This is a genomic window from Paenibacillus sp. J31R109, assembly GCF_059692055.1.
In genome coordinates, this window is sequence record NZ_JCAUAR010000009.1 from 57,672 (window position 1) to 115,342 (window position 57,671).

The following is a 57,671-nucleotide window of genomic DNA, read 5'->3' on the forward strand; positions in this document are numbered from 1 at the left end:
AAATAACTAAAAAATTGCTTGCGAGACAAGATTGCACGCGCGCTGCTACTCGACAGGGTATAGGCGGAATTAGTGAATCGCTGTTGCAGCCTTTGGAGTAACTTCCATCGAGAAACGTGAGCGAATACTCGACCTAACCAAGCTGTGATACTTGAATAATACAAATAGGTTGCGCCCGCAATAGCACCAATGAACATGCAAACAGGAATTGACACAACGTCTAGGCTAAAAGCAAGTAACAGTGCATACGAAAGCGCCGCGGATACCAAGAGAACGTTTTCGTATAGGATGGCTGCAAACTGTGCACCCAATGATACACCCGCCCTAGTGGCGAGTACGATGCGGCCCGCATAGTTCCAAAAGCCGCCTGGTATGTACTTAGCAAATTGCGAGTTAATAAAAATAAGCAGACCTGATAATAAATCTAGTCTTGTTGGACTGTCCGTTCTTGCTCCAACGGCATTGACAATAAGCACCCAAATGCTCGCTTGCAGGATTAAAAACACGGTGAAAAGGACCATAGACACATAAAAACGATAATCTGCATCCATCAGAAACGTTAGTAAGTCCGCGGGCTCTAGCGCTAAGCTTCTCTTGGCAAAATACAAAATGACGGCCACGAGTAAGCCCTTTAGAAGCACTGGCCACCATCTCCGCAGCATCTTGGCTCCACCGTCCCTTCCTATACGTATGGCGGGTCCAATTATTGTACAACAGCATTGTAAAACGTCATGCAGGCAATCATTTTTATTTTGTTAATGTGCTGATCACGCTCTAAATCAAACTAAATATTCCCAATTACAACAAATACCGATATAGTTAACTTAATCTCAATTTCTACATTCCAGAAGGAGTCCAAATGACTACTAAAGAGCAATCCTCAGGCGGCAGCACCATATATCGCCATCAAGCAACAGATCGACCTTTCACATTCGCCCAGGGGAATGAAGCTTCAATCGAACTCATTTCTCAGCATGTGGAGACGTACATCGGACCGATCCAATCCGTATTCCATGAAATCATCTCCGACTTGGTTCATATCGACATCCTTTACGTAGCTCCGACCAAGGAGCGCAATTACATCACATTGGTAACCTCCGGCATGAGCAACTTACCCATGACGGTCCCACAAGGAGCGGAAGCCTTCCGCTATGCCGAACTTATGATCTGTCTTCCTGCAGATTGGCAGCTATCAAACGAAAGCATGCAAAAAGAAGAAAATTATTGGCCGATCCGCAGCTTAAAAACGCTAGCAAGACTTCCACACGAATACAATACGTGGCTGTATACTGCTCACACCATTCCCAATAACAATCCTGCTGAGCCTTATGCAAGCAATACGAAGCTGATGGGCATGATGCTAACGATTCCTTCCATCGTGCAGCAAATTAATGATTTCTTCACATTAACCATCTCGCCAGACAAAGAAGTTCATTTCTTCAGCTTAACTCCACTTTATAGTGAAGAAATGGACTATAAACTTAATCATGGTGCCGAAGCATTATACAAAAAGCTAGACAAAGCAGGCGTTACTGAACTTCTTGATCCCCGACGTAAAAATACGTGCAAAAAACGATTCGGATTGTTCTAAGTAGGGCCTTGTCCAAAAGAATATGACCTCAGCCTAGCCAAGGTTCTCGACTTTATGCGAAGTGAAAAACCCACCGAAGGCTTGCACAATCGTGCGGCCAAAAGTGGGTTTTGATAGATGTGGATCAGAAAAATTTGCTAAATATGCCATTCAGCCGAAGGGGTTGTTCCTATGGGGATTTTAGAAAACTTGGGTAAACGCATTTCACATAAGGCTACCGTCATTCAAAAGCAACAAATTGCTGAGCATACGTTTAGAATTTCACTTCAGCTACAGCAGGCCAAAGGCCTTTCCTACACGCCAGGAGAGTTTCTGCGCGTATTGGTAGGTGCTGACCAATCCGTCAAACTAACCGACATGATCCGAACCTATTCCGTCTGGCGTTACGATGCGGCATCACAAGTCATTGAAATAGCGGCTTGCACATTTTCCTCAGGTTCGGGGGCAAGTTGGGCCAAGCGTCTACAGAAGGGTGACACTGTTCATTTCACAGGACCTAAAGGAAATTTCGTGTATGATGAATCCCCTGATTACTATATCCTTATCGGAGACATCTCCTCATTAGCCCATTTGTATGAAATCCATCGCCAAATCCCTCCACACAAAAAGGTATTTAGCCTCATTTATGCCGATCATAAACAAGATTTTTTTACCGATCTAGATGGAACATCGCCCCTCACCTTCTATGACTTGCCTGCAAACCCCGTACAGTCGTTGACTGAACAACTAGAACCAATCCTGAAACAAGCACAAGGTAAGGGCATGCTATATGTGGGAGGCGATGGCCGGGTTTGTATCGAGATGCGTAACTATGTGAAAGTGCATCACCAATGGGAGAATCGTCAAATTAAAGTGAAGCCCTTTTGGATGCCCGGTAAGAAGGGACTTGAATAAAGGCCGTTTAAAGCCTTAGTTCGATTTTCATAGCCTTAACCGATCAATGGAGCAGTTTCGCCAAGCGTTCCCTCTACTTCGTTCCCTTCCTTCCTCCAGTACTCAATGCCTCCGAGCATCTCTTTCACCCTAAACCCGAGACCGGATAGTCGAGCTGCTCCTTTGGTTCCACCGTTGCAAGCAGGTCCCCAGCAATAAACGACGATTGTTTGTTCTTTTGCGAATGAAGCAGTCGTCTCTTCGTTGATCTGGTTGGAAGGAAGGTTAATCGCACCGGGTACGTGACATTCTCCGTATGCTTTGGTGCTGCGAACATCGATGAGCAAAAAATCATTGAAGCCATGTTGCATATCATAACGCACATCTGCAACATCCGTTTCCACGGAAAGCTTATTCATATAATGACGATGAGTAAGCTCCGGTGATGCGGCAGGTATCTCGAGAACGAGTGATTTATTCGTTGGAATGGTCATTTGGGTTGCCTCCAGTGGGTTTGTCGATTTCTTGATGTTAATGTAACACAGGAACCGACACTGGAGTTATCGATAGAAATCGATACTAGACTTCACTCATTTCGATAGTTAGTTAGCACCACCGAGTATCTCTAGAAAACCAAGATAGGCTTTCGATCTCCATTTTTTCTTGGCGATAATCAATTGTGTATAGAACTTACACTCGGGATGAATGAATGGCATTGCGACGATCTGGCCTTTGCGAAGTTCCTCGGCGACAGCAATTCGCGGCAACAATGCGATGCCAAGCCCGTAGGTTACACACTGCTTGATTGCTTCAAGATTGCCGAATTCGTAGGATAAATTGTAGCTCACTTGATTTCCTTTCAACACTTTCAGGAGCATCGCTCGGTACGTACAGCCATCTTCGGTCAGGATGAGGGATTCGTTCGCTAGATCTTCCACATGGACTTCGGTTTGCCCAGCTAATTTATGATCAGGACTTGCAATAATGACTAATGGTTCTTCTCTCAAAATGGCGCTGTCTAGCTCTGGATCTGTAAATGGCGGGTCCAATATAATCCCAATATCCACAGCACCTTCTTTAACCGATTCGATAATGAAAGGCTCGTTCCCCGGATGAATAACAATGTTGACGTCCGGATATTGGCGTCGATACGCCTGAAGATGGGGTGGGAGATAGAAAGCTGCCAACGTCTCAATCGTTCCAATGGAAAGTGTCCCCTTGGATTGCTTAGATACGACTTCCTTGGATTCTTCGTGTAAGCGATAAATTTCGTTAGCGTATTGCAGGAGCGCTTCTCCGGCCATCGTCAACTTCATCGTCCGTCCGAATCGTTCTAAGAGCACAGCGCCGTAAGATTCCTCCAGTTTCTGGATCTGCGCCGTTATACTGGATTGCGCATAGCCCAGCGTTTCCGCGGCTCGCGTAAAACTTCCATACTTCGCCACTTCGCGAAATGTCCTTAAATACGTCATTTCCACAGTGCTCAGCTCCCCCCTTTTTCCATTCTAACTACCCGATAAAGACCGCAGCCTCCGAAGCGACGGAAACAGATACATCCACAGGCCTGCAACAGCAAGTGTCCCTATGCCACCGACGAGCGCAGCCGGAGCTGCGCCGATGAAACCAGCCACGATGCCCGATTCGAACTCTCCCAGCTGATTTGATGTCCCAATGAATAGTGAATTCACGGCGTTAACCCTGCCTCGCATCTCGTCTGGCGTTTGCAGCTGCACAAGGGATGACCTGATCACGACGCTGACTACGTCCGAAGCGCCCACGAGGAATAGAGCGAATAACGATACGATCAGGTTCGTCGAAATAGCGAATAGCATCGTTGCAAGTCCAAAAACAGCGAGTGCCCCAAAGAGCTTAAGTCCGACTGACTTTTGCAGTGGAAAATAGGCCAACACGACCGACATCAATAAGGCACCAATTGCCGGTGAGGTTCGCATAAGCCCCAGTCCCACAGGTCCCGTATGCAAAATATCCTGCGCAAAGATTGGCAATAGAGCTGTCGCTCCGCCTAATAAAACAGCAAATAGATCAAGAGAAATCGTCCCGAGAATGATCGGTTTGCGATAAATAAACGTTAACCCCATGAACACAGAACGCATGGTGACAGGCTCGAATTTACGTTCGATAGGCGTCATACGAATCAAGAACGTTAGGATGCCAGCACCGAGCAAGGCAATTGTCGCTGTGCTGTATACGAAAGTGGGCCCTATCGCGAAAAGCAAGCCGCCGAGCGATGGTCCTATAATTTGCGACGTTTGTCCGACGGACGTGCTCCAGGCAATCGCCTGCTGCATGATGGATTTGGGGACCAACTGCGGCAGCAGCGCAGAGGAAGTAGGACCTTCAAAGGCGCGACAAGCACCGAGAATGGCAGCTGCCACAAGAATTTCCTCTCGTCCGAGCCAGTCATTCAGGTTGCCCAATAGCAGCAGAACGGCAATCAAGGCCTCGATGAACTGACAGATGAAGACAATCCTCCGACGGTCAAAGCGGTCCGCCACCTGCCCTACAACGAAGGTAAGCAGCACCATCGGCACAAACTGAGCTAGCCCGACGAAGCCGAGACTGAACGCATCGTGGGTCAAGTCATACATTTGCCACCCAATCGCGACAGAAAGCATCTGAAAAGAAGAAGAGGAAAACATGCGCGAAATCCAAAAATAATTGAACGATGGATGACTCAACACAGAATCTTTGGAGGTAAAACGCAATGAACTCACGCCCTTATCGTAGAGTAGTTGAGGTTGGGCTGTCCCATCTCCTAATTGTAAACAGGTTAATTATACGACTAATACGAGCCTTATTGAAACGTTTCATGCAAAAAAGTAAATTCAGAAAAAGCGCCCTCTCACCATCCGGTGGGAGAACGCTCTTATCAATACTCGTATGTTAATTTCCGTCGACGATGAAGGGAGGTTCTGATGCATTTATACATATAGAACGCAAGCAGCGTCATCTCAAGTCCCCAAATGATGTAAGTCGAGGTTTCGCTTACTTCAATTTGCAAATAGTTAAAGTCAGCAAATTGCTTTCTCACAAATTGGTCTGCCACCATCTTGGCCACATGGTCCACGATCGGCACAAAATCTTTGCCAAACCCCTGCGCCATCATGTAGTCCTGAACTTCAAGCTTGAGCATATCTACTTCACTCCAGGAGAAAGCATGTACCCACCTCATCGAACCATCCGTTGACGGGCTGAAGCTAACGACAAAATCGTTCTTATTGCCGTTCTTCCATTTATCCTGAAGAGCATAACCGTATTCTTGCGGCAGATCCGTCCCCAAATTCACAAAAATTAAATTGACTTGTTTCCACGACTTGGTCTCCCCCGGATTCTCAGGGTCAGGCACCGCTTTGTTCAACTCGGTATTCCACGCCGCCAATGCTTGCAAGGCTTGCAGGCCATTCGGCACAGCGCCTACAATCCTATCGACATGAAGCAGCTCCGATACATGGCTCGGATACCCTGGCAGATCAGGGTAATCTTTTAGATCAATGTCTTCATGTTTAAAAAGACTGTAAGAACTTCGCACCTTATTCACATACAAATGAACGGAAGCTGAAGGCGTCCCCAGTGGAAAATATTTGGCTAATTCGGCTGTCGTATTGGGGGAGCGATCATTAAACCTAGTTCTCCCGTTCATGGACTCGTCCACTTCAAACCATCCGTTGTCCGAGGTTTTAATCTTGTTTTTCGCCTTGTGGTGCTCGTAGTGCCCCGGATTTTGGGTACAGCTCTTGCGGCCGTTAGCATCCGTGGAACATTCTTTCTTGCCCGGAATCCACTCGTCCCACTCTTCTGTGTGCTCCCAGTTCGTCACGCTCCCCGACCAGACCTCTGTATCGACTGTCCTCACATAAAAGTCACCAGCTACTACACCAGCAAATAGGGTGGCAGCCAATAGCGATATCCCCACATATCTCCACCATTTGCGTCCCGTTACGAGCTCAGTGGCAAATCCAACAATCAAAACGAGAAAAAACGCCGACCAATACGCCATGTGCTTACCTCAGCTTCACTTCGTTATCTTTGCCTGTTTGATACGCATCGCTCGTACGATCCGAAGTAATAATAAACTTCTCTGCATCCATGGTTTCAAAATGGAAAATAGCGTTCATCAGCACATGTTTCCGAATATGCGTGTTATACTCACGAACTTGATCAGCAATTTTCTTTTGATTCCGGTCAAACTCGGTTCGCGCCGAAGAAACTTCATTTTGCAGCTTCGTATACAAAGTGCTGCTCATTTGCGGGTTCTGCTCTTGTATCACTTGGAAAAGAGCTTGTGTATTCGTGTAACGACCTGAAATGAGGTCGGTATATACTTTTTTGATATCATCAGCTTGCATGTCAGTGACTTGCGCCATTTCTTTGAACCGTTTCCACATGTTATCGTAGTTGGACTTATTCGCCACATGTTGTGACTTAATTTGCTCATCCAACGCAATGGCTGTCCCCCGTTGTCCCCACACCACGGCTGCCGTGATAATTGCAATTACCACCAATATGCCAATAAAACCAAGACAACCCACGACCAAAATCCCACTCTTGTTCTTCATACAATACCCCTCTGCCTATTATTCCCAATCCTTTCTATTATTCTAGCATATCGAGACGACAAGATATCTCAAGATTTTACAAAATCTTTGATATCAGGAAATAAAAAATACAGAGCAGCGGTGTTAGTTGGTCCACGCACCACGCTCTGTATGCTTTTCCACTCTTGTGATAACTTTTGTTCAACATTAGTCCGTAGTGACAAACCAATCCGCTTTCTGCGTCGCTAGCAGCTTTCTTTGACCTTGGAATTCGTCATAGATGCTGAGCGTATACTTTTGTAGAAATTTAGTATTATAAATGAGTCCTGGATCTGGACTTGTTATTTTGAAATTGTCTCTCTTACCAAGACGAATCTTAACATCTTCATCCGCCGTTGAATCTCCATTAATGACATCAAAATCTTTAAAATCAAATTTCTTTTCAAATCGCTTAATCCCGCCGCCATCTTCAAACACAAGCAGTAGGTTATGACCTTCGGTATTAATTTCTGTCATTTTCTCTTTGGTTAACTCGTAGTTAAATTTCAACGTAAATGCACCGTCCGAAATGGACGTTCCTATTTTATCAATCGAGATCGTATAAGGGAACAATTCCACATTTTTAAGTGTTGTAGCTACATCGCTCTTCTCATCTGGCAGCAAGTAAGCTACTGGGTTCACATAGCCATCCGCGACAGCTTTCTCACCTTCCGACAACTTACCTTCTGTCACGGCTTCTCCTAGAAGTAAATTCATATTTGTCGTGGCGAATCCCTTGGGAACCGATGCCCATACATTTAACAGCGCTTTGCCCGTAGGGCTAATTTTGTTTTTCACTTCCGCGACGTTTGCTGGGAAAATCGTACCGTCCGATGAACGGAAATTAGCAACCAATTTAGACACATTCGTGAATCGCTTCTCCAAATTAGTCGCTTCCACCATCGCCGAATACATCATATTCGTTTTATCTGCATAGGTCGATACGCTTAGAACTCCGTACTTAGCTTTACGTCCGATATCATTAGATGTATAGAATTGCCCCATCCCAATCAATGGAATAGCCTGGAGCTCAGCCTGTGTCGAGAATTCCAGCACATCAGTCGCTGTCGCACTGCCTGTGTTTGTGCCTGTTCCGGTTCCCGTCGTTTCCCCCTCATTCTCTTGGAGAACTAATTTGATTTGTGAGAACTCATACGTATAAGGTACCTTGCCTGCAACTTGCAGGTTGACACTTGCACCCGCTCCTAACCCAATCACTTTAGCTGTTTGAATAAGCTTTGCATCAATTTTCACTGCGTCATCCAATAAAAAGTAGCCGGATAATTTTGGAATAGGCAGCGAATCATCCCCGTTATTGCTTAGCGTTAAATCAGCTGTAAGTAAGTCTTGATCCTCCCACGGCAATCTGTGCAAACCGTTCAGCTGCGCCGTATACACACCTGATTTATTGGTGAAGGTATATGCTTTACCAACAGATCCACCTTCAGGCTGAGAAACCGTTGGCAGCTGGAAATTCGCGACCGCAACATTTAATTTCAAGTCTGCAATCGTCTCCGCAATCGCTAATTGCCAAGCATCTGCAGCAACAGCAACTGGAATTGAACCAGAGAGCTGAATTTCCTTGGTTTCCTTCGGATTAATTTGCAAATCCTTCAATCCTTTGGCTTCCATCGGATACAAGAGACCTTCTGAAGTGCGGATTGAGAAGAGGTACGCAGGAATGGTTACGGTATGACTTCCAACATTCTCTAAGCTTACATACACCGTAGGCACATGATATTTCTCATTCTTGTTGCTGACAAACTTTGTAATCGACGCCTTCACGTTAGTTCCACCAACCGAAATCACAGAGGCAAGATCAGCAGGTGTTACATCTGTATAATCATCGGGAATCGCTACCTCACCTATAATTCGTTCAAAATCCGTTTGGTTGAAATCCCACTTAATAAATTGCACAACAAGATCTTGTAAGTTGGTACTCGCATCCACCGTTGCATAAAACGTCACATCTGTCGTTGAACCGGGAGCTACCCGGTTCTTATCCTTATCTGCCGGAAGTAATCGTACGGAGAATTGCTTGCCGGATTTACTTTTTAGACGTGTCCAATAATCAATAAATTGCAGTTCATTGCTGCCCTCGTTATGGATCGTAATCGTAAATGTCGCTAACTTCCCGCTAGCATTTTGTTGAAGATGAATCTGTTGTAACTCAAAATAACTGCTTCCCGTTATGTTTACCTTCCCCACATCTAATACAGGCGCGGAGGGGCTGCTATCAGCCCAGACGGGGGTAGTCGCTCCTAGCACAAGCATCGCTGACAAGGCTATAGTTACTAGGCGCTTGTGGTGAATTGGGATGTTCATGATGGATTCTCGCCTCCTTCTATATCCTTCTTATCCTGCTGGAACTGCAATTGCTTGATTCATTATGGGTTGCCCGGGTGCTGTTGGGTTTTCTTTCATTTGCTTGATCATGGCATCGCCATCTGTCTGCCATTTTTTAAGTGCTTCTCGTGCCGCCATTTTCCCCTGTAAGACATCACTAAACAGCTTACGACCAATTTCCTGCACCTGATAAATATTAGGATTATTACGGTAAATTTTCGAATTATCTTCCATCGGAGCTGGTGTCACATTATAAAAAGCTTCCATGTGAAAATCCAGTCCTTCTGTAGGTTTTAAGTATTTCGAGCGTGACACCAACATATTTTGACTACGCGATTTAAGTTTAGCCCACTCATCACCATTAATGAACTTGATGAACTTCCAGGCATCATCGGGATTTTGCGATTTGGCGTTAATGCCCATAATGCCATTCATATAAATAGAGCCGCCAACGCCTTTGGCTTCCGGGTGAGAAGGAATCGTTACAACATCCCAATCAATCGGTGTGTAACCTTTATAATTAGCTGCATTTTTATTGGCGTTCGTGAGTTGTGGAAGTTGACCATAATTGAGAATCGACATGGCCAAGCGACCCGACATAAAAGCATCGTATGCAAAAGGATTATTTTGATCAAACCTCTGATTCATTTGTTTCTGCGGATCAGCTACCGGTGGGAACACATTATCTTTTTGCAACTGTGCCATTTTGGCCCATACTTTCTCCCATTGGTCTGTGTCTACCGTCATTTTCTCGCCAGCATCATCAAACATGCTTAATTGCAGAGGGGCTGTATACATTTGCATGCCGTAGAACAAATCCGCACCTTGGGCTTGGGTTGTAAAAGAGAACCCATTGATTCGCTGATCCCCTTCCCCTTTTGCCAATCGTTTGGAAAGATCAAATGTCTCATCCCATGTCATGCCGTCTTTCGGATAATCGACTCCCGCATCTTGAAACATTTTCTTATTATAAATAAGTGCAGAGGAACTGAATGTCGGAGCAAGTGCGTAAATCTTACCACCGCCTGCATTTTTCATACCTTCCATTACGGCTGGGACAATGCCGGCTGTATCGAATTTATCCTTTGTTATGCGTGAATCCAGCTGTAAAAGCAGATTGCTATCGATAATTTCTGGCAACTGTTCATAACCAAGCATGACCACATCCGGCGGATTATCGCCCTGCATTACTTCTTTTAACTTCTCCATCGGGTCTGGCATCTTCTCACCAGGCTGAAGGCCACCGTTCATAAGCTTTTCATCCATCGTTGAAACGATTTCCAGCTTAATGTTCGGGTTGGCAAATTCAAATATTTCAGTGAATTGCTGTGTGAAATATTCATAATTACCACCATACCCCATATTCGTCGCGATCCTCAGCACACGCTCTTGGTTATCGTCTGCTTTCTCCCCTTTGGTACAAGCAACAGCAAGTGGAGCCATTAAAGCTAAAGTTAAGGTTGTCACTATCATTTTACGTTTCATTTTGATTTTCCTCCGACCCTTTGTGGATGAATTGACGTTTGCTCCTCTTCTGCCGAAAGTGCTCTCGGTGCTTTAATTGTGATGGTCTCGCCATCAAACTCCATTGTAGCTTTCCCTTCAATGTTCAGAGCGGTTAAATACGCTTTGGGAACCTGTAGACGGCCTGCACGATCCAACACGACATATTCTTCATGAGCCTCACCTGAGAGCCCCGTCGAAGTCCCCTCTTCGGCTGAATTCGAAGGATTGCGAGCGATAAACTCTGAACTTGTCATTCCATCTCGAATAGCAACGACGCGCCCTACTTTGCCAGCCATGGACATATCGTGAGTAACTATGACAATCGTGACACCCAGTTCCTTATTCAATCGTTGAAAAATAGAAAGAATCATATCCGCTGTCTTCGTATCAACTGACCCCGTTGGTTCATCCGCAAGCAGCAAACGCGGACGATTGGCTAATGAAATCGCAATAGCCACGCGCTGTTGCTCTCCACCGGAAAGCTCCTGTAGTTTATTATTCAAGCGGTGACCCAGACCGACCCATTCCAGCAATTGCTTTGCGTAAGCAGGGTCGTAGTTCCCGCTCAGCATCATGGGCATTTCCACATTTTCGAGTGCAGTCAAGTAAGAAACGAGATTACGTGCATTATTTTGCCAGATGAAGCCGACTGTATGTCGTTTATAATCAACGAGCTGCTTATCTGTAATCTTTAGCAAATCCCAATCTCCGACTTTCACAGCACCTGCGGAGGGGCGATCAAGACCTCCTAAAATGTTCAGCAACGTAGATTTACCGCTTCCACTGTTGCCGATAATCGCCATTAATTCACCGTCATTAATCTGAATATTAAGTCCTTGCAGCGCGACAACTTCGATCTCGTCGGTTTTGTAAATTTTCACTAAGCCTTCGCAAGTTATCATGCTATTTCTCCTCTCCCAGCTTCACTGCTTGGTGAACACGCAGCCTTCTAATATGTAAGAACAGCAACATGGCCCCAGTTAGCATCATGAAAGCAACTACGATATATAACTGGTAGGTGTCCTTGGAATCGAACACGACTCGGAACGGTGGCACCTGTGTCTTCACATTCTGGGACGTTTGCAGAAAGGGGAGGAAGAAATAACTCGTTAGCTTGCCAATTGCAATACCTAACACGATGGATAGTCCAGCTGTGAACCCTTGCTCCAGCAACAACATACCCGTTAATTGCTTACGGGAGAGCCCCATAGCACGCAGAACACCGAATTGTACAACCCTGCTAGATAAGTTAAAGAACCAATACAGCATGTAACCGATCAAAGACACCACGACAGAAACAAGGAAACCCAAGCTAAGAATACCGAATACACCACCTCTTGCTGGGAGCTTCTTCTGGACGATGAGCTCATTGCGAACATCCTTGATGGCAGCAATTTCAATCCCTTTGTCTTGCAATGCCGTAACAATCGGCGTCACCTTAGCGTCTGGTTTCATTTTGAGCCATACGTCATAAGGTATAATTGGTGCTTGATCATAGATATAGTCTAGATTTGCTATGAAAAATGGCGTTTGATCTGGATATTGAGCCGGCCAATACGGTAATATCCCAACAATTACAAATTCCATAGGCTGTTGGCCGATCGAAATGGATAGCAAATCTCCCGCTTTAAGTGCATATTTGCTAGCGTAGCTGGAAGGAATGATAACCGCTTGCTCATAGCTGCCTAGTAAATTCAAATATTCATTTGGATGAGCTGGGAATAAATCAGGACGGAACCATGCAACTTTAGCGAAATCCGTGTTATCGATCCCCATGACAAGTCCCTGCCCGGTAGATTTACCGGATACAACCACATTCCCTTTGGTTTGCATGACTCTAGCAGCAGCCTGAACGCCTTCTAAATCGCGGAACACTTGAAATGGCGGCTCTACATATCGGATTTTGGAAGGCGTTTCCTCGCCAGGCTTCTGACCACCTTGACCTTGACCTTGACCCTGGCCTTGGTTTTGGCCGCCACCAGTACCAGACCCTCCATTTCCGCCTTGAGCTTCGCCACCATTCCCTCCGGGGTTCGGATTCTGTGGCACATCATCCGAGAAACCTTCCCACACGGTTTGAATCACGACGTCAGTCCCATACTGGTACAAGATTCGCTCCGAAGAGTTCAAATCAATCGTACGTGCAGCGGAAGAATTGTACACGCCAAGACCGAGCGTAAGAATGAGCAGCAGCATTAGCGGGTAATAGGCTTTAGCTGAACGTGACAGCTGTACAAGCGTTAAATAGAGCGGCACAGGCAGGAACTTCCGGCCAAACCAACCGAACAATCGCAGCAACCATGGAAAGATGCGTAGAAAGAAAAGTCCCAACGCGAAGATCGAAAGTGCCGGTACGAAAAACAGCAGCGGATGAACTTGCAGTTGATCAGTTGTCATGCCTGTTTGCACAGATAACACTTGACGTTGGTCAAATAAGTAGAAACCATAACCTACAAGCCCCAACAGAACGATGTCGAGAAACCAACGCTGCCATAGTGGTGAACGGTCTGACCTTGCAAGCTGCTGCTTGTAGTTTACGATTGAAGATCTTGCAAAAAGCACAGCTGGAATGACGCTGGCGAGAATGGCAATAAGAACAGCGAGCCCACCGTAGAGCAGCGCTTCTGGTGTAAGGCTGATCGGCATCGACTTGCGATCCACGAAGGTTAGAAACCCACTGGTGGAACCAATGCTTTTCGCCATGAACCAGCCTATGCAGGGTCCAATCAACAGCGCAATTACGCCTAGCAACAATCCTTCTAGGAAGTAGATGCCCACGATTTGCTTCGTGCTGCCCCCACGGCTTCGCAAGATGGCAATCACACCGCGCTGTCGATCCAGCGATTGTCTGGCATTCATCATAATGTAATAGAAAACCATCGCAATCATCGGCGCCGCTAATGTGAATAAGAGAATCTGCATCTGTAGGCTTTGTGTTTTGAATTCGCTTAGAATCGGCTTAAAGGAGACATCTACCTTCGTATTCTTAAGCTTCTGGAACAAGTTGATATCTAGTCGTTCCAAACGGTTATCAAGCGGCGACAATTGACTTGTTTGAATGTCTCGCAGATCGAAAGCATAATACCAATTCGCAAGTTGCAGTGGAATTTTCTTATCCGTCAACAACGTCTTGATGAATGCATCATCGCTAATAATAAGTGCATTGATTAAACCCTCTAACCCTTGAAACCAATATGCGCTCGTTTCGTCCTTCGGCTTGAAGGAACCCACGATCTTGACCTTAAGCAATTGACTGCCGCTTGCACTTGCAACGGAATAATTGAACACGTCACCTACGTGCAAATCGTTGCGGAACAAGGCTTCTTCCATGACGACAGCTTCGATTTGACCATTTTTCATGTCTCCAGAAGCCATTTGGCCATTGGACCATTCGACTTCGTCCTTTAACCCACTTAGTGACGTTAAAGTCATTTGACGACGTTTACTCGGATCAGCTTTGGTCCCTTCAGCAGGAGTTAGCTGTGCTCCTTTAATTGCATAACTACTTGCATATGTATGTATTGGAAAACCTATATCTGTGGGAACATCCTGTTGAATATACGTCTTGACGCTCTCTAGATCATTCAAATCTGCACGTTCTGTTCCTACTGCTTGATACCGCATGAGCAACGAACCTGCCGGAAGTCCCTCGCTCTTAGCTTCTAAGGATTTGGCTACGACACGCTTCAGAGACCCATTGGCATACATAGGAATGCTGGTGGTGAAAGCAACTGCCAAGACAAGACCAAGCAGGGTGCTGAGCGTTAGCCAGCGGGTATTCCACATTTTCCGAAATAAAAACCGCAGCATCGGCATGGACATTAGCGACCTACTACTTTCTGTCCAGCTGTAAGACCTTTGATAATTTCCACATCCGTTGACGTCTGCTGCCCAATCTCCACGTCCACTTCTTTCTTGTTGCCTTGGGCATCAACCACTTGCACATAATTTCGGCCTGAATAGGAGCGAAGTGCCGCAAGAGGAATTGTCGTAGCATTTTCTTTTCTCTGCGTCACAATCGTCACACTTAGCGGTGTACCGCGGTTCAGCCCTTTGGGAAACTCATTCAACTGCACAACCAAATAATTATCAATCGTATCTTGTTCCCCTTGCTGTCCCTGACCGGGGAATCCACCATTATTAGCGTTGTTTCCAGCTTGAGGGTTCGGTAGCTGCTTTACTTTCCCTTTGTGCGAACCAGCTGAATTAATATCCACCTGAGCTTCCATGCCAATCGCTACTTTCTTCGCATCATCTGCACTAATGCTTGCGGCGACAGTTAGTTCATTGAGATTGGCAATAATGGCTACGGATTCACCTGACTTCACGGTATCCCCTTTCTTAGCCGATACGGTGACAATGGTTCCACTGAACGGTGCGAGCAGCTTCGCCTTACCCACTTGTGATTCAAGCTTCGTCAGTTCCTCACGTTTCAGTTCAAAATCAATCTTCGCCTGCTCGATCTGTTCTGGCGACATCTCGTCAGCCTTGCGAAGTGTTTCGATCATCGTCAGCTCATCCTTGCGTGTTTGAAGCTTTTTACGCTTCAAATCGCTTTCGATATCCGATACGTCGAGTTCGGCAATTGGCTGTCCCTGTTCGACGGAATCGCCATTTTTTACAAGTATGGCACTTATCCGTTTAGCAGACATATCCTCCGAGAAAAATAATTTCTCTTCTTGCAAGGCCATTAATCGCCCGCTCCCTCTCACTTTTGTCTCAAGGGTTTCCGTTTTCACCGTATACTCAGGCTTCTTAGACAGCTTCGGTGGATTAATTGACGGAAGTGCTTCTTCATCTTGTTCCTTAGGCAACAGTGCACATCCTGAAGATAGAAGGAGTGTAGAACTTAATACTAATGCTGCGAGTGGTTTCATCGTCCACTTACGTGACGAATCTTCCGTCCACCATTTCATAAACATGATCGGCATCCTCCAAAATTGTTGGGTCGTGTGTCGTCATACAAATCGTAACTTGCTCTGTCGCGATGATGTTGCGAAAAACCGACATAATTTGCGCGCCCATCTGTGAATCCAGCTCAGCAGTTGGTTCATCGGCCAATATGAGCGATGGCCGATGCGCAATCGCTTTGGCGATCGCGACACGCTGCTGTTCACCACCGGAAAGCTCGTAGGGACGATGATGCATCCTTTTCCCTAGACCGACAAGGTCAAGACAATGATGCACACGCTCTTTCCACTGAGAGCGAGGCGTGCCTGCCATCCGCAGCGCCAACTCAACATTTTCCCAAGCAGATAGCAAGGGCATTAAGGCATAGGATTGAAAGATAAAACCAATCTCCTTACGACGGATCAACGTCCTATCATCATCACTGCTATGGTGAAAGTCATGCTCTTGAAACACAATCTCCCCCTTCGTTGGCAGATCCAGCCCTCCGATTAAATTGAGCAGCGTTGTTTTCCCTGAACCTGATCGCCCTTTGAGCATGACAAGTTGCAGCGGCCTCAGCTCCATCTCAATCCCTTTCAGAACATCGATTTGCCCACCTCCAACTTGAAAAGAGCGATGTACATCGCTTACCCTCAACAAAGGTGTATGGGGCGTAATGTTGCGAGTGAAACTGCTACTAGCTAATGGCTCCTCTTCTAAAGCAATAGCCTCCAAAGTGCCTTTTTTACGAAACCAGCTTGTCATGCGTTTTTTCCTTTCATTTCCATATTGTTCGTATGATAAAGTAGACGATGAATGTTGGAAAAAAGTTTCAATATACTGGGAATTAAAATGGTTGACAATTCCAATTTAGTTAACCAATTGGAATATACCCTTAATTGGAAAATACATCCATACAACTAATTACCTATTTTGTTTCATGCGCACGAAAAAAATGGTTCACCGCCAATTTCTTAGCAGTGAACCATTTTTGTTGTGTGCTATTCCTCTTCACCCTTGGCAATCGGGTTATCTTCCCACGAAATCCAGTCGCTCCAGCTTCCGCTGTAGAGCTTCACATTATCAAAGCCCGCTTCGCTGAGTCCCAGCACGTTCGGGCACGCCGTCACGCCCGAGCCGCAATAGACGATGATTTCATCAGCGTCACGCAGTGCGGCAAAATGCTGTTCCTGCTCCGCAGCTGACAACCAAGCGCCGTTCTCGCCGAGAACGCCTTTCCAGAAGAAGTTGCGCGCGCCTGGGATGTGGCCAGCCACCGCATCGATCGGCTCTTCCAAGCCGAGGTAGCGGCGCTCCTCGCGCGAATCGACGAGTACGGTGCCTGGACGGCCGAGCTTGTCCTTCACTTCGTCCATGCTCGCTAGCATGGACCGGTGCACCTTCGGTGAGAAGGTGCGCGGGAATACCGCAGGCGCTTCAGCAGAAACTGGATACCCAGCAGTTTTCCATGCACTGTACCCTTGATCCAATACATAGACCTCGGAGTGGCCGAGGAATTTCAGCATCCACCACAAGCGCGATGCCATGGCTCCGCCTTGATCGTCATAAGCAACGACGGTCTTCGTGCCGTCAATGCCGAGACTGCCAACGAGGATCGAGAACGCACCTAGATCCGGAAGTGGATGTCGTCCGCCATGCGCCATCAATGCACCGGATAAGTCCTTTTCTAAATCAACGTACACCGCTCCTTCAATATGATCCTGATCATACTGTTCACGGCCTGATTCAGGCTTGCCCAATGCAAAACGACAATCCGCTATTACGATATTTGCATCCCCTAGCTGCCCTAGCAGCCAACTCTGACTAACGATATTCTCCACGGTTCTGCCACCTTCCCCAACCTATAAATTAGTCGCCAAGCCCACTTGTGGGATTAACGGAGTAGGAATACCAATGATTGCGGTCTCCACCCATTTTATCGTAAAATGCTTGCGCGCGTAAGTTATCTTGTGCGGTTACCCACGATAAATTGGCATATCCGTGTCTAGCCGAGTATCCTTTGCAAGCAGCAAAAAGCTTGGCCGCCGCACCATGTCCACGCTCTGCTTCTACAACAAACAAATCGTTCATCACCGCAACTTTGGAGGCACGCAGCGTGCTGAAGGTAAAATATAAGGTCGCAAAGCCAACCAACGCCCCTTCCTCGGTCTCAGCAACAAATTGAATGCCCACTTTCTGTTCGAGAAGTTCATGAATCAAAACGTTCAGCTTCTCGTCATCAGGTTGTCGGTACTCATAAAAATCCACAATATAAGCGAGCATTAAAGTTTTGAGCTGGGGGATATCAGACATTACGGCTTCACGAATGGTCACTTGTGTCATCACGGGTGCCCTCCTTATTCTTTATTAGGTATGGTATAACTAAAATGGGAATCTGATCTTGCGTTATCAAACAATGGATACTTCATCGTTACACATACCTGCCTATAGAAAGGTTGCCCCTACTATGCCTCAACCTATTACCTTAACTTTACCATGGTACGTGGTTCCATTAACGGAAACTGCTTGTCAGGAGCTATGTACATGGCGATATCCGGTTCCTTATGCCATTTACAACTGGCCATCCTGGGAAACCATGCTCGATAACCAATCGGAATTCGCTGATCCACAAATTAGGGACTCACAATATCGGGGAGTCGTGGATATAAACGGCACACTAATGGGATTCGTTCAATTCTTCCCGATCGTTGGCGTCACGCGGCTAGGCCTTGGGCTTCGACCGGATCTTTGCGGTCAAGGCGGGTCTAACAAGCGTGGACTCGGTACGCAATTTGTTCAGCTGCTCGTAGCCGAAGCCCAACGCCGCTCCCCTGAGCAAGAAATCGACCTCGAGGTACTCGTTTGGAACGAGCGAGCGATACGCGCTTACCAGCGCGCTGGCTTCACCATGACAGACAACTACGAGAAATGGACACCAACTGGCCCCGCAGACTTCCACTGCATGGTCTATACCGGTCCAACCATCCTCTTAGCGCGTTAGCTCGGCATACGCCTGATCAAACTTCGCAGCGGTCCGAAAATCGAGCTCGGTCAAACCGCCAGCACGCCACGAGGTCAGGCGCAGCGTAACCATTTTATAATCAATCGCGATCATCGGATGGTGGTTCATGGCTTCAGACAGTTGAGCGACTTCATTCACGAAAGCGATCGCTTGCAGAAAAGTAGTAAACCGATACTTCCGCACGATCCACTTGCTCTCCTCCGCTTCAAGGACCCACGTTCCCAAAGCGGCCAATTGCGCATCAATAGTCACTCGCTCTAACTTCACCCTCACCATCCGCTTCGCTCCCTCACTCGAACTCATACGCAACCGCGCCCATATCGCTCTCTCCCGCATACGTGCGAAGAAGCTCCAAGAACGGCTTCCCGTAGTTCCGGTATTTGACCTCACCGACCCCTTTGATGCGCAACATCGCGGCTTCCGTAGTCGGACAGCTCTCACTCATCTCACGCAGCGTACTATCGGCGAAAATAATATACGGCGGCACCTTCTCACGCGCAGCCATTTCACGACGCAGCAATCGCAGCTGCTCGAACAACGTATTGTCCATCGCAGCAACAGCGCGAACGGGTTGTTTGCGTACCTTTTGATTTACAGACAACTTCCCCTGCAGCACTTCTGCAGCAGGCTGCATCAACCGAACAACCGGATATTGCCCATCGGACAACTGCAAGAAGCCTTCGGAAATCAGCACATTGATCAACTCGGCGATCTCTTTCTCCGGCAGGTTGCTCATAATGCCATGCGTCGGCAAGCGATCAAAGCGATATTCCATGATCTTCTTCGCCTTGGAGCCCTTCAAAACAGAAGCGACCATCGAAATCCCGAAGCGCTCGTTCATGCGCCGGATACAGGAGAAAATCTTTTGTGCTTCGACGGTAATATCGACCGTTTCCCGATCGTCCTTGCAGGAGGAGCAGTTCCCGCAGGTGTCTTGAATATTTTGCTCATCAAAATAATGTAAAATAGCATTCCGCAAACAACGCGGCGAATAGCAGTAGTCGATCATGGTTTGGAGCTTCTTATATTCATTCGCTTTGCGTTCGGGCGAAAGCTGATTCTGCTCAATCAAAAATTTCTGCGTCATAATATCCTGCGCACTGAACAACAAAATACACTCGCTCGGCTCACCGTCACGCCCTGCACGTCCGGCTTCCTGGTAATAGGCTTCCATATTTTTTGGCATATTGTAGTGAATCACGTACCGTACATTGGATTTATCAATACCCATTCCAAAAGCGTTCGTCGCGATCATCACGCGAATATCATCATAGAGAAACGCCTCCTGCATGTAGGAGCGCTCATCATCCGAAAGCCCAGCATGATACTTGCCAGCGGCGAAGCCTTTTTTACGTAACGTTTCGTACAAATCCTCAACATCCTTGCGCGTAGCTGCGTAAATAATGCCAGGTTGATGCGTGTGTTCCTTCACGTAATTCTGTATGTAATCCCGCTTATTCTCACCGCGAAGAATGGTTAATTCCAAATTATCACGCGAGAAACCGTTGATGAAAATCCCTGCCCCATCCAAGTCCAACAGCCTAGCAATGTCCGCTGTCACCTCAGCGGTAGCCGTTGCCGTGAACGCAGCCACAATCGGCCGATTCGGCAGCTGCCGAATGAACGGCGCAATCGAGACGTAGCTCGGTCGGAAATCATGTCCCCACTGCGAGACACAGTGCGCCTCATCAATCGCGACCAGAGGCAGGTTCAACGCCGCCATCCGCGCACGAAACCGTTCTGATTCCAAGCGCTCAGGCGCTATGTAAAGCAACTTATACTTACCCTGCATAGCTCCCTGCATGCGTTGTTCCACTTCTCTAGCTTCCAACGTACTATTAATGAATGTGGCCGAAACTCCGAGCGCACCAAGCGCATCCACCTGATCCTTCATTAAGGAGATGAGAGGGGAAATGACCAACGTCACGCCCTCCATCAACATGGCTGGCACTTGGTAACAGATCGATTTCCCACCGCCTGTTGGCATAATGCCTAAGGTGTCCTTCCCTTCGAGAAGGTTCGAAATAATATTTTTCTGGCCCTCTCGAAACTCGGGATACCCGTATACCTGTTGCAGAACCTTTCTTGCTCCATCCAACATAGCTTCTTTACACCTTTCTATATCACAGTTCTGCCTGTTTTAGACCAGATAGATGACCGAAACTAACTTTTCGCCATCATGTACCTTAAGCACGTGATTCCCTGCATCATGTTTAACTGAACCCGCTCCAACCTGCATGACCGGTGAACTGCCTAGTCCATAGAATATATCGTCAGCCAGCGTACGCAGGCATTCTTCCTGTTCACTCGCATCAAGCTCCTGCCAGTCTTCTGCATTCATCTCCAGCAGCTCGTAGAATCCATTCACCATTTCGATCCCTCGTACAAAATCAGTCACAATGTCCTTATATTCACGCCCAAATTTAATACCCACTCGCGCAGTCTCCCTTCAAGAAGCATTTCTTATAGCTTCACTTTATCATATTCTAGGTGAGAATGCAGGGTTAACCCCTTTCGGCACGGATTAAAAATATCACCTTTGGCATAAACTGTGGAAATGGGCAATTTCGGAAAAAATCTGTTACTATGGAAGAAGGAATGCGCCGCTCGGAGGGTAGGAACGATCACATGTTGAAACTTCAAATTCCCAAAAATCGAATGAACTACCTCATTAAGCAAATCCCCCTTCACTTCGACGCCACCCGTCTGGAGCAAGGCTGGGAGTATTATCATAAAGGCCGCGTGACCGAGGTTGATCTCCAAGGGCTTAGTGTCCTGGCCACTGTCGCAGGCAAACAGATCCACACAGCAGAAGTTCATTTAGAAAATTTCGCAGCGAGTACCTGCACTTGCTCCTTTGAGGGCTTCTGTCAGCATATTGGTGCTGCATTTTTCAGCTTATACGCTACTTATGGCCGACCAGAGCTAGTGCTGCAACAGTTGAAACAACAAATCCATACACGGAAGAAACCAGCTCGCAGCGCTGCAGCCTCAGTTATACAAGAACGCAAGGCGGCTGCACAGGCGAACGTGCCTTTGGAAGAGAGTATGCCTAGTGAATGGCATCGTTTTTTTGAAGGGAAATTCCACGGTTTCTCCATTTCTCATCAGCATTCCATTGAAACCTTTTATGAGTCCGCCCTGGAATCGCTTCCGCCTTTTGCAGCGAACTGGCGCGATACGACGCGTGAGCTCTACATGTTCCACATTGTGCTATTCATGATGCGGAAGATTGAACAATTTTATCAAGAAACGAAAAGCTCCTATCTATCTTACTATCATGAAAATGGGTGCAAAATCGCCGCCAAAAACTGCGAAGATAAACTTGTCGTGTTCGTACAGCAAATTGATGTGAATCGCTCTTTCCTTGCGGAACCGAAAATCTGGCTTTCAACGATGAAGATGGTCGGAGAATCCGCCCTGCAAGGCAAGGATAGCCCTGTAGATTGGCTGTTTGTGTACCGTTTCATCTGGTGGAAGTTAACCGATCAGCTTAGCGCACAAAAAGAGGAAGTAACCCGTCTTGATAACCTTTTGACCAAGAAGGAACTGCTCCCGAAGAAGAAAGATACACTGATTGCGGCTAGGGCTCATTTTGATATTATGCAGGGCCATACGGAGCAAGCTTTCGAACGCCTTGCACAGCTGGCTCATCCGCAGGCCAAGGATTTCTTTCTCTATTTAAATAAATTTGCGAATGATGGACAGTGGGATCAGATGCTGATCTGGCTGCGCCATCTATTCCCTTCGATTGCGAACGCGAATCACGATGACTTCCGGACCTTCTGCCAATATTGGCTGGATACGACCAAGCACTTGGCGAACGACAGCGAATGGGTTCAGGTCATGGAGTCCCTACTGCCTCGTTCTTACTACTATTACACAGCTTATTTATTGCAAACGAAGCGCTACCGGCAGTGGGTGGATTTGCAGCTTGCGAATCGCATTTCGCCCCTAAATCTATATGGGATGGAGCTGAAAGCGATCGAGGAGCATGATTCCGCGCTGCTGCTTCCGCTCTATCATCAAGCAGCCGAACGGGCTGTTCTGGAGAAAAATAGGGCTTCTTACAAGACGGCAGTCCGCCTCCTTAAGAAGCTGCATAGCATTTATAAACACATCGGCCAGGATGACCGCTGGGAGCACTATATCTACCGCTTAGCGGATAAGTTCTCGCGTTTGCGTGCTTTCCAAGAAGAGCTCAAGAAAGGAAAATGGATTCGATGATCGAAACCAGCGCGCTGACCGTTCACGTTAGTTCCTTACCTAACGGGTCATTATTTCTATGGGGTTCCCGTGAAAACGGCGGTATTTGGGATGCTCTTGATTTAAAACATATGCTTTTCGCCTGGCATCGCGCCTCTTTCTTCGGCACCTTCATGGAACCGAGTGAATGGCAAAATCGGGAGGGCATCGAGCTGCAGCCACTGGAGGCTCTCGACTATTTCAGTGAACCGCAGCCGGTTCAGCACTTACAACTAAAGTGGCATGCTTCTAGTGCAGATGTGATTGCACTAGCTCCTGCTATTCGTGAGTCGTTGGCGACAGGCCGCTTCATGCCGGACTACGAGAAATGGAAGTCCGGCGAGATCGGCTGGAAATTGCAGCTGCCGGAAGAGCTGCAATTATTAGAGACGCCAGCGATATCCCGCTGGATTCATGCACTGATCCCGGAGTGGGTCGATGCCGACGGGATCATGAAGGACAATTTACGCAAGCTGGAAGCAGCGTATCCGCTCATGCGCCGCGGCGATGTCAGCGGCGAGGTGTGGCTGGACGAGGAAGACTGGCTCGTCAGCATTGGTTGGCGTCAGGATCGGACGCCGATGCGGACGTGCCTGCAGCTCGTGGAGCCCGACCTGGCGCATGGCGCAGGCTGGCAGCTGCGCGTGCTGCTGCAGGACCGGCTGGCGCCGGAGGTGCTGCGCACCGTGACGACCGTCGGCGAGCCGGTCGCTGGTGAACAGCCACTGCCGGAGGCGTGGCTGCCTGAGCTGGGCCGTGTCGAGCGTGACACGGCGAAGTGGGTGCGCATCCTGCCGTGGCTGGATGCGGGTGAAGGCGTCCTCCGTCAGTCGGTGACGGAGGAGGAGGCTTGGCGCTTCCTCGCAGAGGGAAGCGTCCGACTGGTTGAGGCAGGAACGAGCGTGTTCCTGCCGGCGTGGTGGGATCGCATCCGCAAGATGCGGCCGAAGCTGCGCGCGAAGATCAAGTCTTCCGTCGGTTCTGGACGGGAGACGATGTTCGGGCTAACCCAGCTGATGCAATTCGACTGGAAGCTGGCTGTTGGGGACTTAGAACTGACGGAGGAAGAATTCCGTCAGTTGCTTGAGGAGAAGCGCAAGCTGATCCAGATTCGAGGCAACTGGATTCAACTCGACCCTCGTTTCATGGCGCAGGTCGAGCAGATTATGAAGCAAGTGCACAAGAAGCAGGGACTTTCGTTCCGCGATGTGCTAGAGCTGCATTTTGCTGGTGATGCAGGCGGATTATTACCTGCTGAGGATGATCCGGATGCCGCGCGCTACCTCGACATGGAAGTCGAGTTGAACGAACAGCTGCGCCACATGATCGATCAACTGACGCAAACCTCCGCGATTCCGACGATTGAGCCCCCACCTAGCTTTCATGGCTCATTGCGCCATTATCAAGTGGATGGCATTTCATGGCTGTTGTTCTTACGTAGATTTGGCCTTGGCGGCTGCTTAGCCGATGACATGGGTCTCGGGAAAACGATCCAATGGATCACCTACTTACTCACGGTTATGGAGAATGAGAAGCCAGATACACCGTCTTTGCTCGTTTGTCCAACATCTGTGCTGGGGAACTGGCAGATGGAGCTGAAACGATTTGCGCCTTCGCTGCGCGTCCATCTTCACTACGGACCACAACGGTTAAAAGGGCCCGCTTTCAGCGAGAAAATCGTCGGCAACTATGATTTGGTACTGACCTCCTACACGCTTTCCCATCTGGATGAGAGTGAACTTGGCGCTATTGCTTGGAACTCGATCTGCTTGGATGAAGCTCAAAATATCAAGAATGCTTACACAAAACAAGCTACGGCGATTCGCCGATTAAATGGCTTCCATCGCATTGCCTTAACGGGAACTCCGATCGAGAATCGGTTGACGGAGCTGTGGTCTATCTTCGACTTCGCCAATCCAGGCTATCTCGGTACGGTGCGAGAGTTCACTCATCGCTATGTGAACGCCATTGAGAAAACGCGCGATGAGGCGACGATTGGCAAGGTTCAAAAGTTGATTCGACCGTTCTTACTGCGGCGTGAAAAGAAGGATCCCGCTATTCAGCTGGATCTGCCGGAGAAAAACGAGTCCAAAACGTTCATCTCACTCACAGCGGAGCAAGGCTCGTTGTACGAAAACTACATCCAGGACATGTTCGATCGCCTGGATAAGCTTTCCGCGATGGAGCGGCGTGGGTTGATCCTTGCTGCTTTGACGAAGCTGAAGCAGGTGTGCAACCACCCTGCTTTATTGCTCAAAGAAGGGCTCGGCGCCCCATGGAGCGGACGCTCCAACAAGCTAGAGCGCTTGCTCGAAATGGTGCAGGAGCTGCGCCAGGAGGGCGACAAATGCTTGATCTTCACGCAATTTGTCGAGACCGGCAACCTGCTGCAGCATGTGCTTCAGCAGGAGCTTGGCGAAAAAGTGCTGTTCCTGCACGGCGGAACATCCAAGAATGGGCGCGATGAAATGATCGCGCACTTCCAAAACGCTGATGACCAGTCGGTCGACGAGCAGCGAAATGTGTTTATTCTTTCGCTGAAAGCCGGTGGCATCGGGCTCAACCTGACGGCGGCGAATCATGTGTTCCACTACGATCGCTGGTGGAATCCCGCCGTCGAGAACCAAGCGACGGATCGCGCCTTCCGGATCGGCCAGACGCGTCACGTGCAGGTGCACAAGTTCGTGACGCTCGGCACGTTAGAGGAGCGCATCGACGAGATGATCGAGCGCAAGCTCGGCCTCAGCCAGCAGATCGTCGGCTCTGGCGAGAACTGGATCACGGAGCTGTCGACCGACGAGCTGCGCGATCTGTTCTCGCTCCGCCGCGAGTGGGTCGAGGCGTAGGGTCTCGGCTTCAAACACAAAAGAGGTTATCCCAAGCTTCACCTGGGGTAACCTCTTTTGTGCTCCATGCACCCTATTTGTTGTGTTTATTTTCACACAACTACATTACTCACCTTTTCGCGTCTAACGTGTCTAACACTACATCCATCCCCTGCCCCTCAAATCACCAAATCCAAAAACAAATAATACCCCTCACCCATCGCACAAGAGTAAGTCTGAATTTGGCGTGAGGTATCTAGATCGGTGTAGGCTTGGGAGAGAATCCCTTGCCTCTGCATGTTCATCATGAGGATATTAGAGATAAAATAGGGCCGCCAGGTCCAGTTTGCTTGACGATAGCTCTCATCTTTGCTCCACCCCTCATCTGTACGGGCATAGTTGGATGAAGTCTGGTAGCCATCGCCCTGGCATATGTACATGCGGATACAATTGTCTGTCACGTTGCCAATGATTTGTTCGATCACAGTGTCGGCCTCTTCGGCGTTTGAGATGTGAACAGAAGAATGGATAAGTGCTTCCAATCTTTGATGGACACTCAAAAGATGTTGATACCGTCCAAACTCATCCTGACCGAACGATTTGATCTCTTCTTCCAGCATGGCCTTATAGGCATCCGGATGCTGCAGATCCGGTTCAGCTTTGGAGAACAAAAAGCCCTGCACATATCGTGCCCCCACCTGTAAGGCGCTGCGCAGTTCTTGCTTTGTTTCGACGCCCTCAACGAGTAATGAGGCACCTATTTGAGCTGAAACGATGGAGAAGGACTGCATGACTGCTTTGTAGCCATCGTGAACGATACTCTTTTTCAAAATATTCAGATCAACTTTCAAAATCTTCGGCTGCAAACTTGCAATGCGATCAAAATTACTAAAACCACTCCCCACATCATCAATGGCGATGGTACATCCGAATTTACGATAGAGCTCAACAATCCATGTCAGCTCCTGGAGCTTGCCTGTAAATTCCTCCTCCGTAATTTCAATCACAATTCGTGAGGGGTTTATCTGGTATTTTTTCAATAGTTCAATTGTGGGTAAGACACCTGTTCGCTTGTAGGTTCTATAAATCCAAGAAGGCTTTAAGTTAATAAAAAGCTCGCTTTCATCAGAAGAAGCTGCAATTCGTTCTATCGCCTGCTCTCGCAAATATCGATCAATCATCAGGTGCATATCCTCGGAAATATCAGGATCTTGGAAAAAGGGACCTAAGCTCTCCACACCGCTTTCACGAACCCGTCTCCCCAGTGTTTCATATCCAATGATTCGTTGGCTTTGTAAGGAAATGATCGGTTGAAAATAGGGACGTACCTCATGACGCGGCGGAATCTTGATGTTTTTCACCAGCACAGTGCGCCTCCTTCTTAGAAACTTCTCATGTTATACGACTTAACATCCGTTGACTTGTTGACTCATATTTTAAACGACATTATCACTTTCTGCAATCTCTTATGGAAGAAAACATGACATAAGCGTTTTTTAAAGGAATTTGTTGAGGTTTGTCGAAATTCTATGGGATATTTCATTCTAATTAGAAGCTAGGTGAGCGATGGATATGAAAACCTTCACGAGATCACGTATCTCCATGTTATATGTCATTTTAATAGTTGTTTTGCTTGCTTTCGTCAGTGTGTACAACTACTTGGCTTCTCGAAATATGGAGAAAGAAAACAATGCAATTGTGAATCAGGCTATCCCAATTCTTACGACAGCCAATAGTTTATTGACCAGCTTAATTAATCAGGAAACAGGGCTTCGTGGTTACCAACTAGGTGGAAGTGAACAGTTCCTTGAACCATACACCGCAGGAAGAGACCAGGTTGCTGCTGATTTAAATACCCTTTCAACCTACGGCAAGAAGTATCCCACACTGCAAATCATTATTGACACACAGGCGGTACCTGCCATTACCAATTTGCAAAGGTATTATGATACGACCTTAGAATTATTCCGTGCGGGTAAAATTGAAGAGGCAAAAGCCCGTGTCACTGGCGGCAAAACGCTGATGGATCGCTATCGAGTCATTCATACCAGCATTGCAAATAATATTGAGCAAATCACCTCAACGGCTTATGAGGCCTCTCAGCAAGCTGGACAAACCTCCCGTTTGATCACCCTAATTGGCTTCATCATCGCACTTCTAGCAGGGGGTATGTCCATCATTATCTCCTTGCGTTCTTTCCAAGCGGAGAAAGAGCTGCGCAAGAGCGAAGAAACGTACCGCTATATGGCGGAGAGCCTCGAGTCGCAGAACGAGGAAATTATTGCCCAGCAAGAAGAGCAGCAGATCACATTGGCTAAGCTATCTGAACGCGAACGGGATTTAGAACTCATTTCCTCTTATCAAGAGAAACTTACCGGCTATGTGAAGTTGACCGATTTCTTGAAACATACGTTGCCTGCTCTCTTAAATTCGTTAGCTCATGATGCAGCGTTGGTCGTTCTCGAGAATCGCCTGGATGATGGACCTGTCTCTTACGAGGTTATTCATTCCATTGGGTATCCCAAAGGACAGATTCAAGCTTCCCGCAGTGAACTATTTGGGCCATCCAGACGTGTATTCGATGAAGGTGTGGCCATTACACATACCCGTGATGTAACAGGCAATGAGCAAGGTATACACAGCGGAGTGCTACGAGCTATTGATCATTACATTCCACTGACAGATGACAAACAAGAAGTCATTGGCTTTCTTTTACTAACCAGTTACCAATGCTCACACTATCAAGATGATAATCAGCGTCTGACCAAAGGATTAGTACGGCAATTCGGATTAGCCTTCTACGCACAGCTTGTCAATGATCAGAAGTTGCAGCAAGCGGAAAGCTTAGCCATGCTGAATGATCAACTCACCGCAGAGAAGTTGCTATTAGAAGGACAACACGATTTGATTCAAAATATTTTGGAATCTGCCCATGAAGGCATGATGATGTGTGATTCTCAAGGCAAGATTCTCTTCTCCAATCACCGGATGAATCAATATTTCGGACTAGATGAACGTGTCGGCCAGAACTTCGTTGACTGCAGCTTTGACATCGGAGCCCACAACCCTAGCTTTCATGGGGTAGCAGCTTCGATAGAGGCTTTGATTGATCGCTCGTTATCTCATTTGACACAACGTTTTAGCTTCCAGAGTGGCGAGCAGCTGCAACATGCCGAGCTCTACGCTACGGTTGTTAGCGAAGGTACGGAGCAACAAGGCTACCTATTCGTGTTCCGTGACCGTACGGAAGAAGAGCGTGTTGATGAGATGAAAAATGAATTTATCTCCATTGTTTCACACGAGCTGCGAACTCCGCTGGCCAGTGTGCTTGGATTTATCGAAATTTTATTGCATCGTGATCTTCCGAAAGAGAAGCAAAAGCGTTACATGGAAACCATTTATAACGAAGCGCAACGCTTGTCGAATTTAATTAATGATTTCTTAGATCTACAGCGGATGGAATCCGGTCGTCAATCGTACAACTTCGCACCGATTCATTTGCAGTCTATCGTCAGTGAAATTGCAGAGCAATGGCAGGATAAGCAGCTTCATCACATTGTTCTTCATCAGCAGCAAGAGCCAGAGCTGTGGGTACGAGCAGATGTTGATCGTATTCGCCAAGTGTTCGATAATCTCATTAGCAATGCGATTAAGTACTCGCCAGCAGCTGATCATATCGACATTTATCTGACAGCTCACGATGGTAAAATTACGATAGCTATTCAAGATTATGGATTAGGCATACCTCAGGAAGCCAATGAGCATATGTTCTCCAAATTTTTCCGGGTCGATAACTCGGATCGCCGCCAGATTGGCGGCACTGGCCTTGGACTGGCCATTGTTAAGGAAATAATAGAGGGCCACAACGGACATATCTCCTATACGTCTGAAATGGGCCATGGCACCACGTTCCGTATTGAGCTTGATCAATATGAAATTTCTGGCCTAGACGGGAAAATCGTTATTTTCGAAGACGATGATAATTTGGCCAAATTAATTCAAGTCGCCTTGCATAAATTGAACCTGCCTTCCGTCCAGCTGCGTTCTGCCGAAGAAGGAATGATTGCGCTGCGGCGCTGTGAGGGCGAAGGCCCGATATTGTTCATCGTAGATATTCATCTGGAGGGCGAGAAAACGGGCTGGGATTTCATCGCAGATTTGTACAAACATCCGTTGCACGCGCAAACGCCTGTTATTGTTTCAACAGCGCTCGATCCGCCTCATGACTATCATGAAAAAGAGATTGAGAAATACCTGAAAAAGCCGTTCACGATGGAACGACTCGTCCAGGTAGCCAAACGCTTGCTCGACAATAAGAGCAGCTTAGCTTATGTTTTTCCTGTTCAAGACAAAGAAACGCTCACCACGACCTTAATACGCAACGGAATTAATGTACTTAAGATGGAAGAGAATCAAGACATGATTGAAGTTGATCTCATTCGACCATCGGACAAGTAACCGTTCATTGATCTCTCCTACCTTGCTTAGGTGGGGGAGATTTTATTATTCATGTAAAGATAGAGGGATTTCTATATAGCATCGCTAATATAGTAAAGAAATAGAGGTAAGTGCAGAGAAAGGGTGTGCCCAAATGGCAAAGCTTGAATCCGCTTCCAATCCAGTACGAGGACGTAGTGTGTGGGCGTTGTTTTTCTCCCTGCCTGTTTTCGCATGGGCGATGTATGATTTTGCAAATACCATTTTTTCTTCTAATATCGTAACTGTGTTTTATCCTTTTTACTTAAAAGAAACTCTAGGCAGCAGCGAGGAAATGAACCAGATTGCCAGTACCTTCATCACCTATTCCAATGCGTTATCCAGCTTATTCTTAGTGCTCCTATCTCCCTTATTCGGTGTCTGGATAGATCGTACCGGCAAAAAGAAAGCCTACCTCGTCCCCTTCACACTCATCGCAATTATCGCAACACTGCTCATGGGAGCATCGGCCCTATGGGAAACAGATCAAGAATGGCTTGGTCTCAATACGTCAATTCTTGGTGTTATTTTATGCTTCATGGTTGCAAAATTTTTCTATAACTCCAGCCTAGTCTTCTATGATTCCATGATCTCCGATCTAGGTAATGAACGTGAAATCCCCTTAATCTCTGGGTTTGGTGTAGCGGTTGGTTATGTAGGTACGCTCGTCGGCCTTATTGCTTTCTTGTTCGTTCATGATAACCACTTTGAGAGTACATTCATCCCAAGTGCCGTCATGTTCCTCATTTTCTCACTCCCGATTATGTTGCTGTACAAGGAGAAACCTCAAAAGCCTGTGGCTAGTAACAAATCATTGCTTAGCGGCTATCGCGAGATTTGGGCAACATTCAAGGAAGCGCGAAAATACCAGGCAGCCTTCACTTTCATGATCGCCTACTTCTTCTTTAACGATGCCATCGCCACAGCGATTGCGGTTATGGCCATTTATGCCAATACGGTCATGGGCTTCTCCACGGGGCAGTTCATTCTACTCTATCTCGTGTCCACGGTGAGCAGTGTGATTGGCTCCTTCCTCTTCGGGTATGTCACGCGCAGTATTGGGCCTAAGAAGGCGGTAACCATCGTCGCTCTTATCCTGATTGTCGCCATCTCCCTCGCCGCCCTTGCGACGAGCCAAAGCATTTTCTGGGTAGCAGGCAGCCTGTATGGCGTCTCCATGGGTGCTATGTGGGTGACGTCCCGCACATTGATTGTGCAGCTAACACCAGAAGAAAAGCGCGGCCAATTCTTCGGCCTATTCGCCTTCTCAGGGAAAGTGTCCTCCATTGTAGGGCCTGCCTTATACGGATCAATTACTTGGGCTTTGGCATCCACAGGTAACTTAGCAAGCCGTGTGGCTTTGGGCTCCTTGCTTGTTCTCGTTATCATTGGTCTTATCGTTCATATGCGAGTTCCACAGAAATTGCAAAACCCCGTTTAGTTCATGTACAATTACTTCTAACCAGAGGAAATCAGACACAGAAAACACTAGAGCATTCAAGGGCTTTAGTGTTTTTTTTGCAAACATCCAAGGTGCCCGCACTACACAACCTAGTCAGACACAACTTGTCGTACAGGTGTTCTCATCAGAGAGAGGGGATATGGACATGGCTTTGCGATACAAACGAGTCCTCATTAAACTTAGTGGCGGGGCTGTAGCAGGCAACAACTCATTTGGTTTCGATCCTACACAGCTGGATCATATCGCCAATGAAATTATGACCGTCGTGAATTTGGGTGTTGAAGTGTGCCTTGTGATTGGCGGGGGCAATATTTTCCGCGGCAATATGGGTGAAAGCTGGGGCATCGAGAAGGCCGAAGCAGATAACATCGGCACACTGGCGACCGTCATCAACAGCTTGATGCTACGCGGTGTATTAAAAGCGAAGACTGACGCCGAAGTTCGCGTCATGACCGCGATTCCGATCGCTTCCGTAGCGGAGCCCTTCATTCGTTTACGAGCCATTCACCACTTGGAAAAAGGGTACATCGTCATTTTCGCTGGCGGGAATGGGCAGCCTTTCGTTACGACGGATTACCCGTCCGTGCAGCGTGCCATTGAAGTGAATTGCGATGCCATTCTTGTGGCTAAGCAAGGCGTCGACGGTGTCTTTGACAAAGATCCGAAGCACCATCAGGAGGCACTCCAGTACAAATCCCTCCATTACAATGATGTCATACAACATAATTTGCAAGTGATGGATCAATCCGCTTTTATTCTAGCGCGGGACTACCATGTTCCGATTCATGTGTTTAATTTCGACAAGCCTGGCTCGATGAAGGATATTTGCGTGGGGCTGAATACGGGCACCATTATTAGCGGTTCTTCCGAGCTCGTTTACCATTAATACAGCGGCATAACCTCCAAGAACAAAAAAAGGATAGCTAGCAGAAGTCCTGCTGCGCTATCCTTTTCTTTTAGCTTAGAAGAAGCACGTAGTAGTCTTGTGCATTTCTCGTTGCGAACCCGCAAGATTCATAGAGCCCGAGTGCCTTCTCATTCTCAACCGATACTTCCAGTTTGATACTCTCCACCCTATCTCGTTGCTTTAGTTCAGTAATCGTCTGGCTCAAAATTTGGCGGCCATACCCTTTGCCTCTTACTCCAGGCAACACACAAAAACCATAGATAAACCCACTTACTCCCGGCTCCACCATCGCTCCAAGTTTTCCAATCGGATCTTTGTTCTCACCAAGTTCCGCTATCCAGGTACGTTCCTTCTCACCCGTTATCGTCTGGCTTACATATTCACGTGTGTCCCCCTCCGTCATATCGAAGCCTGACATGTTCAGCTTCACCAATAACTCCGTGTCTGCAGGATCCGCTAAGCGAATGCTGACTTGCGTTTGGTCAGAGACTGGGGGGATGATTTGCTCTTTCAAATCCATCACATATTCAGAGAAAGAGTAGTACGCGCTCAGCTTCGTTAGAAAAGCCTTGCCGCTCTTGGATCTGTGCTCGTTGATGAAAATAAGCTTCGGAACCTCCCGTTTTCTACACTCTTCAATCGCTGACTGAACGAGATTTCCGAATATACCTCTTCGTCGAGCCTCAGGATGCACCATACCGCTGATTTCCACTTCAGTGGAGAGAAAGCTATAGATGGCCAGAAAACCGATAATCCGGTCATTTTCGTAATAAACGAAATCATTGGTCACACCAACAGGACGGCTAGATAAGGTGCTCCAGTTTAATTTAATTTCAATACCTTCGTGCGTGTTACATATCTCCCATAAAGCTCTAACTTCCTCCAACTCTTCAGGGGTTAAGCCAGCTCTTGCATAGATGCCTTGTTTCATATGTTGTCCTCCATTAATCATCTCATTCATATGGACTTGCCTGCTGTCATTATACATGTCTGAGCACTACGGTGGTAAGCTAATAAATCATTCAAAAAATATTTTCTTGGGGCTGTGAACGATCTTCACGAGCTGTTCGTACTATCTATGAAACCAGGCAGAGAGGATGTTCAAACACTTGGAAGAGCACGAACTCATTCGTCGAGCCATGGTAGGCGACACCGCGGCTCTGTCTCAGCTACTCCAGCAGCATTATGCGTTTGTGTATAAATATCTGGTCAAAATCACACTGAATCCTGCCCAAGCCGAGGATCTCACGCAAGAAACAATGGCCCGATGTATTGAAAAAATAAAACTCTACAACGGGACTTCGAAGTTCTCGTCCTGGTTAATCACCATCGCAACTCGGTTGATGATCGATCAAGGGAGACGCCGCCTCTGGGAGCGCAAGTGGCAAGAGAAAGAGCAGCAGCAGACCTTGCGCCAGCTGCAATGGCAGACAGCCCATCACACGGATGATGCTTGGCCTGAGGTGTTAGATGCTTTAGCTAAAATGCCGCGTGAGAGTCGCATTCCGCTCATTCTCAAGCATTACTACGGATACACCTATGAAGAAATTGGCGACATGCTCTCCCTTGCAGAGGGCACTGTGAAATCGAGAGTGCACCATGCACTGAAACAACTACGGAAGGAGTTGAACTAGATGGACGAAGAGTCGCAAAAGAGGCGGAAGCGTGAGATTGAGGCGTCGGGCGAAGGAGCAAGCAAGGTGCAAGATGGAAGCGCGCAGCCTCGTGCTGGCCAGGGTCTAGATGACGAGGACATCACTCGTCAATTGCGCGACGGGCTGGAATTGCTCGATGACGCCATCCCGATTCCAACCCCCAATGCAGCTTGGTTTGATCAGCATATTGCAACGACGCAAAACAAGCAGAAATCCAAGCTAATCCGTGATCTAGTCATCCTATGGATCGGCGCAATGTTCTTGTTTTATGTCTTATATCTGACGGTAACAGCTCAGCCTGTTGCCTTCCTCTCCATCCAAGCTGCGGCGATATTCCTTCCGTTAGCTTGGCTCATCTTAAGAAAGCAGGTGGATTCTCATGACAACAACTGACTCCAAATTCGATCAACTTCCCCTCTGGGCATGGATTAGTCTTGCACTCATTATGCTCATCCAAAGCACATGGCTCTATATGGACTCCCGCAAGCGCGGTGCCCGTCACCCATGGTTTTGGGGCATTTGGGGCATTATTCAGGCCCCGGTTCCCACCATTGTTTACCTCTTTGCGGTTCGTAAGATTCACCGTAAGTAATCTGTATGTCTAGAAGCGGCTGCCTCCATGGCAGTCGTTTTTTCATGTCTAGATAGACACAAGTATTGGAAAAAATCAAAATCGTATTGACTTCCTTCGGTCGAGTGGGCTATGATTTGGTTGTTGTTTTACTAATTTAGTAAATTAGTAATTTAGTAAATATTATTTTGAAAGGAGTAAGACCTGTGTTTAAAAATCGTTATGTGCAAACCATCCTCCTATCCCGTGTGCTCCTACAGCTCGGCATTTGGATCCGAAATTTCGCCATTCTCCTCTACATCTCGGATATTACCCACAATAATCCGCAGTATCTTTCCTTAATTTCCATTGTGGAGACGGCACCTATTTTCATCTTCGCCTTTATTGGCGGCACGTTTGCCGATCGGTGGCAGCCAAAACGGACCATGGTTTGGAGTGATCTTTTATCCGCTGCAACCGTATTTCTTGTCTTGTTGACTCTGTTATCTGGCTCTTGGTATGCCTTGCTCATCGGGACGTTCATTTCGGCGAGTTTATCGCAATTCTCACAGCCTTCTGCCATGAAGCTATACAAAAAGAATGTACCCGCGGAGCATCTCCAAGGTGTTATGGCGATGTCTCAATCTCTCGTTGCGATTTTCATGGTCCTAGGCCCTGTGATCGGTACGTTCATTTATTTAAACTACGGCGTGGAAGCTTCTCTTATCCTCACCGGTGTGATGTTCTTCGGATCATCCATAGTCCTGATGTTCCTCCCAAAAGACGAGATGGAAGAAGCCGCTTCAGGAACCACAAACTTCTTGAAAGAGCTGAAAACCGGACTACACTATGTGTACACCAACCGTGCGCTCAGAACACTTAGCCTTACTTTCGGAGTTACGGGATTAGCGGCAGGCTTGATTCAACCACTTGCCTTGTTCATCGCTGTGGAGAAATTAGGATTAAGCAAACAGTCTCTACAATGGTTTTTGATGGCCAACGGGGCGGCTATGCTCATCGGAGGTACGGTCATTATGGGGATTGCAAAAAAGGTGAAACCCCAGTTTTTACTTGCCACTGGCTTATTAGTAAGTGCAGTTTGCACCATCGGCGTCGGAGCTTCTACCCTTGTATCTGTGACACTAATCCTACAAATCGTAAGTGGATTGTTTTATCCCTGTATCCATGTGGGTATTCAAACCCTGATTATGCGTAACACGGAAGGGCCATTCATGGGGCGAGTTGGCGGTGCGATTACACCGATTTTCATGGGGATGATGCTCGTGGGGATGTCCTTTTCTGGTTACTTGAAGGATATGACGTCTTTGTTGACGGTGTATGTGTTGAGTGGCGCGTTGCTGATAGCAGGCGTTGTGTTGTTAAACCCGCTTCTACGGAGAAATCAACAAAAGGCCAACCAGCAAGCCATGTAACGAACTGTTGGATGGGCTAGAGAAAGGGGACTTCCTAAGGATGGAAATGCCGATAAATAGATGGAGATAACTTATCGCTTCCATGACATAGAGATGAATCTCGGTCGCAAAATAGCGTTATGAAAACATCTTATTTGTTAGTTTAGAAGAGAATACGGGAGAATAACGTTATAAAAAAACGTTATTTCACCCTAAATGGATAAATTCCACGACATTCGGTCGAAATAGCGTTATTCCGTAATGCTATTTTTTCGCAGAACATCCCTATGTAGCAAATAACGTTATGGCACACCTTTATTTGAAATCGCATGTGACCGTACCTTTGCAAGGAGAGACAACCTCCTCTGAAACCGACAATTTTTATAAGAATTCACTAAGTTACATGTTTATTAAGCCTCGATTCATTAATCGACAGTCTCGGTTTTCCAGTTATTTTCCTGGGCATGAGTGGGTCTGAGTCGCCATTATCACTTGGCCTGCTTCCTTAGTGCGTATTCCTCCGGTGTTTGACCGAGTATGGATTTAAAATCCTTAATAAAATGCGATTGATCATGATATCCGAGATCCATCGACAGCTTGGCCCAATTATGCGTATCATTACCATCGGTGGTCTCAGCTGCGCTTTGGATACGAGCGATTTTGATTACCCACTTGGGGCTGACTCCCACATACTGGTCGAAAAGGCGCTGCAAGGTGCGAATGTTCATTCGAAAATGCTCACAAATAGCGTCAACCTTGGTAATCTCAGGCTGTTCATACACATAATCTACAATTTGATTAACTACTATCACTTGCTCATCCTGGGCAGGCAGCTTGGAGCGAATCATATTTTCAACCAGACTAACATTCCGTTCATCATCACTGTGACTGAATACTTTTTCTTCCAAGACACGCGGGTCAGTGTCGAAAACATCACCAATACACAGTGCATTATTCAACATACTAGAGACGTTTTCTTGAACGAAAGGGTAAAAGCCGCCTGGTTTAAATTTCACGCCAAACACACTTCCCTGCCCTTCTAGACGATGTCCATACTTCTCTTTTCCAGGACCGTAAATGGCCGTTTTCCCCTGTTCTACAACTAAGTTCACGCAAGGGTTAGGAATAACATGCTGTGTATACGGGTCTTCACCTGCCAAGTCCCACTTCACAACCCAATAATGACGAACGAAATAGGCCACATCCTCTGCCGGAGCATAGCGACAAAGCTGAAATTTGTGTCCGCCTTGTTGAAAATTAATAATCCCCAAACTAGGCATGGGGGAATTGGGATTCGTATTTGTAGGCATATCAAACACTCCTTGTCGCGTTTTTACAATACATGGGAATACGTATGCCATATGATAGGTAGGATCATAGATGCGAAGGAGTGTATGGCTTATGGAACTGAGATATGAATTTTATATTGGCGCAAGTACGAAGGAAATCTGGGATATACTCATAACACCAGAGGGAACTCGACAAATTTTATTCGGCAGCGTGCTGCATTCCACCTTTGAAATCGGCTCCGACTACTCCTATATTGGCCCCGGTCAAGATGGCGAGGAAACGGTGCACGTGTACGGCAAAATTTTGGCCTATGAGCCCGAGAAACTTCTCAGTTGCACCGAGCATGCTGGTCCTTCCTATCGGGAGAACCATGCTGATTTTGAATCTCGTATGACGATTAGCTTAGAAACCGTAGGCAGTTGCACAAAATTGACACTCGTCAATGATCAATGGACGCCTAACCACCCTAGCTTTGAAACCACGAAAGCCAGTTGGTGGATGATTCTAAGCAACATCAAGACCCTCGCAGAAACGGGGAAAACGCTAGATTTCGGTTGGTAGACTGCACAATTAACGGATGCGTAATATTATACAGGATGTGTATAATATGAAGTCAATCGTATTGGCAAATAAAACAAGGTGTCTCCTGTCCCGTTCAGGAAACACCTTATTTTTTTGGGCTATATGATCCCAGCAACCCAGGGTGATAAAAGGATTGAATCGCTTGTGTTTATGAGTTGACCCACTGTAAAGCCCGATAGGTTTTGAGCTCTAAAATTGATTTGGGCTGGTGATATTCCTGAGACTCCCGTACTTCGGCCACCGATGTTTGATCCATTCATTTGGTTAAAAACTGCAAGATAATAAACCATCGTATTCGAAAGTACAACAGTGGAAGTTAATGGTAAAATGATCAGGCCCGCTGTTACAGAAGTTGTTACCGTCGTCACACCAATGACCATTGCTTGGGATGCTGAGTTCGCTTGCAAGATTGCCATTTGAAAATTACCGCTAGAACCTGTTTGCGTCATATAAGCTGCAAGCTTCGTAATTGTTGTTGGTTGCCCTACATAAGCAAGTGCCCCAATAGCTTGATTATTCCCTCCGCTAGCATTAAAAGGAATCTGTACATTGATGTCGCCAATCTTAAAAGTTTCAATGAATGATGAGCCACTTCCAGCTACCCCTGTGGCTCCCATAGAGCCCGTTGCTCCTGTAGTGCCTTTGGCACCTGTTGCGCCCGTTGCTCCTGTGGCTCCTGTTGCTCCTACAGCACCTGTATATCCTGTCGCTCCCGTTGCTCCTGTAGTGCCTTTGGTACCTGTTGCCCCCGTTGCTCCTGTGGCTCCAGTTGCTCCTACAGCACCTGTATATCCTGTCGCTCCCGTTGCTCCTGTAGTGCCTTTGGCGCCTGTGGCTCCTGTTGGACCCGCAGCTCCGGTAGATCCCGTCGCTCCTGTCACTCCAGCTCCGGTCGCACCTGTAGCTCCCGTAGACCCTGTCGGACCCGCTGCTCCGGTAGACCCCGTCGCTCCTGTCACTCCAGCTCCGGTCGCACCCGTAGCTCCCGTAGACCCTGTCGGACCCGCTGCTCCTGTAGACCCCGTCGCTCCTGTCACTCCAGCTCCGGTCGCACCCGTAGCTCCCGTTGCCCCTGCTGGACCCGCTGTTCCGGTAGACCCAGTCGCTCCTGTCACTCCAGCTCCGGTCGCACCTGTAGCTCCCGTGGCCCCTGCCGGGCCTGCTACTCCTGTAGACCCAGTCGCTCCTGTCACTCCAACTCCGGTCGCACCCGTAGCTCCCGTAGACCCTGTCGGACCCGCTGCTCCGGTAGACCCTGTGGCTCCTGTCACTCCAGCTCCGGTCGCACCCGCTGCCCCCGCGGCCCCTGTCGGACCCACTGCTCCTGCCGACCCCGTGGCTCCCATCGGTCCAGCTACTCCCGCTGCTCCGGTGGCTCCAGTCGCACCTGATACTCCAGACCCCGTCGCACCTGCTGCCCCCGTGGCCCCTGTCGGGCCTGCTGCTCCGGTCGATCCCGCCAATCCTGTAGCACCCATGGCTCCCATCACTCCTGGCACACCCGGATCGCCTATCCTGCCAGGAGGCCCTTGAAAACCTCGCGGCCCCCTCTTACAACCCTTATTCCTGTTTTTGCATTTGCATGAAAACTCATGGCATAACTTGCACCTTGCAGTCCTCTTTTTCTTTTTCCTTGGGTAGAGAAAGTAGACTGGCTTACTTTTCACAAGATCTTTTTTAGGAAGGAATGATTTGGGCTGTCTCGTCCCTTTATTTTTCTGAGGAACTCGGTGTTCCAGAGACTTCTTTTTTTCTACGCTGGGCATACTCTACGGTTGTCACCTCCATAAATAAAGTATGAGGGCAAGCATTTCTTGGAATAGACAAGTGTCATTACAGGCAAAAAGAAAAGCTGCACTCCTTCGGCCATTATCCCAACGTACCATATAAACAAAAAACAAAAAAAAGAATCAGACTAAAAAGTCTCATTCTTTTTCTTGATAAACCTATTACAAAGGCAACAGCGCCAACGTCTCTTTCCCTTCCAATCCGTCAACCATCGCTTCCCAAGCTTGCGGCTTGTTCGCTAACACTGCATAATACCGTCTCAGGAACTTCGCCACCAGCGCTGCAGGAATCTCAGCTACCTCTTCGTCGGTTGGTAGGAAACAAAGATCCAGCTCCTCAACAGCTTCTCCATTGTTCTCCCAAGATGGATGCACATATGTAAAGTCAATCCGCTTATAACCAAGGTGCGACAGCACCTCACGTCGAACGTAAGGATCCATCGGCTTTACACCACCGAAAGCGTGCCCCTCAACCCGGTACGGGTCGTAAATTTCAGCGAACATCCCTTTCATCGGTTTACCTGACTCCGAAGCCAAACGTTCCAAATCCTGCCACCGTTTTCTCGCAAGAAACCGCCCGATCCCCAGACCCGCCTGGCCAATAATCGTGAAGTCCGTCATCGCTACTTGGTCATCCTCATAATAGCGATACTCTGTCGTGCCGACTACCTTGCCTTCATGGACGGCCACAAACACGCGAATCCCTGGATCTTCAAGAGGCTCCCTCCACAGCGAATATTCAAGCACTTCCTCCGGTGGAAATACCTCTTTCATCAAATCGTGCATCGATCGAAACAACGGATCCTCAATACTCGTTATACGTATGAATTCCATAAGGTCAACTCACTCCTATTTGTAATATGTAAAAGGGTTCCGCCACTCCATCAGCAACGCATGATTTAGCGATTCCTCATCCTCCAAATAATTCGCAACCACACCCACTGGCGTCCGGCCGCATCGTAGCAAAAAGGTGATCACCGGGTCCTTCATCGTCCCCGCCATGACAGCCGCCACATAGTCGTCGGCACTCATCGTCTCCGCTACCTTGTGGTAGCCAGGCATCCGCCCGCCTCCAAGTAAACGAGCCAGCCCTAGCTGCACGACAACTTCAAACATGGACTGCATAAGCCATTTGCCAAGTCCAAACTTACGATACGCCGGCATGATACACACATCCACAATGTAGAGCGTGTCACCCTCGGGACAGTGTGTGCGGATAAAGCCCTCATCCGTGATCGCCGACCAGCTATGATCAACTGCCCCAGCCATCTGTTCACTATCTACCCGCAAGCCAGTGATCGATCCCACGACCTGACCCGCCACCTCCACGCACAGCGCACCCTCGGGAAACCGAGTCACATGCTCCGTTAGTTGCTCCTTAGTCCACCAAAGCTCCGAGGGGAAAGGTGGCGGAAAACTCAGCTGCTGAACGCGAATCAAGGCATCAAAGTCAGCTACACCGTACGTGCGTATGACCGCCTCAATAGGCGTGTCGCCATCAAACACATAAAGTTGTTTCCTCATCGTCTCATGACCAATCCGTGTATAAATCAGTGCGGCGATCGCGCCAGGTGGTGACGGAGCCTTTTTCTCGAACGAGCGTCAACAACGAGAGGTCAAGATCAGCAGTGACAACCATATCACCGTTGATCTCCCCTTCGACAAGAATGCCTTTAGGCGGGAACGGCACATCATTTGGCGTAATGACTGCGGCTTGCCCGAAGTTCGCTCTCATGAAATCAACCGTAGGTAAGGCACCAACAGTTCCCGTGGTCACCACATAGATCTGATTCTCAATCGTCCGGGCATGACACGTATACCGAACTCGATGGAACCCATGCCGATCATCCGTGCACGAAGGAGCGAATAGGACATCTGCCCCACGAGCTCTAGCCATCCGTACGATTTCTGGGAACTCCACATCATAACAAACCAGAATTGCAATTCTGCCTTTATCCGTATCAAAAACCTGCAGCGTATCCCCAGCGCCCATCCCCCATTCTTTCACTTCTGTTGGGGTAATGTGCAGCTTTTTCTGCTCGCCAATACGACCATCTGGATAGAACAGGAACGCTGTATTGAACAGCTTGTCCCCCTCAGCCGTAATGTGCGTGCCACCAATTACATGCATGCCCGTTTGCTGAGCAAGTCCCTGAAATAAGTCACGATAAGCCTCTGTAAAAGAGGGCAGTGCCTCGATTGGCAATGCTTTGCCATTGTCATCTCCAATTGACATCAGCTGTGTCGTGAACAACTCTGGAAAAAGCACAAAATCCGCCTCAAACTCCTGCGCCACCTTCACGTAATGCTCCACCTGTGCGGCGAACTCTTCGAAATTGCTAATGGTATGTAAATGATATTGAACGGCTGATACCCGCATTTTCACTGCACAATCCTCCTTATCCCTTAAATGCTTATACAGACATGTCACCGGATCTTTCGCTTATAACCGAACCAGCACCCTGCCTCTTACCTTGCCTTCCAACACAAGCTGCGCAGCGTCCGCGACCCCATCGAGCCTGACTTCCTTATACACCGTCTGCTCCAGCAGCCGGGGCTTCAGCTCCGCTGCCATCCGCTCCCAGAGCGTCTTCCGCACTTCTGATGGACAGTAGACGGAATCAATGCCAAGTACATTCACACCCCGCAGGATAAAAGGATACACAGTCGCCGCAACATCTGCGCCTCCCGTCAATCCACTCAACGCCACGGATGCGCCGTATTTCATCCGACTGAGCACATAGGAGAGCGATGCGCCTCCGACTGGATCAACTGCGCCGGCCCAATACTCCTTGCCGATAGGCTTGCTTTCGGGCGGCGAGAGCTCCTCGCGCGAGAGTATGCGCGTTGCACCGAGCTCAAGCAAATACGCGTGATCAGCGGACTTCCCTGTGCTCGCCTCCACTTCGTAGCCGAGGGCGGCGAGCATCGAGACGCTGCTGCTGCCCACACCACCCGTTGCCCCGCGCACGAGCACGGGTCCCTGCTCCTTGCGCAGCCCATTCTGCTCCATTCGATGAATGGACAGGGCTGCTGTCAATCCCGCCGTGCCGAGAATCATCGCTTCGCGACGCGTCAGTCCTTGCGGGATTGGCACGACCCAATCGGCGGGAACGCGCGCATACGCGCTGAATCCGCCGAAATGCCCTGTGCCCAGCTCGTAGCTGGTCACGAGCACCTCATCCCCCTCGCGGTAGCGGGGATCAGACGAGGCCACAACGGTGCCAGCCAAATCAATGCCCGGTACCATCGGGTATTGGCGAATCACTCGTCCGGTCGGGCTGCAGGCCAGTGCATCTTTATAATTAATCCCGGAGTAGGCGACGCGGATCGTAACGTCCCCAGCGGGCAGTTCCTCGATGCGGATCTCTTTCATTTTTAAAGAAAACTGATCCTGTGTTCGCTCAACGATCAATGCGTTAAAGCTATCCATGTCCGCTCCTCCTACCTCTTGCTATGACTTCACTTGATTCTATTAGTTTACTAAATTTTGTAACGCCATGCCATTCTCACTGCATACAGACGCAATCGGATTTACATGTCAACTCCCTATGACCGCAATGGCGGATGTGTTACCATTAAAACGACAAATTATCCAATAATCCTACAAATAATGGAGTGCGAACCATGGATCCAACGCTAACCATGTTCATTTCAATCGTCGCAACCTCGGGCGTTTTTACAACCTTTTTGTGTATGTATACCTTTATCAAACGCAAAGAAATACCCGGCGCCTATACGTTCGTCATCTATACAGCTACGCAGGCTATTTATATTTTTGCTCACGCATTTGAAATGGCCAGCGATAGCATAACTGAGGTAAAAATATGGACGATTTTTGAGTATGTTGGCATCGGAGCTGCACCTGCCATTGGTTTGCTCATTGTTATGCAATATATCGGTTTGAAGCTGACACGCAGAAAAGTAATGGCACTCCTTCTCATTCCTGCCATTACCTTCATTATGGTGATTACCAATGATTATCATCATTTCTTTTATAAAGATATCTATTTCCGCGAAAATGCTCCCTTTCCTACGACGGATGTTGTCATCGGACAATATTATATAATTCACGGGGCTTATATATTCGGATGCATGCTGGCAGCGGTCGTACTGCTCTTGCGCAGATGGCGTCAAACCAAGAAGTCTTACCGGTTGCAGCTAGCGACTTTAATTATGGGGCAGTTCCTGCCAATGACAGGTGCGTTCGTTTACCTGATGGGACTAACACCGTATGGCATTGACCCTGTGCCCATGATTCTTTGTATCACTTCTGCCATGTACATCTGGTCAATGGTGTCTACTAGAATGTTGACGGTTATTCCGATAGCGAAGGATCGTATTTTTGAAAGTATGCGTGAGGGTGCTGTCGTGCTGGATTCCGCCGATCGGCTTGTTGACATCAATGGCGCGATTAGTTCGATGTTCCCAGGCTTAACGACGGACATGCTTGGATTAACACTGGATGATGCCTGGATTCAGCTGTCAGGGACGCCATTTCCCGTGGAGCGAACGCAAGATGGCACCCAAGAAGAGTTTGTTTGGCGTGATGCGAGTGGCAACGAATTCTTCTATCAAACCCGTTCCTCGGTTGTCCTTGGAAGCAGTTCAGAGTCGATTGGGAGTCTGCTAATGCTAATTGATGTCACCGAGCAAAAGCTGCTCCAAGATCAATTAAAGCAGCTTGCCTACTACGACGGTTTGACGAAGCTGTTAAATCGCACGGAGTTTATCCGCCGCAGTAAGGTTGTGTTGGAAAAAGATCAACTCAGCGAGAGATCGACATGTATCCTGCTTTTCGACATAGATCATTTTAAAAACATCAATGACACCTATGGTCACGACGTCGGTGATATGGCCATTCAGCATGTGGTAGCGATTGCGAAGCGAGTTGAGGCCGAAGTCCCTGGCGTACTTATTGCCCGTTATGGCGGTGAAGAGTTTGTCATCGCCTTACCTTCCTGCTCGCAAGAACGTGGAGCCCAGGTTGCCGAACGAATTCGTGCACAGCTCGCAGATGAACCGATGCAAGGGAGCTCGCGCGCAATTACTGTGACAGCGAGCTTCGGATTATCGCAAGCGAGCCCTCGCAACGCTACGATGGAGGCACTGCTGAAGCATGCCGACATGGCTTTGTATCAGGCGAAACGGGCTGGGCGGAATCAGGTTTGTGCATTTGACGGAACTGTAGAATCATTCGTCACCACCTCGAGGTAAGCATTAACTGGAAAAACGAGACTGTCGATTAATGAATCGAGGCTTAATAAACATGCAACTTAGTGAATTTTTATAAAAATTGTTAGTTTCAGAGGAAGTTGCCTCTCCTTACAAAGGTATGGTCACATGCGATTTCAAATAAAGGTGTGGCATAACGTTATTTGCTACATGTACATGTTCTGTGAAAATATAGCATTACGAAATAACGCTATTTCGACCAAATGGAGTGGAATTTATCCATTTAGAGTGAAATAACGCTATTCTACAACGTTATTCTCCCGTATTCTCTACTAAACTAATAAATAAGATGTTTTCATAACGCTATTTTGCAAACGAGGTTCATCTCTATGTCATGGAAGCGATAAGTTATCTCGAGTTGCAGAAGTTCCCGGTTGTTTCTCTAAATTTCAAATGTTTATAGGATATTCAGGATAAACAGTTAATCGACAGTCTCAAAACTACAGTTAATTCCGACAGAGCGGGGCATTTCAGCGGAAATGGCGGGAATTAGCTGTAGGAAAAGGGAGTTCCCATAACGGGAACTCCCTTTCTGCTTAGCTACGGAAGGACACGCCCTTCCGTCAAAGCGAACTAGCCTGGCTGAATTGGTTGGCATACAAATCATAATAATGCCCGCGACGAGCTAGTAGCTCCTCGTGTGTACCGCGCTCCACGATCTCGCCGCCGTGGATGACCAGTATGGCACTCGCTTCGCGGATCGTGCTGAGCCGGTGGGCGATCACGAAGCTCGTTCGCCCTTTCATCAACACACCCATCGCCTGCTGAATGTGCAGCTCGGTACGCGTGTCGACGGAGCTCGTCGCCTCGTCGAGCACAAGAATCGCGGGGTCGGCGAGTATCGCCCTCGCGATCGTCAGCAGCTGCCTCTGGCCTTGACTCAAGTTGCCGCCCCCGGCGGTCAACTTGGCGTCATAGCCGCTCGGCAGCTTGCGAATGAACCCGTCCGCATTGGCCAGCTTCGCGGCGGCTTCCACTTCTTCGTCCGTCGCGTCTAAGCGGCCGAACCGGATATTTTCTCGGATTGTATCCGAGAAAAGGTACACATCTTGCAGCACGATGCCAAGCTGGCTGCGTAGACTGTCTTTTTGCATATCGCGAATATCCAGCCCATCTATCGTAATACGTCCCTCATTTATCTCATAGAAACGAGTCAACAGATTGATGATCGTCGTCTTCCCAGCACCCGTGGGCCCTACTAATGCGATCAGATCCCCGGGCTCCGCGGTAAAGGAAACTTCTTGAAGCGTAGGCACATCATCGGTGTAAGCGAAGGAAACGTTCTGAAAAACAACTTCACCTTTGACATCTTTTAGCTGTGAAGCCCCCTCATTTGAATCGTATTCCGTCTCATTATCCATCACTTCAAAAACACGCTCCGCCCCCGCAATACCCGACTGAATCATATTATATTGATTAGCGAGGTCGTTGATCGGACGGCTGAATTGTTTCGAATAGTTCAGGAAGCTAATGATGACACCAACCATCGTCCATCCCTTCAGCACCATCCAACCCCCAATAGCAGCCAGTAGGATGAAGCTAAAATGATTTATCATATTCATGCTCGGCCCCATCATGCCCGAGAGTTGCTGAGCACCGGTACCAGCAGCGCGGAGCTGCTTGTTGATCACAGCGAGTTGATCGACGGCTGCGGCTTCGCGACGGAATGTTTTTACAACCTTTTGCCCCGAAATCGTCTCCTCAATTAATCCATTCAGTTCACCTAGTCGCTGCTGCTGCTCTTTGAATAAGCGCTGTGTATGCTTCGTGATTTGCTTCGTTGTCAAAAGAACGATCGGAACCGTAATTAATGCAATCAGCGTAAGCCATATATTCAATATCAACATCATGATCAAAGATCCAACAATCATAATGATACTAGCCATAATTTGCGTTAAATTTTGACTGAGCGTGGTCGCTACGTTATCGACATCATTGGTCGTACGGCTCATGAGTTCCCCGTGGGAAGTTTTATCAAAGTAGCTAATTGGCAGCTTGTGCAAGTGGCGAAAAAGATCCTGCCTCATTTGCCAGACGGTCCGCTGGGAAACCCCAGAAATCAGATAGGATTGGATCCATGATGCAGCCCCGCTGATGACATAACAACTGAGCAATAGGAGGCAAAGCCCTAACAGCCCATTCTTGTCTCGAGGGATAATGTAATCGTCAATGGCCCTGCCTATTAAATAAGGCCCGACTAGCGCTAGGCCGCTGCCGAGAACTGTCAAGATCGCAACAGTAAGCAGCCCAGCACGTTGCAGTCGGAGGTAACCCCACATACGCAGAAGGGTGGCTCCGATATTTTTGGCACGTGGTTTCGGCTTATTAGCCATGCAGGGCAGCCTCCTTCCCTTGCTGGGAGTGGTAAATATCTTGGTACAGCGCGCTTGTTGCCAGTAGCTCCTCATGTGTTCCGCGCGCTGCGATGCCCCCCTCTTCCAAGACGAGAATCTGATCGGCCTGTAGGACCGAAGAAACGCGCTGTGCGATAATGATGCGCGTGCTGCCTGCCATCAACTCTTGCAAGGAACGTTGGATACGCTTCTCCGTCCCAAGATCAATGGCGCTAGTGCTGTCATCCAGCACAAGCAACGGCGAGCGCAAAAGCAAAGCCCTCGCTATCGCGATTCGCTGCTTTTGACCTCCAGAGAGATTGACGCCTCGCTGTCCTAGCTTGGCTTCATAACCCTCTGGCAGCTTGCGGATAAAGCTGTCCGCTTCAGCTGCTTTGGCGACGGCCTCCATCTCTGCATCCGATGCTTCCGGCTTGCCGAAGAGAATGTTATCGCGAATCGTACCGCTAAACAAAATAGACTGCTGCAGCACAATCCCAATCTGACTGCGCAGCTGCTCTGCTGGGAGATCTTTCACATCCACCCCATTGAGACGAATATGCCCGCTGGACGCCTCGTAAAGTCGAGGAATCAAGCTAACGAGTGTGGATTTGCCGGACCCTGTTGCACCTAGAATGCCAATCGTTTGGCCAGGGAGAGCTTTGAACGAAATATCCTTGAGAATTGGCTGATCAGGAGCCGTTTCATAGACGAAAGAAACCCGATCAAATTCTAATTCACACCCTACTGTAGTTGGCGAAGGGGCTTCTAGCTGAGTTACTAGCGTTTTATTCTGAGCAGACTCATTCGGATCCATCTTCGTCTCGAGCACTTCCCGAATGCGTTCGGCTGAAACTTGTGCACGGGAAATGTTCATCAACGTGTTGCTGATAGACACCAGCGAAAACAACACTTGGCTAATATAGATAATGAATGCCGCTAAATCACCAATAGCCATCGACCCGCTCCACGTTTGAGCGCCGCCAAACCAGAGAACAGCTACAATGCTCACGTTCAAAATCAACGTCATCAGCGGCCCGCTTGTAGCCAATGCACGAGCTGAGCTAAGGCTGGCATTCAGCAGGTCCGTGTTCGCTTTGCCAAAACGCGTCCGCTCGAAGGCAGCACGTACGAAAGCTTTGATTACCCGGATACCTGTCGTGCTCTCTTGCATAACCGTATTCACGCGGTCGATCTTGGTCTGCATCTGGCGAAACAGCGGTGTAGATCGTTTCATCAATAGATATAGGATGAGGAATTGAATCGGTACGACAGCTAGTAGAATCAAGGATAGTCGTGGTGAAATGACCACAGCCATAATGACACTGCCAATAAGCAGTGAGGCTTCGCGTACGAATTGGCGCAGTAGGATTTGCAGGATATTCAGCATTTGCATCACATCGCTAGTCAAACGAGTAATCAACGAGCCCGTCGAAAAGGTATCCAACTGACGGAACGATAAGGACTGGACCTTCTCGAATACGCTTAACCGCAGGTCGGCGCCAAAGTTCTGGGAAGCTCTCACTGCGAAAAATGTACAACCCGCTCCACCCACAAGACCAACAAATGCAACGCCTAGCATATGTAAGCCTGTCGTCCATACCAGCGCTAGATTGCCATCGGCAACTCCGTGATTCACGATGGTCGCCATGAGACGAGGCTGCGATAAATCCATGCATACCTCCATCACCATCAATAAAGGAGCAAGGAGCGTTATGAACCAATACGGTTTAACAAACGATCGTAATTTCCACATGGTATGAGATCCTTTCTTTTTGTTTGTCAGCTAACTAATTTACTCCTCTTTGGGACGGAGATTATCTTTCATTTGAAGCAGAAGACGGCGAAACAACAACACTTCCTCCGGTAAAAAATGCGAAAAGATCATCTCATCCGCCGTCTTTATCGCTTCTTTGACATGCACGGTGACTTCCTTCCCCTTCTCGGTCAGGTAGACGCGTGTAACCCGTTGATCATTCTCGTCAGGGCGGCGCTCGACAAGGCCTGTCTTCTCCATACGGTCCACCATCACGGACAAAGTGGCGCGCTTATTGTGGATGCGAGCCGCAAGCTCACTATGGCTCAGTCCGTCTTCTACAGACAAAGCAAGCAGCAAAGGGGGCTGACCCGGGTAAACATCATAGGGATGAATGATTTGATCGATCGTATGTCGATGCATTTTTAGCAAATGCGACATCAAATGGGTAAGCGATTCTGGATTATGGTGACGCGACAATGGAATCTCTCCTTTTAGTTAGTCGGCTAATTAATATTTTAGGTAGCATGACTCGTCCTGTCAATACGGTATTTATCATGTGCATGTGTGAGGAGATAGTGATAGATGGGTGGGATGATTGGGGGCTGGGAGGAAATGTGTAAAGAGGGTGCTTGGTTTAATGTAGCTGGTGAGGCGGACCTGGAGTAGTTAGTTTGGTTCTGTGGCGGGAAATTGGTGTCATGGTGCGTCTGTTGGTGGGATCTGTTTGGGAGTAACCGGCTTGGTTCTGTCGCGGGGCCTTCGTGCTGCGGTGCTGCTCAACAACCACTTAGATGGAAAATCTCCATCTAAATTCTCCCTTAACCCTGTAAATTTTGGTTTAGATGGATTTTCTACATGTAATTTCGTTCATCCTACGCCAAGTGGTTGAAATCAGTGAGATTAGCTGTATCTTTTCCAGTTAATCTTCAATTCTGTCCACTTTTTTCGGAATTAACTGTAGTTTTTCCAGTTGTTCCCTCACTACTGGGAGCAACCATAGACCCACGCGACCACCTCGCATCGCGCGCAACAAAAAAATCCCTGGTCCACCGACCAGGGATCTCGCACTATTCTACTGCTGCGCGAAGCCCACCGCAGCCAAAAACCGTCCGAACGCCGCTTGCCCGGCGTCGTCTCTTTTGAAGACGCCTGCGTCAAGCAGGACGTCCATGAACTTGCTGCCGACCTCCGTCTGCAGCACCGCATTCGCCGCGTCGACCGTCAGCGACGCACCATGCTTCGCGAGCAGCGCCGCGATCCAATCCGCATGCTTGTGCAGCGGATGCCCGGTATCGCTAAGCGCCTCGCGGCTGAGCTCGGCTTCGCCGGTCAAGAGCTTGGCGATGTCCGCCAGCTCTTCTTGCAGGCGGCCTGGCAGCACCGCCAGCCCCATAACCTCAATCAAGCCGATGTTTTCCTTCTTGATGTGGTGCAAGTGCTGATGCGGATGAAAAATCCCATCCGGATGCTCAGCGCTGGTGCGGTTGTTCCGCAGCACCAGGTCAAGCTCGTACTCGCCCCGCGCATTGTTGCGGGCGATCGGCGTGATCGTGTTATGCGGGATCCGCTGTCCGTCCTTCTCGCTGAACGCGAGGACCTCCGCTTCCGCATCACTATAGGCACGCCAGTCGTCGAGCAACTTGCTTGCCAGCTTGTACAGCTGCTGCTTGTTGTGCCCGCTCAGGCGGAGCACGGACATCGGCCACTTCACAATCGCAGCCTTGACGCCTTCAAAATCCGCATGTGAGAATGCTTTCTCACTTGGTGCCTTCTCCATCGGGAACTTGTGACGTCCGCCTTGGAAATGATCGTGGTTCAAAATGGAACCACCAACAATAGGCAAATCAGCATTAGACCCGATGAAATAGTGCGGGAATTGCTCAATGAAATCCAGCAAACGGTAGAATGTATTTGCCGTTGTTTTCATCGGAATATGCTTCTCATGGAAGATGATGCTGTGCTCGTTATAATACACGTAAGGTGAATACTGCAGGTACCATTTCTCGCTATCTAGCTCAAGCGGAATGACGCGCAGATTCTGTCGAGCCGGGTGATTCACACGGCCTGCATAACCCAGATTGTCTACACAGAGTAGACATAGGGGGTAGCTGCTTTGTGGCAGCGTTTTGAGCAGCGCAATTTCCTTCGGATCCTTCTCCGGCTTGGACAGGTTGATCGTAATTTCCAAATCGCCGTAAGCCGTCTCCGCGAGCCAGTAAGCATTCTTCGCAATGCGATCCATCCGAATGTAGTTCGAGTCGATAGATTGCTTATAAAAGTAGGCCGTTGCCGCCTCCACATTCTGCGTTTTGGCTAGCGTCCAGAATTGGCGCACGACTTCGGAAGGACGTGGCATCATGAGACCCATAATGCGCGCATCCAGCAAGTCACGGTAAGTTGTCGTATTCTCTTCCAGAAGTCCCGCTTCCCAAGCAGCATCTAGCAGCTCTTCCAGCAAGCCAACCGGACTGTTCAATTGCTCCGCCGGTACTTCCCCTTGGAAAGGCTCTGATAGTCCGAACAAATCCAACAAAGCATTGCGCGAGGTATACACATCCAGCTGTTCAATCAACCCATTCTGGGTAGCGAATTGCAAAAGTCTTTCTATCGTTAAAGCCGCAGTTTGCGGTGTTTGTTGTGTACGTTCCATCATGCCACTCCCCTTACTTATAAGAAAGCCTCAACCAAAAGCCTGCAAATGTACATCCTTTTTACCTGCAAAATGCACAATTAGAAAGAATAGCTGCAAAAATACATCTTTTCGAGCCATATTCGCGCGAATCGCTTCATTTCTCGCCAAATGCATGCACTTTTGCATCAATTTCTACATAGGCAAGTCAAATCTCCGGAAAAACTGCACTTTTGCAGGAATTTGGGGGCTTGAGTTCAGTTTCCCAAATTAAGCCTTAACTTCCGCTGCATACCCCTTCGGGTGCTTCTGGTGCCAGTTCCACGCACTCTCGATGATCGCTTCCAAAGAATCCAAAGCTGGCTTCCAGCCAAGCTCCGCTCTTGCACGCTCTGACGATGCGATTAGCGTTGCTGGGTCGCCCGCTCTACGAGGCTCAACAACCGCAGGGATCGCATGGCCTGTGACTTTGCGTGCGATATCGATCACTTGTTTCACGGAGAACCCTGTGCCGTTGCCAAGGTTGTAGATGTTGCTGTCCGCACCACTGCGCAGCTTCTCTACCGCAAGCACATGCGCGCTCGCTAGATCGCTGACGTGGATGTAGTCGCGGACACAAGTTCCGTCTTCGGTTGCGTAATCTTCACCGAAGATCGAGATATGCGCGCGTTGACCCAACGCTACTTGCAAAATAATCGGAATCAGATGCGTTTCCGGGCTGTGGTCTTCACCGATTTTGCCGCCTGCATGCGCGCCAGCTGCATTGAAGTACCTTAATGATACATATTTGATACCATGCGCAGTATCGAACCATTTCATCATTTTTTCCATCGCCAGCTTCGTCTCGCCATACGTATTGGTCGGCAAGGTACGATCGCTTTCAAGGATCGGGATATTCTCAGGCTCGCCATACGTAGCAGCTGTCGAGGAGAATACGATGCGTTTCACGCCGTATTGCGTCATTTTTTCAAGTAAACAAAGGGTTCCATACACGTTATTATGGTAGTATTTTGCCGGATTGGTCATGCTCTCACCAACAAGTGAATTCGCTGCAAAGTGAATGATGGCATCAATCTTATTTTCAGTAAAAACCGTATCCATGAACTCGCTGTCGCGTAGATCGCCAACATAAAGTTTGCCGCCAAGCACCGCGTCCTTGTGACCTTGCTGCAAGTTATCGACGATGACAACTTCCTCGCCTTTGGCCAGAAGCTCTGCTACCGCATGCGATCCAATATAACCCGCTCCACCTGTAACTAGAATTGCCATTTACAACGCCTCCTCAAGTTGCTCTACACCGTTGCCAATGTCACACACGTAGAAGCTTGGTGTAAGCCCTGTAATTCCTGTATATTCCGCGCCCACTTGATCGATAAATGTTTGAACGCTATCTTCATGCACCAAGGAAACTGTACAACCACCGAAGCCTGCACCCGTCATCCGTGCACCAAGCACACCTGGTACTTTCAACGCTGCTGCAACCATGGTATCCAACTCCAAGCCCGTTACTTCATACAGGTCACGAAGGGAATCGTGAGAGCCGATCATCAGCTTGCCAAAGGATTCAAGATCGTTCTTTTCAAGCACTTCGATAGATTTCAAAACGCGGTCAATCTCTTCCACAACATGCTCCGCTCTGCGGCGAACGGTTTCGTCTGGGATGAGGTGTTTATATTCGTTAAACTGCTCTAGGTTCAGTTGACCAAGCAGCGTGATGTCTGGGAATTGCTTTTGCAAATAGGTAACGGCCTGCTCGCATTGACTTCTTCTTTCATTGTAAGCAGAGTCGACGAGACCTCTACGTTTATTCGTGTTACCGATCACAAGCTTATAGCTGCCGCTTTGAAAAGGAACATGACGATACTCGAGCGTATCGCACATCAAGAGGATCGCGTTATCTTTCTTACCATTCGCTACAGCGAATTGGTCCATGATGCCGCAATTTACGCCAACGAATTGGTTTTCTGTTTCTTGTGCGAGCAGCGCGATTTTGACTGTATCCACCGGATATTTCTCTAGTGTCAGTAGGCTGAAAGCTGTCACAACTTCGATGGAAGCCGAGGAGGAAAGACCTGCACCATTCGGAATTTCACCGTGGAACAAAAGGTCATAGCCTTGTGTCACAGGAAAGCCTGCCTTCGCCAAGTGAACAAAGATTCCTTTCGGATAATTGATCCAATCATCCTCTTCTTTGTAGGACAAGTCGTCTATGGAAATTTGTTTGCGAAGTGCCAAGTTGGTAGACGCAAAGCCGATTACACGATCTTGTCTTGGACGAATGAGCAAGGTCGTTCCGAACGTCAAAGCTGCCGGGAAAACATAACCACCGTTATAATCCGTATGCTCGCCGATCAAATTCACGCGACCTGGAGCGTGAAATGCTGATATTTTCGGGGCTGTTTCTCCGTAAATTTCAATAAACGTGTCTTTTAGAGCTTGCAAATCTGCCATGTGTGGCACCGCCTTTAAAGGTATTGGTAAAAGTGTTAATTGAGCTTTCTCATAGTTTAAGTATAAAAGATACGCCGGTGATTGGCTATGGAGGCATGTTATTTCCACATGGAAAAATGTGATTTACAAATTCCGTTTTATGTGGATTTTATGGTACAGTGAAAGGAACGAAAGACACGAACGGAGATGTGGATACGAGATGGATAGGAACTATAGCTATTACGTTGTATCGAACCCTTTACCAGCTGGGAACAGTGACTTTACGGTTTTATTTGCAGGGGAAAGTCAGACTAAGCCTGAACATCGACTAGGACCGAAAGTTTATGACTACCACTTAATTCATTATGTCATATCGGGTCGCGGTGTATTCTCCTCACATGGCGAAGAGTATGCCATTGGCGCTGGCGACAGCTTTGTCATTGAACCAGAGCAACTCATTAGCTACGTCTCGGATGAGCTCGACCCTTGGCATTATTGCTGGATCGCCTTTACGGGCACCCAAGCAGCGAAGCTCGTCAGTGAGGCGGGCCTCACGCCTGCCAACCCGATCATCCATATCTCGCGCAACCGGCATATGCCTGTGCTTTATCGTCAGATTCAGCAGGCGCTCAAATCCAAGAAAAGCAACGCGCAGCTCAAGGCTACCGGATACCTCAGCTTATTGCTCGGTGAATACTGCGAAGCTCTATCTGCCCCCACGATTGCAGGACTCATCACAGAAGATGAAAGCGACCGCATCGTACAGCAAGCGATTCACTATTTGTCCACCCAATATGCGGAACCCATCACGATTGAAATGCTCGCCGAAAGTTTGGGTTATAATCGTGCGTATTTATCGCGCATGTTCAAAAAACATACCCAAGTGACGCCTGTCACGTTTTTGCTCAAACTGCGTGTGGATAAAGCGCGTTTGCTGCTGCGAGAACGGCTGGAGCTCACGATCGAGCAGATCGCTGCTTCCGTCGGATTCTATGATCCCTTATACTTCTCTAAGCAGTTTAAGCGTTGGTACGGGGTCTCGCCGAGCGAGTATCGAAATCATATCAAATCACTCTAATTCAGGAAGATAAACGCAACAAAAACAGCGGTAACTAAGGACTTTATTTGCTCATCCTTGGTCACCGCTGTTTGTGAAGTTAGCGTTAGTCTAGTTCGTTATTTGTCGAGAGCTTTCGCTGCCAAATAGGTTTCAATGGCCTGATTAACCTGGTACAGCCTACCCTCTGCCGTTACCATAAGTCCCTCCAACACGCCAACAGAACCTTGATGAATGTTGGTCTGAAGCTCATCCGCCGTATGGCTGAGCGGAGTTGCTCCGATGTTAGAAGCCACGCCTTTCAACGTATGAGCAAGCATCAACGCTTCAGGAAAGTCTTCTTTTGTAATCGCTTCTCGAATCCCCTCTATCGCGTTCGCGTGGTTCGCAACAAACTTATGCAATATCCGCTCGTAGAGGTTGCTATTTTGTCCCAGGCGCTGCAGGGCCTCCGCCGCGTTCAAGGCAGGCATCTCCTCGATTTGCTTCGCCGCTGCGACTTCAGCATAACTTTTTCCGCGCGAGCTCTGAATCATTCGCTGTAAAACACTGAACAATTGAATAGGTTCAAATGGCTTCGAAATATAGGCATCCATACCGGCTGCCATGACCTGCTCTTTGATACCTTGCATGGCGTCAGCCGTCATCGCGATAATCGGTGTCTCTTGATCGTAATCTCGAATATTTCTCGTTGCCTCAAAACCATCCATCAAAGGCATCTGCAAATCCATTAATATAGCGTCGTATTGCTTCGTCGCCGTCCGTTTCAATGCTTCGACGCCATTCTCTGCTAGATCTACATGAATATCCATTTCCTGAAGGATTGCCTGCGCTACTTGCTGATTAATTTCATTATCTTCTACTAACAAAACCTCCGTGTTCCGGAGGATATGCAGTTTTTTGCTTTCATTCTCACGTTGTGGCGATGCGGACTTTATCTGCATTTGCTCTTGGAATAGGTTCGTAATTTGGTTATACAGCTGTGATTGGCTCATTGGATAATAGAGGACCTTTTTCACTGATGTCGACTGTGACTTCAGTTGAAGCTCGGACTCATGATAGGAACTAATAAGTACGATGACTTGGACAGGTGTCGCGTACTCAAGTTTTATTCGCTCCGCCAAGGCGTGCGCTTTCTCATCTTGAAGCTTCCAATCGATGATAACTAAATCATAGCGACCATTGGTGCTGATTCGCTCAATCGCACTTTGAGCCGAATCCACGTCATTGACGATAAATTGGAACTGCTCCAGCTGATTCTTCAGCACAAGACGCATCTCCTGGTCATCACAGATGAGAAGAACACGCAGGAACTTCAAATATGAGGCTATTGGAGCGCTGAATAAGTGCTCTGAACCCACATCGAATTTCACCGTAAAAATGAAGGAGCTTCCTCTTCCCAACTTGCTCTCTACATGGATCTCCCCTTGCATTAACTCTACGATACTCTTGCTGATGACTAGCCCGAGGCCTGTCCCCCCGTATTTACGAGTTGTTGACATGTCGGCTTGTGTGAAGCCATGGAACAATAACGCTTGCTGCGCGGGTGTCATCCCAATTCCTGTATCCCTTACTTCAAATCGCAGTGAAACTCCGCTAGCATCTTGTGATGCAACGCCTACCGAAATGGCGATTTCGCCTTCATCTGTAAATTTCAAAGCGTTATTCACCAAATTGAGCAGGACTTGATTCAACCGGAACGGATCGCCGTTCAAGACTTGAGGTACTTCATGATGAATGGAGAAGTGAAGCTTTAACCCTTTCTCATACAACGAAAATCCGATAATATTCGAAATATTGCTCATAATTTCATATAAATCAAAATCAATGCGCTCGAGCACAATCTTCTTCGCCTCAATTTTCGAGAAATCAAGAATATCGCTGATGATCGTCAGCAAGCTTTTGGCCGAAAGCACCGTCTTTTCGACGTAATCCTTCTGCCTCTCTGTTAAATCTGTTTGCTGCAATAAATAATTCAGTCCGATAATCGCGTTCATCGGTGTTCGAATTTCATGACTCATATTAGCAAGGAATTCACTCTTCGCACGATTAGCAGATTCAGCGGATTCTTTGGCATCTGCGAGCAAGAGATTCTTGCTTTCCAGTTCGGATGTACGTTCCTCCACCAATACTTCAAGATGCTCTTTGTACTGATTCAGCGTCTCTTCGGCTTGCTTGCGTTCCGTAATATCCACACCCGCAAGTATCACACCG

47 protein-coding genes (2 of these 47 cut by a window edge) are annotated in these 57,671 nt (G+C 48.1%); 15 read left to right on the forward strand and 32 right to left on the reverse strand.

What is annotated here, in order from left to right:
• On the reverse strand, window positions 1-662 hold the 5' portion of the coding sequence (locus AC58QT_RS21665; RefSeq protein ID WP_497410859.1) for a lysylphosphatidylglycerol synthase domain-containing protein. The gene continues 328 nt to the left of window position 1, outside the view; the window shows 662 of its 990 coding nt (coding positions 1-662); it begins with the start codon at window positions 660-662; the stop codon falls past the left edge of the window.
• Between the two features lie 197 nt (window positions 663-859).
• On the opposite strand from AC58QT_RS21665, the gene AC58QT_RS21670 reads away from it, so the two are divergent.
• Both AC58QT_RS21670 and AC58QT_RS21675 read left to right on the forward strand, forming a co-directional pair.
• The gene (locus tag AC58QT_RS21670) at window positions 860-1,591 is read left to right on the forward strand and encodes a suppressor of fused domain protein (RefSeq protein WP_497410860.1); all 732 of its coding nucleotides are present in this window, start codon (window positions 860-862) and stop codon (window positions 1,589-1,591) included.
• A gap of 171 nt (window positions 1,592-1,762) precedes the next feature.
• On the forward strand, window positions 1,763-2,485 hold the full coding sequence (locus AC58QT_RS21675) for a siderophore-interacting protein (RefSeq protein WP_497410861.1): 723 nt from the start codon (window positions 1,763-1,765) through the stop codon (window positions 2,483-2,485).
• Between the two features lie 35 nt (window positions 2,486-2,520).
• On the opposite strand, the gene AC58QT_RS21680 is transcribed toward AC58QT_RS21675, so the two are convergent.
• The 13 genes from AC58QT_RS21680 to AC58QT_RS21740 form a co-directional block, all read right to left on the reverse strand.
• Window positions 2,521-2,958, reverse strand: coding sequence for a rhodanese-like domain-containing protein (locus tag AC58QT_RS21680; RefSeq protein WP_497410862.1), 438 nt, complete (start codon window positions 2,956-2,958; stop codon window positions 2,521-2,523).
• A 108-nt stretch (window positions 2,959-3,066) separates the two neighbouring features.
• Window positions 3,067-3,942: a LysR family transcriptional regulator gene (locus AC58QT_RS21685; RefSeq protein WP_497410863.1), complete on the reverse strand. Its 876-nt coding sequence runs from the start codon at window positions 3,940-3,942 to the stop codon at window positions 3,067-3,069.
• Window positions 3,943-3,969: 27 nt separating this feature from the next.
• Window positions 3,970-5,199, reverse strand: a complete 1,230-nt coding sequence (locus AC58QT_RS21690) for an MFS transporter (protein ID WP_497410864.1) — start codon at window positions 5,197-5,199, stop codon at window positions 3,970-3,972.
• A 155-nt stretch (window positions 5,200-5,354) separates the two neighbouring features.
• Window positions 5,355-6,482, reverse strand: coding sequence for a hypothetical protein (locus AC58QT_RS21695; protein ID WP_497410865.1), 1,128 nt, complete (start codon window positions 6,480-6,482; stop codon window positions 5,355-5,357).
• A gap of 4 nt (window positions 6,483-6,486) precedes the next feature.
• Window positions 6,487-7,041: a hypothetical protein gene (locus tag AC58QT_RS21700; protein ID WP_497410866.1), complete on the reverse strand. Its 555-nt coding sequence runs from the start codon at window positions 7,039-7,041 to the stop codon at window positions 6,487-6,489.
• Window positions 7,042-7,227: 186 nt separating this feature from the next.
• Window positions 7,228-9,384, reverse strand: coding sequence for a hypothetical protein (locus AC58QT_RS21705; RefSeq protein ID WP_497410867.1), 2,157 nt, complete (start codon window positions 9,382-9,384; stop codon window positions 7,228-7,230).
• A gap of 30 nt (window positions 9,385-9,414) precedes the next feature.
• Window positions 9,415-10,890 carry an ABC transporter substrate-binding protein gene (locus AC58QT_RS21710; RefSeq protein WP_497410868.1) on the reverse strand — a complete coding sequence of 492 codons (1,476 nt, stop codon included), beginning with the start codon at window positions 10,888-10,890 and terminating at the stop codon, window positions 9,415-9,417.
• Window positions 10,887-11,813 (reverse strand): ABC transporter ATP-binding protein, encoded by a 927-nt coding sequence (locus tag AC58QT_RS21715; RefSeq protein WP_310501849.1) that lies wholly within the window; start codon window positions 11,811-11,813, stop codon window positions 10,887-10,889. The genes AC58QT_RS21710 and AC58QT_RS21715 overlap by 4 nt, the downstream gene beginning before the upstream one ends.
• Window position 11,814: 1 nt before the next feature.
• Window positions 11,815-14,727, reverse strand: coding sequence for an ABC transporter permease (locus AC58QT_RS21720; RefSeq protein ID WP_497410993.1), 2,913 nt, complete (start codon window positions 14,725-14,727; stop codon window positions 11,815-11,817).
• 5 nt (window positions 14,728-14,732) lie between these two features.
• Window positions 14,733-15,833 carry an efflux RND transporter periplasmic adaptor subunit gene (locus tag AC58QT_RS21725; protein WP_497410869.1) on the reverse strand — a complete coding sequence of 367 codons (1,101 nt, stop codon included), beginning with the start codon at window positions 15,831-15,833 and terminating at the stop codon, window positions 14,733-14,735.
• Complete coding sequence (locus tag AC58QT_RS21730; protein WP_497410870.1) at window positions 15,796-16,566, reverse strand: ABC transporter ATP-binding protein; 771 nt, start codon at window positions 16,564-16,566, stop codon at window positions 15,796-15,798. Before AC58QT_RS21730 ends, AC58QT_RS21725 begins: the two co-directional genes overlap by 38 nt.
• A gap of 236 nt (window positions 16,567-16,802) precedes the next feature.
• Window positions 16,803-17,642 (reverse strand): sulfurtransferase, encoded by an 840-nt coding sequence (locus tag AC58QT_RS21735; protein WP_497410871.1) that lies wholly within the window; start codon window positions 17,640-17,642, stop codon window positions 16,803-16,805.
• A gap of 28 nt (window positions 17,643-17,670) precedes the next feature.
• Window positions 17,671-18,144 (reverse strand): GNAT family N-acetyltransferase, encoded by a 474-nt coding sequence (locus tag AC58QT_RS21740; RefSeq protein WP_497410872.1) that lies wholly within the window; start codon window positions 18,142-18,144, stop codon window positions 17,671-17,673.
• 124 nt (window positions 18,145-18,268) lie between these two features.
• Between AC58QT_RS21740 and AC58QT_RS21745 the strand changes: the two genes are divergently transcribed.
• Window positions 18,269-18,802, forward strand: coding sequence for a GNAT family N-acetyltransferase (locus tag AC58QT_RS21745; protein ID WP_497410873.1), 534 nt, complete (start codon window positions 18,269-18,271; stop codon window positions 18,800-18,802).
• On the opposite strand, the gene AC58QT_RS21750 is transcribed toward AC58QT_RS21745, so the two are convergent.
• The 3 genes from AC58QT_RS21750 to AC58QT_RS21760 are packed head-to-tail and all read right to left on the reverse strand — an operon-like array spanning window position 18,791 to window position 21,257.
• Entirely contained in the window at window positions 18,791-19,126 is a 336-nt protein-coding gene (locus AC58QT_RS21750; RefSeq protein ID WP_497410874.1) for a 4a-hydroxytetrahydrobiopterin dehydratase, read from the reverse strand. The genes AC58QT_RS21745 and AC58QT_RS21750 overlap by 12 nt on opposite strands.
• Window positions 19,113-20,924, reverse strand: a complete 1,812-nt coding sequence (gene recQ / locus AC58QT_RS21755; protein WP_497410875.1) for a DNA helicase RecQ — start codon at window positions 20,922-20,924, stop codon at window positions 19,113-19,115. The genes AC58QT_RS21750 and recQ overlap by 14 nt, the downstream gene beginning before the upstream one ends.
• Window positions 20,925-20,963: 39 nt before the next feature.
• Window positions 20,964-21,257: a hypothetical protein gene (locus AC58QT_RS21760; RefSeq protein ID WP_497287177.1), complete on the reverse strand. Its 294-nt coding sequence runs from the start codon at window positions 21,255-21,257 to the stop codon at window positions 20,964-20,966.
• A 194-nt stretch (window positions 21,258-21,451) separates the two neighbouring features.
• Between AC58QT_RS21760 and AC58QT_RS21765 the strand changes: the two genes are divergently transcribed.
• Window positions 21,452-23,050, forward strand: coding sequence for an SWIM zinc finger family protein (locus tag AC58QT_RS21765; protein ID WP_497410876.1), 1,599 nt, complete (start codon window positions 21,452-21,454; stop codon window positions 23,048-23,050).
• Window positions 23,038-25,914 carry a DEAD/DEAH box helicase gene (locus AC58QT_RS21770; protein WP_497410877.1) on the forward strand — a complete coding sequence of 959 codons (2,877 nt, stop codon included), beginning with the start codon at window positions 23,038-23,040 and terminating at the stop codon, window positions 25,912-25,914. Before AC58QT_RS21765 ends, AC58QT_RS21770 begins: the two co-directional genes overlap by 13 nt.
• A gap of 158 nt (window positions 25,915-26,072) precedes the next feature.
• Here the strand turns inward: AC58QT_RS21770 and AC58QT_RS21775 are convergent, their stop codons facing one another.
• Complete coding sequence (locus AC58QT_RS21775; RefSeq protein WP_497410878.1) at window positions 26,073-27,254, reverse strand: EAL domain-containing protein; 1,182 nt, start codon at window positions 27,252-27,254, stop codon at window positions 26,073-26,075.
• 211 nt (window positions 27,255-27,465) lie between these two features.
• Between AC58QT_RS21775 and AC58QT_RS21780 the strand changes: the two genes are divergently transcribed.
• The 3 genes from AC58QT_RS21780 to pyrH all read left to right on the forward strand — a co-directional run bounded on the left by AC58QT_RS21780 (window position 27,466) and on the right by pyrH (window position 32,717).
• The gene (locus AC58QT_RS21780) at window positions 27,466-30,351 is read left to right on the forward strand and encodes an ATP-binding protein (RefSeq protein ID WP_497410879.1); all 2,886 of its coding nucleotides are present in this window, start codon (window positions 27,466-27,468) and stop codon (window positions 30,349-30,351) included.
• A gap of 133 nt (window positions 30,352-30,484) precedes the next feature.
• Window positions 30,485-31,810 carry an MFS transporter gene (locus AC58QT_RS21785; RefSeq protein WP_497410880.1) on the forward strand — a complete coding sequence of 442 codons (1,326 nt, stop codon included), beginning with the start codon at window positions 30,485-30,487 and terminating at the stop codon, window positions 31,808-31,810.
• A 166-nt stretch (window positions 31,811-31,976) separates the two neighbouring features.
• Entirely contained in the window at window positions 31,977-32,717 is a 741-nt protein-coding gene (gene pyrH / locus AC58QT_RS21790; protein ID WP_497410881.1) for a UMP kinase, read from the forward strand.
• Window positions 32,718-32,787: 70 nt separating this feature from the next.
• Here pyrH and AC58QT_RS21795 read toward each other — a convergent pair whose 3' ends face one another.
• Complete coding sequence (locus AC58QT_RS21795; RefSeq protein ID WP_497410882.1) at window positions 32,788-33,669, reverse strand: GNAT family N-acetyltransferase; 882 nt, start codon at window positions 33,667-33,669, stop codon at window positions 32,788-32,790.
• A 178-nt stretch (window positions 33,670-33,847) separates the two neighbouring features.
• Here AC58QT_RS21795 and sigY point away from each other — a divergent pair, with 178 nt between their 5' ends.
• The 4 genes from sigY to AC58QT_RS21815 all read left to right on the forward strand — a co-directional run bounded on the left by sigY (window position 33,848) and on the right by AC58QT_RS21815 (window position 36,376).
• Entirely contained in the window at window positions 33,848-34,372 is a 525-nt protein-coding gene (gene sigY, locus AC58QT_RS21800) for an RNA polymerase sigma factor SigY (RefSeq protein WP_497410883.1), read from the forward strand.
• Window positions 34,373-34,786: a YxlC family protein gene (locus AC58QT_RS21805; RefSeq protein WP_497410884.1), complete on the forward strand. Its 414-nt coding sequence runs from the start codon at window positions 34,373-34,375 to the stop codon at window positions 34,784-34,786.
• Complete coding sequence (locus tag AC58QT_RS21810; protein ID WP_497287187.1) at window positions 34,773-34,985, forward strand: sigmaY antisigma factor component; 213 nt, start codon at window positions 34,773-34,775, stop codon at window positions 34,983-34,985. Before AC58QT_RS21805 ends, AC58QT_RS21810 begins: the two co-directional genes overlap by 14 nt.
• A gap of 185 nt (window positions 34,986-35,170) precedes the next feature.
• Window positions 35,171-36,376 carry an MFS transporter gene (locus AC58QT_RS21815; protein ID WP_497410885.1) on the forward strand — a complete coding sequence of 402 codons (1,206 nt, stop codon included), beginning with the start codon at window positions 35,171-35,173 and terminating at the stop codon, window positions 36,374-36,376.
• A 467-nt stretch (window positions 36,377-36,843) separates the two neighbouring features.
• On the opposite strand, the gene AC58QT_RS21820 is transcribed toward AC58QT_RS21815, so the two are convergent.
• Entirely contained in the window at window positions 36,844-37,665 is an 822-nt protein-coding gene (locus AC58QT_RS21820; RefSeq protein ID WP_497410886.1) for a DUF6597 domain-containing transcriptional factor, read from the reverse strand.
• Between the two features lie 91 nt (window positions 37,666-37,756).
• On the opposite strand from AC58QT_RS21820, the gene AC58QT_RS21825 reads away from it, so the two are divergent.
• A complete protein-coding gene (locus tag AC58QT_RS21825; RefSeq protein WP_497410887.1) occupies window positions 37,757-38,206 on the forward strand; it encodes an SRPBCC domain-containing protein in 450 nt (149 codons plus the stop codon).
• 119 nt (window positions 38,207-38,325) lie between these two features.
• Here AC58QT_RS21825 and AC58QT_RS21830 read toward each other — a convergent pair whose 3' ends face one another.
• The 5 genes from AC58QT_RS21830 to AC58QT_RS21850 all read right to left on the reverse strand — a co-directional run bounded on the left by AC58QT_RS21830 (window position 38,326) and on the right by AC58QT_RS21850 (window position 43,447).
• Complete coding sequence (locus tag AC58QT_RS21830) at window positions 38,326-39,705, reverse strand: hypothetical protein (protein ID WP_497410888.1); 1,380 nt, start codon at window positions 39,703-39,705, stop codon at window positions 38,326-38,328.
• 471 nt (window positions 39,706-40,176) lie between these two features.
• Window positions 40,177-40,848: a GNAT family N-acetyltransferase gene (locus AC58QT_RS21835; RefSeq protein WP_497410889.1), complete on the reverse strand. Its 672-nt coding sequence runs from the start codon at window positions 40,846-40,848 to the stop codon at window positions 40,177-40,179.
• 15 nt (window positions 40,849-40,863) lie between these two features.
• Window positions 40,864-41,538 (reverse strand): GNAT family N-acetyltransferase, encoded by a 675-nt coding sequence (locus AC58QT_RS21840; RefSeq protein ID WP_497410890.1) that lies wholly within the window; start codon window positions 41,536-41,538, stop codon window positions 40,864-40,866.
• A gap of 4 nt (window positions 41,539-41,542) precedes the next feature.
• Window positions 41,543-42,400 carry a carbon-nitrogen hydrolase family protein gene (locus tag AC58QT_RS21845; RefSeq protein WP_497410891.1) on the reverse strand — a complete coding sequence of 286 codons (858 nt, stop codon included), beginning with the start codon at window positions 42,398-42,400 and terminating at the stop codon, window positions 41,543-41,545.
• A 57-nt stretch (window positions 42,401-42,457) separates the two neighbouring features.
• Window positions 42,458-43,447, reverse strand: a complete 990-nt coding sequence (locus tag AC58QT_RS21850; protein WP_497410892.1) for an acrylyl-CoA reductase family protein — start codon at window positions 43,445-43,447, stop codon at window positions 42,458-42,460.
• Between the two features lie 194 nt (window positions 43,448-43,641).
• Between AC58QT_RS21850 and AC58QT_RS21855 the strand changes: the two genes are divergently transcribed.
• On the forward strand, window positions 43,642-45,231 hold the full coding sequence (locus AC58QT_RS21855; RefSeq protein ID WP_497410893.1) for a histidine kinase N-terminal 7TM domain-containing diguanylate cyclase: 1,590 nt from the start codon (window positions 43,642-43,644) through the stop codon (window positions 45,229-45,231).
• Window positions 45,232-45,812: 581 nt separating this feature from the next.
• Here AC58QT_RS21855 and AC58QT_RS21860 read toward each other — a convergent pair.
• From AC58QT_RS21860 to AC58QT_RS21885, 6 genes are all read right to left on the reverse strand, one after another.
• A complete protein-coding gene (locus AC58QT_RS21860) occupies window positions 45,813-47,582 on the reverse strand; it encodes an ABC transporter ATP-binding protein (protein WP_497410894.1) in 1,770 nt (589 codons plus the stop codon).
• Window positions 47,575-49,338: an ABC transporter ATP-binding protein gene (locus AC58QT_RS21865; protein ID WP_497410895.1), complete on the reverse strand. Its 1,764-nt coding sequence runs from the start codon at window positions 49,336-49,338 to the stop codon at window positions 47,575-47,577. The genes AC58QT_RS21860 and AC58QT_RS21865 overlap by 8 nt, the downstream gene beginning before the upstream one ends.
• A gap of 39 nt (window positions 49,339-49,377) precedes the next feature.
• Window positions 49,378-49,818 (reverse strand): MarR family winged helix-turn-helix transcriptional regulator, encoded by a 441-nt coding sequence (locus AC58QT_RS21870; protein WP_497287198.1) that lies wholly within the window; start codon window positions 49,816-49,818, stop codon window positions 49,378-49,380.
• A 595-nt stretch (window positions 49,819-50,413) separates the two neighbouring features.
• Complete coding sequence (locus AC58QT_RS21875; protein ID WP_497410994.1) at window positions 50,414-51,991, reverse strand: UDP-glucose--hexose-1-phosphate uridylyltransferase; 1,578 nt, start codon at window positions 51,989-51,991, stop codon at window positions 50,414-50,416.
• 249 nt (window positions 51,992-52,240) lie between these two features.
• Window positions 52,241-53,239: a UDP-glucose 4-epimerase GalE gene (gene galE / locus AC58QT_RS21880; RefSeq protein WP_497410896.1), complete on the reverse strand. Its 999-nt coding sequence runs from the start codon at window positions 53,237-53,239 to the stop codon at window positions 52,241-52,243.
• Complete coding sequence (locus tag AC58QT_RS21885) at window positions 53,240-54,421, reverse strand: galactokinase (protein WP_497410897.1); 1,182 nt, start codon at window positions 54,419-54,421, stop codon at window positions 53,240-53,242. It lies immediately after the preceding gene.
• A gap of 199 nt (window positions 54,422-54,620) precedes the next feature.
• Between AC58QT_RS21885 and AC58QT_RS21890 the strand changes: the two genes are divergently transcribed.
• Window positions 54,621-55,478 (forward strand): AraC family transcriptional regulator, encoded by an 858-nt coding sequence (locus AC58QT_RS21890; protein ID WP_497410898.1) that lies wholly within the window; start codon window positions 54,621-54,623, stop codon window positions 55,476-55,478.
• Window positions 55,479-55,576: 98 nt separating this feature from the next.
• Here AC58QT_RS21890 and AC58QT_RS21895 read toward each other — a convergent pair whose 3' ends face one another.
• Window positions 55,577-57,671 carry the 3' portion of a response regulator gene (locus AC58QT_RS21895; protein ID WP_497410899.1) on the reverse strand. It continues 977 nt past the right edge of the window, so the window shows 2,095 of its 3,072 coding nt (coding positions 978-3,072); the start codon falls outside the window, past its right edge; it ends in the stop codon at window positions 55,577-55,579.

Coding starts and splice junctions, on each gene's coding strand:
- AC58QT_RS21670 (WP_497410860.1), top strand. CDS start 860: ATGACTACTAAAGAGCAATCCTCAGGCGGCAGCACCATATATCGCCAT.
- AC58QT_RS21675 (WP_497410861.1), top strand. CDS start 1,763: ATGGGGATTTTAGAAAACTTGGGTAAACGCATTTCACATAAGGCTACC.
- AC58QT_RS21680 (WP_497410862.1), bottom strand. CDS start 2,958: ATGACCATTCCAACGAATAAATCACTCGTTCTCGAGATACCTGCCGCA.
- AC58QT_RS21695 (WP_497410865.1), bottom strand. CDS start 6,482: ATGGCGTATTGGTCGGCGTTTTTTCTCGTTTTGATTGTTGGATTTGCC.
- AC58QT_RS21700 (WP_497410866.1), bottom strand. CDS start 7,041: ATGAAGAACAAGAGTGGGATTTTGGTCGTGGGTTGTCTTGGTTTTATT.
- AC58QT_RS21705 (WP_497410867.1), bottom strand. CDS start 9,384: ATGAACATCCCAATTCACCACAAGCGCCTAGTAACTATAGCCTTGTCA.
- AC58QT_RS21710 (WP_497410868.1), bottom strand. CDS start 10,890: ATGAAACGTAAAATGATAGTGACAACCTTAACTTTAGCTTTAATGGCT.
- AC58QT_RS21715 (WP_310501849.1), bottom strand. CDS start 11,813: ATGATAACTTGCGAAGGCTTAGTGAAAATTTACAAAACCGACGAGATC.
- AC58QT_RS21720 (WP_497410993.1), bottom strand. CDS start 14,727: ATGCCGATGCTGCGGTTTTTATTTCGGAAAATGTGGAATACCCGCTGG.
- AC58QT_RS21725 (WP_497410869.1), bottom strand. CDS start 15,833: ATGTTTATGAAATGGTGGACGGAAGATTCGTCACGTAAGTGGACGATG.
- AC58QT_RS21730 (WP_497410870.1), bottom strand. CDS start 16,566: ATGACAAGCTGGTTTCGTAAAAAAGGCACTTTGGAGGCTATTGCTTTA.
- AC58QT_RS21740 (WP_497410872.1), bottom strand. CDS start 18,144: ATGACACAAGTGACCATTCGTGAAGCCGTAATGTCTGATATCCCCCAG.
- AC58QT_RS21745 (WP_497410873.1), top strand. CDS start 18,269: ATGCCTCAACCTATTACCTTAACTTTACCATGGTACGTGGTTCCATTA.
- AC58QT_RS21750 (WP_497410874.1), bottom strand. CDS start 19,126: ATGAGTTCGAGTGAGGGAGCGAAGCGGATGGTGAGGGTGAAGTTAGAG.
- recQ (WP_497410875.1), bottom strand. CDS start 20,924: ATGTTGGATGGAGCAAGAAAGGTTCTGCAACAGGTATACGGGTATCCC.
- AC58QT_RS21765 (WP_497410876.1), top strand. CDS start 21,452: ATGTTGAAACTTCAAATTCCCAAAAATCGAATGAACTACCTCATTAAG.
- AC58QT_RS21770 (WP_497410877.1), top strand. CDS start 23,038: ATGGATTCGATGATCGAAACCAGCGCGCTGACCGTTCACGTTAGTTCC.
- AC58QT_RS21780 (WP_497410879.1), top strand. CDS start 27,466: ATGAAAACCTTCACGAGATCACGTATCTCCATGTTATATGTCATTTTA.
- AC58QT_RS21785 (WP_497410880.1), top strand. CDS start 30,485: ATGGCAAAGCTTGAATCCGCTTCCAATCCAGTACGAGGACGTAGTGTG.
- pyrH (WP_497410881.1), top strand. CDS start 31,977: ATGGCTTTGCGATACAAACGAGTCCTCATTAAACTTAGTGGCGGGGCT.
- AC58QT_RS21795 (WP_497410882.1), bottom strand. CDS start 33,669: ATGAAACAAGGCATCTATGCAAGAGCTGGCTTAACCCCTGAAGAGTTG.
- AC58QT_RS21805 (WP_497410884.1), top strand. CDS start 34,373: ATGGACGAAGAGTCGCAAAAGAGGCGGAAGCGTGAGATTGAGGCGTCG.
- AC58QT_RS21810 (WP_497287187.1), top strand. CDS start 34,773: ATGACAACAACTGACTCCAAATTCGATCAACTTCCCCTCTGGGCATGG.
- AC58QT_RS21820 (WP_497410886.1), bottom strand. CDS start 37,665: ATGCCTACAAATACGAATCCCAATTCCCCCATGCCTAGTTTGGGGATT.
- AC58QT_RS21825 (WP_497410887.1), top strand. CDS start 37,757: ATGGAACTGAGATATGAATTTTATATTGGCGCAAGTACGAAGGAAATC.
- AC58QT_RS21830 (WP_497410888.1), bottom strand. CDS start 39,705: ATGGGTGCTACAGGATTGGCGGGATCGACCGGAGCAGCAGGCCCGACA.
- AC58QT_RS21835 (WP_497410889.1), bottom strand. CDS start 40,848: ATGGAATTCATACGTATAACGAGTATTGAGGATCCGTTGTTTCGATCG.
- AC58QT_RS21840 (WP_497410890.1), bottom strand. CDS start 41,538: ATGAGGAAACAACTTTATGTGTTTGATGGCGACACGCCTATTGAGGCG.
- AC58QT_RS21850 (WP_497410892.1), bottom strand. CDS start 43,447: ATGGATAGCTTTAACGCATTGATCGTTGAGCGAACACAGGATCAGTTT.
- AC58QT_RS21855 (WP_497410893.1), top strand. CDS start 43,642: ATGGATCCAACGCTAACCATGTTCATTTCAATCGTCGCAACCTCGGGC.
- AC58QT_RS21860 (WP_497410894.1), bottom strand. CDS start 47,582: ATGGCTAATAAGCCGAAACCACGTGCCAAAAATATCGGAGCCACCCTT.
- AC58QT_RS21865 (WP_497410895.1), bottom strand. CDS start 49,338: ATGTGGAAATTACGATCGTTTGTTAAACCGTATTGGTTCATAACGCTC.
- AC58QT_RS21875 (WP_497410994.1), bottom strand. CDS start 51,991: ATGGAACGTACACAACAAACACCGCAAACTGCGGCTTTAACGATAGAA.
- galE (WP_497410896.1), bottom strand. CDS start 53,239: ATGGCAATTCTAGTTACAGGTGGAGCGGGTTATATTGGATCGCATGCG.
- AC58QT_RS21885 (WP_497410897.1), bottom strand. CDS start 54,421: ATGGCAGATTTGCAAGCTCTAAAAGACACGTTTATTGAAATTTACGGA.
- AC58QT_RS21890 (WP_497410898.1), top strand. CDS start 54,621: ATGGATAGGAACTATAGCTATTACGTTGTATCGAACCCTTTACCAGCT.